General features: G+C 68.0%; 48 protein-coding genes and 4 tRNA genes (1 of these 52 running past the window's edge). 25 read left to right on the forward strand and 27 right to left on the reverse strand.

The window, feature by feature from the left end:
- Positions 1-361, forward strand: a 361-nt coding sequence (locus G554_RS0104675) for an integrase core domain-containing protein (protein WP_027587002.1), incomplete at its 5' end; no start/stop codon positions are given.
- Here the strand turns inward: G554_RS0104675 and G554_RS16950 are convergent.
- From G554_RS16950 to G554_RS0104695, 4 genes are all read right to left on the reverse strand, one after another.
- Positions 358-1,890: a GH25 family lysozyme gene (locus G554_RS16950; RefSeq protein ID WP_154654176.1), complete on the reverse strand. Its 1,533-nt coding sequence runs from the start codon at positions 1,888-1,890 to the stop codon at positions 358-360. The two genes, G554_RS0104675 and G554_RS16950, sit on opposite strands and share 4 nt — an antisense overlap.
- A gap of 117 nt (positions 1,891-2,007) precedes the next feature.
- Positions 2,008-2,940 (reverse strand): ChbG/HpnK family deacetylase, encoded by a 933-nt coding sequence (locus tag G554_RS0104685; protein ID WP_027587003.1) that lies wholly within the window; start codon positions 2,938-2,940, stop codon positions 2,008-2,010.
- Positions 2,941-3,039: 99 nt separating this feature from the next.
- On the reverse strand, positions 3,040-3,582 hold the full coding sequence (locus G554_RS14710; RefSeq protein ID WP_036924659.1) for a TetR/AcrR family transcriptional regulator: 543 nt from the start codon (positions 3,580-3,582) through the stop codon (positions 3,040-3,042).
- Positions 3,579-4,118, reverse strand: coding sequence for a sugar O-acetyltransferase (locus tag G554_RS0104695; protein WP_245569948.1), 540 nt, complete (start codon positions 4,116-4,118; stop codon positions 3,579-3,581). The genes G554_RS14710 and G554_RS0104695 overlap by 4 nt, the downstream gene beginning before the upstream one ends.
- A gap of 85 nt (positions 4,119-4,203) precedes the next feature.
- On the opposite strand from G554_RS0104695, the gene G554_RS0104700 reads away from it, so the two are divergent.
- Entirely contained in the window at positions 4,204-4,815 is a 612-nt protein-coding gene (locus G554_RS0104700; RefSeq protein WP_036924661.1) for a DUF1349 domain-containing protein, read from the forward strand.
- 23 nt (positions 4,816-4,838) lie between these two features.
- Here G554_RS0104700 and G554_RS0104705 read toward each other — a convergent pair whose 3' ends face one another.
- The gene (locus G554_RS0104705; RefSeq protein ID WP_027587006.1) at positions 4,839-5,714 is read right to left on the reverse strand and encodes a LysR family transcriptional regulator; all 876 of its coding nucleotides are present in this window, start codon (positions 5,712-5,714) and stop codon (positions 4,839-4,841) included.
- A gap of 215 nt (positions 5,715-5,929) precedes the next feature.
- Between G554_RS0104705 and G554_RS0104710 the strand changes: the two genes are divergently transcribed.
- The gene (locus tag G554_RS0104710) at positions 5,930-6,868 is read left to right on the forward strand and encodes an aldo/keto reductase (RefSeq protein WP_027587007.1); all 939 of its coding nucleotides are present in this window, start codon (positions 5,930-5,932) and stop codon (positions 6,866-6,868) included.
- 13 nt (positions 6,869-6,881) lie between these two features.
- Here the strand turns inward: G554_RS0104710 and G554_RS0104715 are convergent, their stop codons facing one another.
- The 4 genes from G554_RS0104715 to G554_RS0104730 form a co-directional block, all read right to left on the reverse strand.
- Complete coding sequence (locus G554_RS0104715; RefSeq protein WP_027587008.1) at positions 6,882-7,436, reverse strand: mycothiol transferase; 555 nt, start codon at positions 7,434-7,436, stop codon at positions 6,882-6,884.
- Positions 7,437-7,484: 48 nt separating this feature from the next.
- A complete protein-coding gene (locus tag G554_RS0104720) occupies positions 7,485-8,630 on the reverse strand; it encodes a GH32 C-terminal domain-containing protein (protein ID WP_027587009.1) in 1,146 nt (381 codons plus the stop codon).
- A 141-nt stretch (positions 8,631-8,771) separates the two neighbouring features.
- Positions 8,772-9,944, reverse strand: a complete 1,173-nt coding sequence (locus G554_RS14715) for a sensor histidine kinase (RefSeq protein WP_071162156.1) — start codon at positions 9,942-9,944, stop codon at positions 8,772-8,774.
- On the reverse strand, positions 9,941-10,648 hold the full coding sequence (locus tag G554_RS0104730; protein WP_027587010.1) for a response regulator transcription factor: 708 nt from the start codon (positions 10,646-10,648) through the stop codon (positions 9,941-9,943). Before G554_RS0104730 ends, G554_RS14715 begins: the two co-directional genes overlap by 4 nt.
- 379 nt (positions 10,649-11,027) lie before the next feature.
- On the opposite strand from G554_RS0104730, the gene G554_RS17560 reads away from it, so the two are divergent.
- From G554_RS17560 to G554_RS0104750, 3 genes are all read left to right on the forward strand, one after another.
- A complete protein-coding gene (locus tag G554_RS17560; protein WP_154654178.1) occupies positions 11,028-11,372 on the forward strand; it encodes a hypothetical protein in 345 nt (114 codons plus the stop codon).
- Positions 11,373-11,871: 499 nt separating this feature from the next.
- On the forward strand, positions 11,872-12,834 hold the full coding sequence (locus tag G554_RS0104745; protein ID WP_027587011.1) for a cytochrome c biogenesis CcdA family protein: 963 nt from the start codon (positions 11,872-11,874) through the stop codon (positions 12,832-12,834).
- Positions 12,806-13,465, forward strand: coding sequence for a peroxiredoxin family protein (locus G554_RS0104750; protein WP_084648318.1), 660 nt, complete (start codon positions 12,806-12,808; stop codon positions 13,463-13,465). Before G554_RS0104745 ends, G554_RS0104750 begins: the two co-directional genes overlap by 29 nt.
- A 9-nt stretch (positions 13,466-13,474) precedes the next feature.
- Here G554_RS0104750 and G554_RS14720 read toward each other — a convergent pair whose 3' ends face one another.
- Positions 13,475-16,039 (reverse strand): glycoside hydrolase family 65 protein, encoded by a 2,565-nt coding sequence (locus G554_RS14720; protein WP_071162157.1) that lies wholly within the window; start codon positions 16,037-16,039, stop codon positions 13,475-13,477.
- A gap of 127 nt (positions 16,040-16,166) precedes the next feature.
- On the opposite strand from G554_RS14720, the gene G554_RS0104760 reads away from it, so the two are divergent.
- Positions 16,167-17,150, forward strand: coding sequence for a calcium/sodium antiporter (locus G554_RS0104760; RefSeq protein WP_027587013.1), 984 nt, complete (start codon positions 16,167-16,169; stop codon positions 17,148-17,150).
- A gap of 87 nt (positions 17,151-17,237) precedes the next feature.
- Entirely contained in the window at positions 17,238-18,695 is a 1,458-nt protein-coding gene (locus G554_RS0104765) for a glutamate-cysteine ligase family protein (RefSeq protein ID WP_245569949.1), read from the forward strand.
- Here the strand turns inward: G554_RS0104765 and G554_RS0104770 are convergent.
- Positions 18,688-21,933, reverse strand: a complete 3,246-nt coding sequence (locus tag G554_RS0104770; RefSeq protein ID WP_027587015.1) for an alpha-mannosidase — start codon at positions 21,931-21,933, stop codon at positions 18,688-18,690. The genes G554_RS0104765 and G554_RS0104770 overlap by 8 nt on opposite strands.
- 143 nt (positions 21,934-22,076) lie before the next feature.
- A complete protein-coding gene (locus tag G554_RS0104775) occupies positions 22,077-23,390 on the reverse strand; it encodes a TIGR04053 family radical SAM/SPASM domain-containing protein (RefSeq protein WP_036924664.1) in 1,314 nt (437 codons plus the stop codon).
- Positions 23,391-23,799: 409 nt separating this feature from the next.
- On the opposite strand from G554_RS0104775, the gene G554_RS14725 reads away from it, so the two are divergent.
- The 3 genes from G554_RS14725 to G554_RS0104790 are packed head-to-tail and all read left to right on the forward strand — an operon-like array spanning position 23,800 to position 27,422.
- Positions 23,800-24,933, forward strand: coding sequence for a thiamine pyrophosphate-dependent enzyme (locus tag G554_RS14725; RefSeq protein WP_051232481.1), 1,134 nt, complete (start codon positions 23,800-23,802; stop codon positions 24,931-24,933).
- On the forward strand, positions 24,930-25,901 hold the full coding sequence (locus G554_RS0104785; protein ID WP_027587017.1) for an alpha-ketoacid dehydrogenase subunit beta: 972 nt from the start codon (positions 24,930-24,932) through the stop codon (positions 25,899-25,901). The genes G554_RS14725 and G554_RS0104785 overlap by 4 nt, the downstream gene beginning before the upstream one ends.
- Positions 25,902-25,925: 24 nt before the next feature.
- Positions 25,926-27,422 carry a dihydrolipoamide acetyltransferase family protein gene (locus G554_RS0104790; protein WP_027587018.1) on the forward strand — a complete coding sequence of 499 codons (1,497 nt, stop codon included), beginning with the start codon at positions 25,926-25,928 and terminating at the stop codon, positions 27,420-27,422.
- 77 nt (positions 27,423-27,499) lie between these two features.
- Here the strand turns inward: G554_RS0104790 and G554_RS16655 are convergent, their stop codons facing one another.
- The 3 genes from G554_RS16655 to G554_RS0104805 all read right to left on the reverse strand — a co-directional run bounded on the left by G554_RS16655 (position 27,500) and on the right by G554_RS0104805 (position 30,412).
- Entirely contained in the window at positions 27,500-28,417 is a 918-nt protein-coding gene (locus G554_RS16655) for a DUF4282 domain-containing protein (RefSeq protein WP_051232450.1), read from the reverse strand.
- Positions 28,418-28,462: 45 nt separating this feature from the next.
- Positions 28,463-29,620, reverse strand: coding sequence for an alanine racemase (gene alr / locus G554_RS0104800; protein ID WP_027587019.1), 1,158 nt, complete (start codon positions 29,618-29,620; stop codon positions 28,463-28,465).
- A 111-nt stretch (positions 29,621-29,731) separates the two neighbouring features.
- Positions 29,732-30,412 (reverse strand): EcsC family protein, encoded by a 681-nt coding sequence (locus G554_RS0104805; RefSeq protein WP_027587020.1) that lies wholly within the window; start codon positions 30,410-30,412, stop codon positions 29,732-29,734.
- Positions 30,413-30,575: 163 nt separating this feature from the next.
- Between G554_RS0104805 and aat the strand changes: the two genes are divergently transcribed.
- From aat to G554_RS0104840, 4 genes are all read left to right on the forward strand, one after another.
- Positions 30,576-31,364, forward strand: a complete 789-nt coding sequence (gene aat / locus G554_RS14735) for a leucyl/phenylalanyl-tRNA--protein transferase (protein ID WP_051232452.1) — start codon at positions 30,576-30,578, stop codon at positions 31,362-31,364.
- A gap of 838 nt (positions 31,365-32,202) precedes the next feature.
- Positions 32,203-33,156 (forward strand): prephenate dehydratase, encoded by a 954-nt coding sequence (gene pheA / locus G554_RS0104830; protein WP_027587021.1) that lies wholly within the window; start codon positions 32,203-32,205, stop codon positions 33,154-33,156.
- A gap of 103 nt (positions 33,157-33,259) precedes the next feature.
- A complete protein-coding gene (serS, locus tag G554_RS0104835) occupies positions 33,260-34,531 on the forward strand; it encodes a serine--tRNA ligase (protein ID WP_027587022.1) in 1,272 nt (423 codons plus the stop codon).
- Between the two features lie 34 nt (positions 34,532-34,565).
- A complete protein-coding gene (locus G554_RS0104840; RefSeq protein ID WP_027587023.1) occupies positions 34,566-35,903 on the forward strand; it encodes a DUF4921 family protein in 1,338 nt (445 codons plus the stop codon).
- Between the two features lie 435 nt (positions 35,904-36,338).
- Here the strand turns inward: G554_RS0104840 and G554_RS0104845 are convergent, their stop codons facing one another.
- The 5 genes from G554_RS0104845 to G554_RS0104865 form a co-directional block, all read right to left on the reverse strand.
- Positions 36,339-37,106 carry an HAD family hydrolase gene (locus G554_RS0104845; protein WP_027587024.1) on the reverse strand — a complete coding sequence of 256 codons (768 nt, stop codon included), beginning with the start codon at positions 37,104-37,106 and terminating at the stop codon, positions 36,339-36,341.
- A 273-nt stretch (positions 37,107-37,379) separates the two neighbouring features.
- Complete coding sequence (locus G554_RS14740) at positions 37,380-37,946, reverse strand: WhiB family transcriptional regulator (RefSeq protein ID WP_051232454.1); 567 nt, start codon at positions 37,944-37,946, stop codon at positions 37,380-37,382.
- A 329-nt stretch (positions 37,947-38,275) separates the two neighbouring features.
- Positions 38,276-39,694 (reverse strand): argininosuccinate synthase, encoded by a 1,419-nt coding sequence (gene argG / locus G554_RS0104855; RefSeq protein WP_027587025.1) that lies wholly within the window; start codon positions 39,692-39,694, stop codon positions 38,276-38,278.
- A 181-nt stretch (positions 39,695-39,875) separates the two neighbouring features.
- Complete coding sequence (locus tag G554_RS0104860; protein ID WP_027587026.1) at positions 39,876-40,382, reverse strand: hypothetical protein; 507 nt, start codon at positions 40,380-40,382, stop codon at positions 39,876-39,878.
- A gap of 60 nt (positions 40,383-40,442) precedes the next feature.
- Positions 40,443-40,525: transfer RNA gene (locus G554_RS0104865), tRNA-Ser, on the reverse strand.
- A 161-nt stretch (positions 40,526-40,686) separates the two neighbouring features.
- Here G554_RS0104865 and G554_RS0104870 point away from each other — a divergent pair.
- Both G554_RS0104870 and galK read left to right on the forward strand, forming a co-directional pair.
- Positions 40,687-41,688, forward strand: a complete 1,002-nt coding sequence (locus G554_RS0104870) for an NAD(P)H-quinone oxidoreductase (RefSeq protein ID WP_027587027.1) — start codon at positions 40,687-40,689, stop codon at positions 41,686-41,688.
- Positions 41,689-41,859: 171 nt separating this feature from the next.
- On the forward strand, positions 41,860-43,107 hold the full coding sequence (gene galK, locus G554_RS0104875) for a galactokinase (RefSeq protein ID WP_027587028.1): 1,248 nt from the start codon (positions 41,860-41,862) through the stop codon (positions 43,105-43,107).
- 9 nt (positions 43,108-43,116) lie between these two features.
- Here the strand turns inward: galK and G554_RS0104880 are convergent, their stop codons facing one another.
- Entirely contained in the window at positions 43,117-44,487 is a 1,371-nt protein-coding gene (locus G554_RS0104880; RefSeq protein WP_342663090.1) for an LCP family protein, read from the reverse strand.
- 728 nt (positions 44,488-45,215) lie between these two features.
- Between G554_RS0104880 and G554_RS0104885 the strand changes: the two genes are divergently transcribed.
- Positions 45,216-45,309, forward strand: a tRNA-Ser gene (locus G554_RS0104885).
- A gap of 117 nt (positions 45,310-45,426) precedes the next feature.
- Positions 45,427-45,502: transfer RNA gene (locus G554_RS0104890), tRNA-Arg, on the forward strand.
- A 156-nt stretch (positions 45,503-45,658) separates the two neighbouring features.
- On the opposite strand, the gene G554_RS0104895 is transcribed toward G554_RS0104890, so the two are convergent.
- Positions 45,659-46,024: a hypothetical protein gene (locus G554_RS0104895; protein WP_027587030.1), complete on the reverse strand. Its 366-nt coding sequence runs from the start codon at positions 46,022-46,024 to the stop codon at positions 45,659-45,661.
- 208 nt (positions 46,025-46,232) lie between these two features.
- On the opposite strand from G554_RS0104895, the gene G554_RS0104900 reads away from it, so the two are divergent.
- Complete coding sequence (locus G554_RS0104900) at positions 46,233-46,955, forward strand: glycerophosphodiester phosphodiesterase (RefSeq protein ID WP_027587031.1); 723 nt, start codon at positions 46,233-46,235, stop codon at positions 46,953-46,955.
- Between the two features lie 276 nt (positions 46,956-47,231).
- Here G554_RS0104900 and G554_RS0104905 read toward each other — a convergent pair whose 3' ends face one another.
- Positions 47,232-49,289 (reverse strand): S9 family peptidase, encoded by a 2,058-nt coding sequence (locus tag G554_RS0104905; RefSeq protein ID WP_161626463.1) that lies wholly within the window; start codon positions 49,287-49,289, stop codon positions 47,232-47,234.
- Between the two features lie 133 nt (positions 49,290-49,422).
- A complete protein-coding gene (locus G554_RS0104910) occupies positions 49,423-51,354 on the reverse strand; it encodes an alpha-amylase family glycosyl hydrolase (protein WP_027587033.1) in 1,932 nt (643 codons plus the stop codon).
- Positions 51,355-51,401: 47 nt separating this feature from the next.
- Here G554_RS0104910 and G554_RS0104915 point away from each other — a divergent pair, with 47 nt between their 5' ends.
- Complete coding sequence (locus G554_RS0104915) at positions 51,402-51,923, forward strand: YbaK/EbsC family protein (protein ID WP_036924709.1); 522 nt, start codon at positions 51,402-51,404, stop codon at positions 51,921-51,923.
- 110 nt (positions 51,924-52,033) lie between these two features.
- Here the strand turns inward: G554_RS0104915 and G554_RS0104920 are convergent, their stop codons facing one another.
- Together G554_RS0104920 and upp are read right to left on the reverse strand one after the other, a co-directional pair.
- Complete coding sequence (locus G554_RS0104920; RefSeq protein ID WP_051232456.1) at positions 52,034-52,927, reverse strand: HTD2 family dehydratase; 894 nt, start codon at positions 52,925-52,927, stop codon at positions 52,034-52,036.
- Positions 52,911-53,537, reverse strand: a complete 627-nt coding sequence (upp, locus tag G554_RS0104925; protein WP_027587036.1) for a uracil phosphoribosyltransferase — start codon at positions 53,535-53,537, stop codon at positions 52,911-52,913. The genes G554_RS0104920 and upp overlap by 17 nt, the downstream gene beginning before the upstream one ends.
- A gap of 287 nt (positions 53,538-53,824) precedes the next feature.
- On the opposite strand from upp, the gene G554_RS0104930 reads away from it, so the two are divergent.
- The 4 genes from G554_RS0104930 (at position 53,825) to G554_RS0104945 (ending at position 56,893) form a co-directional block, all read left to right on the forward strand.
- The gene (locus G554_RS0104930; protein ID WP_027587037.1) at positions 53,825-54,547 is read left to right on the forward strand and encodes a tRNA adenosine deaminase-associated protein; all 723 of its coding nucleotides are present in this window, start codon (positions 53,825-53,827) and stop codon (positions 54,545-54,547) included.
- A gap of 54 nt (positions 54,548-54,601) precedes the next feature.
- Positions 54,602-55,150: a nucleoside deaminase gene (locus G554_RS0104935; protein ID WP_071162158.1), complete on the forward strand. Its 549-nt coding sequence runs from the start codon at positions 54,602-54,604 to the stop codon at positions 55,148-55,150.
- A 246-nt stretch (positions 55,151-55,396) separates the two neighbouring features.
- Positions 55,397-56,692 carry a lipopolysaccharide biosynthesis protein gene (locus G554_RS14745; protein ID WP_051232485.1) on the forward strand — a complete coding sequence of 432 codons (1,296 nt, stop codon included), beginning with the start codon at positions 55,397-55,399 and terminating at the stop codon, positions 56,690-56,692.
- 113 nt (positions 56,693-56,805) lie between these two features.
- Positions 56,806-56,893 (forward strand) — tRNA-Ser (locus G554_RS0104945).
- Between the two features lie 145 nt (positions 56,894-57,038).
- Here the strand turns inward: G554_RS0104945 and G554_RS14750 are convergent.
- Positions 57,039-57,671, reverse strand: the end of a protein-coding gene (locus G554_RS14750) for a serine hydrolase domain-containing protein (protein ID WP_051232458.1). It continues 888 nt past the right edge of the window; only the last 633 of its 1,521 coding nucleotides appear in the window; the start codon falls outside the window, past its right edge; it ends in the stop codon at positions 57,039-57,041.

Consider the following 57,671-nt stretch of genomic DNA (forward strand, 5'->3'; position numbering starts at 1 on the left):
CGCAGCGGGGTTCTGGACCCGCGCGAACGCGTTCTTCACAGGCCTGGGCGTCACAGTCACCGCGGTGATGACCGACAACGGTTCCTGCTACCGGTCAGGCGCCTTCGCTGACGCGCTCGGCGACCATGTGAAGCACAAGTGGACCCGGCCATACCGGCCGCAGACCAACGGCAAGGTCGAGCGGTTCAACCGCACCCTCGCCGTCGAGTGGGCCTACGCGAAGCCCTACGCCAGCGAAGCCGAGCGCGCCGCAGCCTACGAGACCTGGCTCCATCACTACAATCACCACAGACCCCACACCGGGATCGGCGGCCAGACCCCCTCAGCCCGCGTTCACAACGTCACGGGGAAGTACATCTAGTGAGTGCGGATCTCGGTGACCTTGCCGTTCTGATACGCCAGGACGTAACCGTTGGAGAAGTTCTGGCGGGTCTGGCGGCCTTGGTGGTACTCGTTGCTCACCGGGCGCCCGTACCGGCTCTTCTCGGATCCACGTAAGGTCCACGTCTTGTAGATGGCCCCGCGGACCGGGAAGGTTTTGCCGTCGATTCCCCAGGTGATGGCGCCGGCCTCGAACCAGCTCATTCGGCGCACCCCGCCAGCTCGGCCGTTGACCTCATCGGATTTCGGCAGTCCCATCGCCGAGACCCCGCCGATCGACTGGAAGGTCGACCAGATGGCTCCCCGGATCAGGTAGGCATGGCCTCGCCCGGGGTTGTTGAGGATCCCGCCCTTCTGGAAGGTCACCCTCGAGTCGCCGTCGCTGGTGGCATAGCCCAACGAGCTGAGGGCGGTTGAGATGCCCAGTGACCGCCACTTGGTGGAGATCGCGCCGTGGAACTCGTGGGCTCCGGTGGCCCGGCTGTACGTGACGACGCCGTTGCGGAAGAACTGATAGGACCCGCCATCAGGAAGGTTGACCATCGGTGCCGTCGGGGCGCCCAGGAGGTTTCGTGCCACGGCGTACTTCGCCCCGATCGGGCCCGTCGTGGGATAGCCGGGAGCAGGGCTCGGTACGGACGCCAGTGCCGCCAGCTGTGTCGAGGAGCCGTTGAACTGGTTCTGATCGAACGGCGCGTCCGAGTACTGCCAGACGGTGTGGACCTGCCAGCCCATGGGCAGCGTCGAGGGCGCCGAGCGGTACGACGCGATCCACAGCAGATTCGTGGCCGCGAGGTTGGTTCCCACGCACATGTCCCACCAGCTCCGTGAGGTGTAGATGATCGGGTAGCGGCCCCATCGTGCGGCGTAGTAGCTGTCGAAGCTGGTGATCCAGGCGGTCATCTGGGACTGGCTCAGCCCGTAGCAGTCTCCGCCGCTGTACGGGTTGTACTCCAGGTCGAGAGCCCCAGGAAGGGTTCTCCCGTCGGCTGTCCAACCACCTCCGTTGTCGGAGAAGTACCTCGCCTGGTCGGCCCCCGAGGAGGAACTCGGAATGGCGAAGTGATACCTGCCGTGCAGCAGCCCGGTCTGAGAGGCGCCGGAGGCCTGGGTGGTGGACAGCGGATTGGTGTAGGTGTGGCCCTCGGTGGCCTTGACCCAGACGAAGCGGTAGCCAGCTGCCCAGCGGGAGGCCCAGTGGACGGTGCCGTCGTGGCTGCTGACGTCGAGCCCCGGGACTCCGGTGAGGGTGGTGACCGCAGTGCTGCTCCGCAGGCCCCGGACCGCAGCCGGCGCCTGCTCGTTGGCGCGGATCTGTGAGCCCATGGCGTGGTCGCCGGCGGTGCTCTGCGAGCTCTGGTCATCAGACGTGGTGGGGCTGGCAGTGCTGTCCGGGTCGGCGGTGCTCTGCGGGTTGGCAGGGCTGGTTAATGTAGAACTGCCGGTCGGCGTCGGACTGGGCGTCGTGGCCGGTGAGGCGAGGGCGACGGTCGGTGCGACCGTGGTCAACAGCGTGGCGGTGATGAGGGCCGTAAGAAGCGATGTGTGCCCATGTCTGCCAGTGCGCATGAATACCCTTCCGGGAGTGGGACGCGCTCATCCTATTGGGTGGCCTCCCGGGCCGGATCACCAGGTGGTGACCAGCCTGATCCGCTGCACGTCCAGGGCGTCGAGCCAGGCCGGGTCGCGCAGCAGCCGGGCCTCCCAGACCCGCTTGTCCCAGCCTCGGCCGAAGTGGCGCCTGGCCCAGGTGGACTCGGCTCCCGGGTGCAGGAAGATCTCGCTGGTTCCCTCGGGCAGGTGGGCCAGCAGCCACAGGTACTGGGCGCGCATCGCGGCGTAGTTGGGGATGAGGCCGCGCGGGAAGGGATTGGTGGTCGATTCCTCGGGCAGTGCCACTTCGGAGTGGTCGGCCAGTGCCACTGCTGCGGTGTGGCGGCGCCTCAACCACGGCGGCAGATAGGGCCCGGCCAGCAGCCGGGTGGAGCGGGGCAGCCGGAAGCCGAGCTGGTGATGCTGGCAGAAGTCGACGGCGACCTCCATCGGGCCCCGGTTGTCCGGTCGGCGGCCCGTCGCGGTCGACCGGGTCGCGGCAGACCTCGGGTCGCTCGGGAGTGGGGGAGCAGGTGGGGTGTGCAGCCCGTAGAGGGTGCCGCAGTGGGAGTCCAGCCTGATGGGGCGGAGGCCGAGCTCGACGGCTCGGTCGTACTGGGCCTGGAGTTCCTCGGCGATGATCCAGGGGTCGGCGCGCTTCTCGGCGAGGGCGGCGCTGACTGGAAGGATGCCATCTGGCTCTGCGAGTCGGCGTCCGGCCTCCGACAGCGGCTGCCAGCCGTCGCGGCCTCGTTCGGAGTTGGTGGCGAAGTGCAGGCTGACAGCGCATCTCCCCTGGTCGGCGAGCTGGGCCAGGGCGGCGGTGCGGGTGGGGGACAGGTCCGCGGCCAGTGCGAGCACCGTGGTCGAGGTCAGACATCCCTCGTCGATGAGTTCGAGCACCAGGTCGGCCGAGGCCGGGTCGTAGCCGAAGTCGTCGGCGTTGATCACCAGGCTGCGGTCCACGGCCCCATCGTGCCCCTCAGGTCAAGAGCGGCCGCGGCGACGGGTATCGCCAGTACCGCGCGCACTCGCTGACACCACTGATGGACAGGACAGACGAATTCACTTGTGATGCGGGTCCTGGATGATCCGTTGCAGACTGTGCACGACCTGCGACATCGACGGGTGGTTCGGGGCGAGCGCGCCGTGAAGAGTGAGGCCCTCGATGTAGGCGTCGACGTCACGGGCGAGGTCGGGCGGGAGATGGCGTTCGAGGGCGGTCCGGCTGCGCTGCATCCACTGTTCAGTGATGTCGCGGAACTCCGGGCGCCGGGCGGCGATCGTGTACAGCTCGTGGTTGAGGACCAGATCGCCGGCGTCGTCGCGGATGCCGCTCATGATGACGCCGGCGATCGCAGCGATCACCGAGTCCGTCCCCTCGGCCTCGGCGAGCGCGCTCTCCAGCGGCCCGCTCGCCCGCTCCGCGAACCGCTCGAACGCCTGATGGAGGAGGTCGTCCATGCCGGTGAAGTGGTAGGTCATCGACCCCAGGGGGACGCCGGCCTCCTCCGCGACCTTGCGGTGGGAGACGCCGGTGACGCCGTCGCGGGCGATCACGGCCAGGCATGCGTCGATGATGACGCTCTTGCGGTCTGCGTAAGTCATCGCGCTGGCACCTCCCGGATGACGCGTGCTGGATTGCCGACTGCGACGCAGTTCGGCGGAACATCGCGGGTGACGACCGCGCCGGCACCGATCACGGAGTTCTCTCCGATGCTGACCCCGGGGCAGACGATCACCCCGCCGCCCAGCCAGACGTTGTCGCCGATCATGATGGGGCGCGCGGCCTCCAGCTTCGCCCGCCGTGGCTCTGCCTCGACCGGATGGATCGGCGTGAGTAATTGCACGTTCGGGCCGATCTGACAGTCCGCACCGATCGTGGTCGTCGCGATGTCCAGCGCTGTCAGGTTGTAGTTGACGAAGGTGCGGTCGCCGATCACGATGTTCCTGCCGAGATCGACCTGAACGGGCGGACGCACCTCGACATCGGCACCCAGGCGCCCGAACAGCTCTGCCTGGAGCGGGCGGACATCCTCGCCGGCCAGGTCGGCCCGCTGGATGGCGCGCATGAGAGCGCGTGCTCTGGCCGCGATCGCCGAGATCTCCTCATCGCCCCAGACGTACCAGTCGCCGGCGCGCATCCGCTCCGCCTGGCTCCGGTCGTCATCGGCACCCTCACCCATCATCATGTGTACGATCGTACCAAAAAGTTGTACAGTCGTACGCATGACAGCGACTTCCCCATCTGACCGCCCCGTGCGGCACATTGACTGGTCCGAAGGTACCTGGACGAACCCGCCGGCCGACGTCCAGGTGTCCTCCGATGGCATCCTCCATGCGACAGCGGTGGAGGGCAGCGACGCCTGGCGGCACACCTCCTACGGCTTCGTGCACGACACGGAGCATGCGCTCGTCGCGCCCTTTGCACCCGGCTCCTCGATGGAGGTCGAGTTCGGCACCCCCTTCTCCCAGCAGTTCGACCAGGCCGGGATCTTCGTCCGTGCCTCCGACGAGCGCTGGGTGAAGGCAGGCATCGAGTTCGCCGATGGTGTCCCGCAGATCGGCGCCGTCGTCACCGACGGACGGTCCGACTGGTCGGCGACCCGCGCACCCGAGTGGATCGACACGCGAGCGGTGTTCCGGGTCAGTTGGGCCGACGATGCTCTGACGATTCGCGCACGCCGCACCGGGACCGACTGGCAGCTCGTCCGCGTGCTGCCCTTCGATGCGCAGGCCGGCGTGAGCGCGGGTCCATTCCTCTGCGCACCGACACGGTTCGGTCTCACGGTCCCCTTCCTCGACTGGCGTTCGGGTGAGCAGGACAGCTCGCTGCACTGACAGGCGGGCCGTCCTCACTCCTCTCAGCTGACGGTCTCGGGCAGCAGCCCGACCAGTTTCGACGCCGAGATCTCGGCATGCGTACCAGTGATCACCGAGACGATCCACGGTGGACAGTCGGGCGGCAGCGAGAGGCAGACAAGTCCGGCGGCCTGGGGTTTGTCGACCACGTGATGGGGGACCAGTGCGATGCCCAGTCCCCGGTGCACCAGATCGATGAGAGTGTGCACATCGTCCACGATGCACCCCATTCGCCGCCTGATCCCCTGCGCCCGGCAGGTGGCGTCGTTGAGGGATCGGATCCCCCACGACTCCCGGAAGTCGATGAACTCGAGATCTGTCAGCTCGTGCCACTGGGCATCGGTTCGCGAGGCCAGCCGATGGCCCGGCGGAACCATCGCGACGATGGGCTCGCGACCGATCTCGGCGCTGGTGACGGCGCCCAGATGCTCGGTCGTGGCGACGAAGGCGGCGTCCAGCAGACCGCTGTGGACCTGGTCGACGAGATCGTGGGATCCGGCCTGGGTGAACTGGATGTCGACCAGTGGGTATCGACGACGGAACCGTTCCAGCAGATCCGGCACGTCGACCAGTCCGAGGCACTGCTCGGCCCCGACCCGCAGCCGACCGGAGAGCGTCTGGGTCGCACCCACCGCGGCATCGCGAGCGGCCGCCGCCTGGGCGAGGGCTTGGCGGGCGAAGGGCAGGAAGGCGCGTCCCGCGTCGGTGAGTGAGACCTGCCTGGTGGTCCGCGCGAACAACTGCGAGGACAGCTCCTTCTCCAGGCTGCGGATGGCTGCCGACAGGCCTGACTGGGAGACCTGGCAGACGGCCGCCGCTCTGGTGAACTGTTGCTCGTCGGCCAGGGTGACGACGTACTCCAACTGACGCAATTCCATTCAGTGATCGCATCTCTCAATCGAATGGTTCCGAGGTGTTTTGCTTGCATGTGGCGGCTGCCTACTGTGATCCATGAGGACACCCCGCACCTGGAATGGTGACTCAGTGCCACGGCGCCGCACCGGCTCCCGTCGCGATGAGATCGGCCGGTCGTCTGTCACCGAATGACCGAACGTCCCACCCCCAGCACCACACCACGCAGAAAGGCATCGTCATGAAGACCTTCCCTCTCCCGGGAACGAGCATCCTCGCTCCGAATGTCGTCCTCGGACTCATGCGCATCGCCGACAAGTCCGATGAGGAGATCCGCGCCCTGGTTCACGAGGCGCGCGACGCCGGCATCGACTTCTTCGACCATGCCGATGTCTACGGAAACGAGCTGTACCAGTGTGAGCGCCGCTTCGCCGAGGCCATGCGGCTGACCCCCTCTGAGCGCGACGAGATCACGATCCAGACCAAGGCCGGGATCGTCAAGCAGGACGGGCCGTACTTCGATTTCTCCTACGACCACATCATCGAGTCGGTCGACGGCTCACTGAAGGCCCTCGGTACCGACCGCATCGACATCCTTCTGCTGCACCGCCCCGACGCACTCGTCGAGCCGGAGGAGGTCGCCCGCGTCTTCGACGATCTGGAGGCCGCCGGCAAGGTCCTTCACTTCGGCGTCTCCAACCACACGCCACGACAGATCGACCTGCTACGCAAGTTCGTGCGCCAGCCGATCGTCGCCAATCAGTTGCAGCTGTCCATCACCCATGAGCCGATCATCGCCCAGGGGCTGGCGGCGAACATGGTGGGAGAATCCCAGTCGGCGACCCTCGACGGTGGTGGAATCCTCGACTACTGCCGGGTCAACGACATCACCGTCCAGGCGTGGTCGCCCTTCCAGGCGGGGTTCTTCAACGGGGTGTTCCTCGGATCCCCCGAGTACCCGGAGCTCAACAAGGTCATCGACCGGTTGGCAGAGCTCCACGACGTGCCGCCGATGGCCATCGCCACGGCGTGGATCACGCGTCATCCCGCTCAGATGCAGGTGGTGCTCGGCACGACGAATCCCGACCGGGTGTCGGAGGCGGCCAGGGGATCCGATCTGGAGCTCACAAGGGCGGAGTGGTACGAAATGTTCCGCGCCTCCGGTCATCTCATCCCGTGATGACCGGAGTGCCTCAGCTGGGCTGCCAGCCCTCCGGTGGGTCCTCCCCGACCAGTCCGTCGATCGACTCGCGGATGAGGTCGGCGTGGCCGGTGTGTCGGCCGTACTCCTCGACCAGGTCGCAGACGAACCGGCGCAGGGTCGGCCGCTGGCCCTGCCAGGTGACCTCGGTGAGCTGGTCCAGGCCGCCGTCGTCGAGCAGTTCATCGAGGCGACGCCGTGACGCCGCCACGGTGGAGTCGTAGAGCGCGTAGAGCTCGGCGGGGGAGTCGTTGGCCGCGGAATGGAAGTCCCAGTCGGCGTCGGCCTCCCAGTCGACGGAGGTCCACGGCTCACCGGGGTCGAGTCGGTAGGTCTTCCAGGTGAACTGGGTGGCCTCCACGAAGGACAGGTGCTTGAGCAGGCCGCCGAGGGTGAGCTCGGAGGAGCTGATCCGGGCATTGAGCTGATCGGCGTTCAGTCCGCCGGCCTTCCACCTGAAGGTGGCGCGCAGTCGGTCGAGCATGCCGATCAGGTGCTCGCGTTCGGTGCCGGCCAGCGGCGGTTCGATGGGCCAGGTCTCGGTCATCCGGCCACGGTAGCGAGGGGTCGGGTCACAGCCATGGGCCGGATGGGCTCAGTGCAGGGCCATCGGATGGACGGTCGCGCGGACCAGCCGGGCAGGCCCGGCGGCGGTCAGTCGCATACCGGTGGCGCCCGGGCCGGGGCGGATGGCCGAGGTGATCGTGGTCAGACCGTCGGGGCTGAACACCTCGACGCGATCGGCGTCGGCGATGATCCGCAGCCACACCCGTCGCATCACGCCGAGGCTGGATGCCGGCCAGCGCACAGTGGTCGAGGCGCTGCTGGCGCGCAGCAGCTGTTCGGCGGGCACTCCCGGTCCGGGGTGCGGGGTGGTGAACCACTGGGTGAACTCGGTGGCCCCGCTCTGGCTGCGGTCCAGTGTCAGCGAGCCCTCGGCGGGGCGCCACACGATGTCGGTGTGGACTCTCGAGTCGCAGCGCACCTGGAGGATGACGGCGGCGCAGTGGTCGTAGGCCGAGGCCTCCAGTTCGACCTCCGCGTCGATCGACTGGCCCCCGAGGCCCGACAGCGGGTCGCAGCAGGCGGTGATGGGCTGGCCGGTGACGGTGCGGGTGGCGGCCAGCTGGCCGGTGACCTCGGTGAGCGGGTGGCAGCTCAGACGCGGGCCCGCCGGGGTGCGCACCAGGGCGAGTTCGCGGGTGGTGCAGGATGCCGGCATCCCGGGGACGGGCCCGCCGCAGGAGGTCGCGGTGAGGTGGGGGTAGTCCTCGTTGCCGAGGGTGGCGATCATGGTCCGGCGGCCGGTGGCCGCATCCAGATGGCTGACCGGGCGGTAGAGGTCGCGGCCGAGGTCGACGCGCAGCACCTGTTCGGGTCGGGTGTCCGGGGTGAAGCGGCGGCCGTCCCAGTTGCCGACGGCGTACCGGGTGGTTGAGCCGTTGGTCTGCGGGGCGGCGGTGGAGGTCCACCACAGGACCCACCTGGTGACGCCGTGCAGCGACAGCGGGAAGAGGTCGGGGTGGCTGAGGTTGCCGCCGTCATGCCATCGGGGGCCGCCGAAGCTGCCCGACGGCGTCCACGAGAGCTGGTCGGAGGAGATCTGGAACTGCAGACGATCGCCCAGCGGGGTGATCCTCACCCACTGGCGGTGGGCGTCGTCGCGGATGATCCGCGGATCGCCCGAGGCCGAGGCGACGGTGGGCTCGCCGGGTCGCGAACCCTCAACAGTCCCAAGCATGCTCTCCCATCCCTGCCATAGTTCCCTGTCCAAGACTTAAGCAGCCTAGACGACATTCCTGTGACCTCCTGCCGGGACAGTGGCTCGGCAGGATGCCTGTCCGGGCGTCGTCCATGAGGTGAGGAGGAGTCGTCCGACAGTTCATCGAGTGGAACCGTGGGTCCGGTGCGGGTGCCTTGTCCCGAGTGACTCAGAACCCCGAAGCGAGCTCGTCGTATGCGGGGAGGGCAAGGAGAGAGTGAAGGTGGCACCGCAGCCCCTTCCACCGCTTGTGGCCGTGAGAGTGCCGCCGTGGGCCTCGGCGAGCGCCCGGGAAATAGTGAGTCCGATACCGGATCCATTCTTGTCCTCGGCGCGGGCGGTGCTTCCCCGGTAGAATCGTTCGAAAGCCTGGCCGAGTTCTTCAGACGTCATACCTTCGCCGTTGTCTGAGACAGCGACGCTGATGTCGTCGGCGCTTCGGTCTGCTGTGATCGAGACGATCCCGCCCCGAGGCGTATGGCGGAGTGCATTGTTGAGCAGATTCGCCAGGATCTGCGCAAATCGTTGTGGGTCGACCCTGACGAGGCCAGCAGACACCTGAACCGACAGCTGCACGCTTTTCGATTCGAACTGTGGCCCGAACTGCGAGACCGACGACTCGATCAGCGTCTGCAGCGAGTGCACGCTGAGATCGAGGCTGACCCGGCCCTCCTCGGCCCGGGAGACGTCATCCAGGTCTCGTGCGAGTCGCGTGAGCCGCTCAGCCTGGCGCTCCAGAACGTGCCTCGTGTCGTCATCCCATGTGAGCACTCCGTCGCTGACTCCCTCCAGGTATGCATTGAGCGTGGCGACCGGAGTGCGCATCTCGTGCGCCAGGTTCGACAGCAGTCGGCGTCTGGTGGCTTCCGTGTTCTCGAGTCGCTCTGCCATGTCATTGAGTGACGTCGCCAGGAGGGCGAACTCCGGGACACCTCCAGCCGCTGTGGCCCGTGCGGAAAGGTCACCGCTACTCAGCCGAGTGGCAGTGTCGGTGAGATCGGTCAGCGGGGTGCTGAATCGGCGGGCGAGGTACCAGGTAATCATCAGTGCCGCTGCCAGGGCGATCACAAGTCCGATGCTCAGCGAGATGATGTTGGCGCTCTCGAACGCCGCCTCGATGTGGGAGAACTGCGGGGAGGTCTCCTTCTCGCCGGCCTCGATGAGGTGCTCATGAAACAGCCGGGGTCCGATCGCGCTGGCGACGAGTCCTGCACTGATACTGATCGCCAGCAGGACAATGACCTGGGCGACGAACAGTCGTGTTCCAATGCGCCATGACCCTCGCCTCGTCATCGCGACGCCATTCGGTATCCGACGCCGCGGACGGTCACGATGAACAGTGGCTCGTCAGAGTCATCTCCGAGCTTCTTGCGCAGGTTGGCGACGTGAACATCGACCACATGGTCGTCGCCGACCCATGAGGCGTCCCAGACCGCATCGACGATCTGGCGTCGACTGACAACCATCTGAGGACGGGAGGTCAGTGCGTCCAGGATGTCGAACTCGGTGCGGGTGAGATGCACCTCGTGGCCCGCGACCCAGACTCGTCTGCCGTCGCTGTCCACGCGCAGATCCCCGAACACTCGGATGTCGGCGGGGACAGCCTTCCTCGATGCCCGGGGGCGGCGCAGTACCGTCTGGACCCGGGCCACCAGCTCACGGTTGCTGAACGGCTTGACCAGATAGTCGTCGGCTCCCACGGTCAGACCCACGATGCGGTCGACCTCGTCGCCGCGTGCGGTGAGCATCAGGATGTAGCAGTCCGAGAAGGTCCGCATCCTGCGGCAGACCTCGATCCCGTCCATACCTGGCAGCCCGAGATCCAGGATGACGACATCGGGATCCTCGGCCCTCGCGAGTGTCAGGGCCTCCGGGCCGGTGTGGGCCTTGATGCTGCGGTGACCGGCCTTCGTCAGATATGACGCCACCACAGCCGCGAGTGCTTTCTCGTCGTCAACGACCAGGACCGTCGACTGGGCCGCGGTGCTGCTGCTCATGGGGGCCAGTGTATGAGGCGAACCATCCCTGACCGACCCTGATCTGGATGGGGGGCGGCATCTTGACCCAACCTGAACACATCCCAGACCAGGCGTTGACGAGGGGGAGCCAGAGTCGCTTCTGGGTTCCGAGACGAAGGGGCGAAGATGCTGGTGCTCGTGGTGGTGGCGCTCTTGACCACCTTCTGGTGCCTCGTTCTTCTCACGGTCTGCGTGCTGTTCTCAGACGAGTGAGTTGTACGAGATTCAGACGTGGAAGCGCAGGGGCCTCGGCGTCCGCGAAGAGACCTTGACCGCATCTTGACAGAACACGTACCGAATTCTGACGTCGCTGACGAACAATCATATCGAAACCATCCATCGTATGGAGGAGAATCCCGTGGACGCCAGCCATACCCATGAAGCTGCAGAACCGACGCCGAGCAGCACGGAAGATTTTGACTTTCTTGCGGAGGGGGAATATTCAACCTTGCGCGCACCCGATGTATCGACCGAATCCATCTCTCAACCGATGGAGCGATCCGAACGTGGTGAGCGGAAATGGTGGATGCATCTACTGATGTGTGCGCCGATGTTTGCTGCGGTCGGCTATCTCATTCTCAGAGGGACATTCTCAGTAACGGCTTTGGCATATCCCATCCTGTGCATGGTCATGATGAGCGCGATGATGGCCCTCATGGGCCATGGGTCTCATCACGACGCCGGATCCGGGCGGCATCATTGACCCCACCCGGAAGCGATTCTGGACCGGGAGCTGCTGCGAACATCGCTCTGCTCGTGCGTTCGGGACGCGGCACCGCCTCCCGTGAGGGGATGCATGGGTCTCCAGCGAGCGGCCTGGCCGCCGGCCGCTCGCATCTTGAGAGAACCTTGATGCCTTCTTGATGGCGTGCCGACGACCCGTTGCTTGACTGGCAGACATGTGCCCGAGACGAACGAACCCAGCTCTGCGTGCCGACGGGCGACCTCCTCTCGTCACCCTGGTTCGAACTGAGGCCTGTCATTTCTGCAATGACGCGCACGCCGAACTTCGCAGACTGGCCGACGATGGGTTGATCGTCCTCGAGGAACATGACGCGGAGTCGCCGACGGGAAAGGAACTGATCAGTCTGCACCGCCCGGCGATGTTCCCGCTGGTGCTCATCGACGGATCGTTCTTCAGCTCAGGGCGGCTTCCAGGAAGAAAACTTGCACACACACTGACGTCACGAAAGTGAGCGCTGATGGGATCAGAGTCACTCGCCACCGGAAGTATTCTGGCAGCATTCTTTGCCGGGATGGTTGCGCTGTTCGCGCCTTGCTGCATCGTATTTCTGGCGCCCTCCTACCTGGCAGCGGCGATCAAGAACAACCGCTGGCGACTGCTACCGCTCACTTTCGTGTTCGCAGCAGGGCTTGCTCTCGTCCTGGTACCGATCACTCTGGGCGTCAGTCTCATCGCGGGTGCTATCGCCCGATATCACGAAGTCCTCTACTGGGCCGGTGGACTGCTGATGATCGGTCTCGGGATACTTGCGCTGAGCGGACGGATGTGGTCGATGCCATCGACGCTCCGGGCTCCCGCCGCTGACCGCGGCGACTCCGCAACGTTCTTCAGTCTCGGCGTCTTCTCAGGAATCGCCTCAAGTTGCTGCGCCCCGGTTCTCGTGGGTGTGATGACCCTTTCGGCGTTGTCGGGGAACCCAGGCGGAGGCCTCCTTCTCGGCCTTGCATTTGTCTTTGGAATGGTGATCCCACTGTTCGTCATGGCGCTGCTCTGGGATGCAGTGGGCTTGAGCAGACATCGCTGGGGCCAGGCCCGACCGTTGAGAATCAGCCTGCCAGGAGGGGTCCTGCGCACCAATACGATCAACCTGTTGGTTGCAGCGGGCTTCACGGTGATGGGCGTCTGGATCATCACGCTGGCCAGTTCCGAAACCATGACCGGACCGGGCAACGATTTTCAGCGGACGGCGGGCGCATCGGTGACCCGGGCCGCCCACTCCATCCTCACCTGGCTTCAGCCAGTTCCCGAACCGATCCTCGGCATCGGCCTGCTCGGCGTGGCGCTCTCATTCGTATGGTTCACCTTACGTGACCGGAGGCGCGATTCTGCTCGGATCAGTCCTCAGATTCATCAATCCGAACACGGTGAATCTGAGCCCTGCCAAAGCTGCCATGAAACCCACACCCCTTCAACTCGATGAGGTCATCGTCGTGAATACCTTGGATGTCCATAAGAAGTCAAGACGCGAAGCCCTGCGTGCTCAGCGAGAACGGGAGGACAGGACAGAGATCGTCAGAAAAAGGGTTCGTCTGGCGACGACAGTAATGGCGTGTGTCCTTGTGACGGCTCTTGTCGCGTTCGGACTGTGGAACGCGCGGCCTGAATCGCGGGCCACCTCCGAGGCGGCACCCGACTTCACACTGCAGACCACTGCGGGCAGCACGGTCTCCCTGTCTGATTACCGGGGTCGTCCGGTCCTGCTGTACTTCAACGAGGGCGCTGGATGCGGCGCATGTACCGAGCAGATGGCCGCCATCGAGAAAGACCCTGGGTTCACCAGGGCGGGCATCGCAGTCCTTCCAATTGTCATGAACACGGCCGCTCAGATTGAGCCCGATCTCAAGCAATACGGCGTCACCACCCCGTACCTCCTCGACGACGGCACGGTCTCAAAAGAATACGATGCCCTGGGAAAAGGAATGCACGAGAACTTGCCTGGTCACGGGTTCGTCCTCATCAACGCGAAGGGTGACCAGGTCTGGCAAGGGAACTATCCTTCGATGTGGATTGCGCCGACGGACCTCCTCAAGAAGGTGAATGCAGAGATCTGACCCAGGCCGTCAGGTGTCTGGCGAATGGCGTATCGGTGACTGGCTCGCGGAATGCTCCCGGGCCTCGGAACTCGGCTCCGGGTCATTGCGATGCGCGGAGTGGCTGGGCAGCGTCGGCTCGATCACCGTGCCGTCGGAACGCAGCCGGCCAGCGATGTCGCTCATGGTGGGGGGCTCCGTGAGTCTCGAGTGGAGCTCCAGAGGAACGGTGGTGGGTCCTTCCGGCCTCACCGCCACCTCCTGTCCGCGCACCCTCAGGGTGGTGGCAGGGCCGTCCTCCAGAGTCAGTTCGACCTCCCCGGGGCGCAGCTCCACCCGCACCCGTGATCCTGCCAGGGTGATCCGGAACCGCAGGCCCTGCCAGCTGTCAGGCAACCGCGGGTCCAACTGTGGCACGCCGGTGTCGTCCCGCATCCCGCCGAAGCCGTACACCAGTGCACTCCAGACGCCGCCTGCCGAGGCGATGTGGATGCCGTCGTCGGCGTTGTGATGCAGATCGGCCAGATCGATGTACACCAGGTTCGTGAAGTGGTGCACCGCTCGGGCGACATGCCCGATGTCAGCGGCCATGATCGCCTGGGCCACCGCCGACAGACTCGAGTCGCCGGTGGTGAGCGGCTCGTAGTAGTTGAAGTCGCGCAGCTTGTCCTCGCTCGAGAACTGGTCGGAGTGGAGGAACTCCGCCAGCACCACATCGGCCTGCTTGAGGACCTGGTAGCGATAGATCACCAGTGGGTGGAAGTGGAGCAGCAGAGGCCGGTCGGCGTCCGGGGTGTGCGGCAGGTCCCACACCTCCTTGAAGAGGAACTGGTCGTCCTGAGGGTGGACCTGCAGTTCCTCGTCGTAAGCGATGAACATCCGTTCCGCGGCGTCCTGCCAGTCGTTCACCTCGTCGGGGCGCAGACCGACCCGCTCGACCATCCGGGTGTAGGCGTCCGGACGGTTCTGCTCGAGGGCTCGGACGGTGCGGACCGCATCCCACAGGTTCCCCCGCGCCATGATGTTCGTGTAGAGGTTGTCGTCGACCACCGTGGTGTACTCGTCGGGGCCGGTCACCCCGTCGATGTGGAACCACCGATCACCGTCCTGACGGAAGAAGCCGAGGTCGAACCACATCCTGGCGGTCTCCACCAGCAGGTCGACACCGGTGCAGGTCAGGAAGTCCCAGTCCCCCGAGGCGCGGGCGTAGAGCATCAGCGCGTAGGCGATGTCAGCGTCGATATGGAACTGCGCGGTGCCCTGAGCGTAGTTCGCCGAGGCCTCCAGCCCGTTGATGGTGCGCCAGGGGAAGAGTGCCCCCTCCATGTTGATCTCCCGGGCCCGACGCCGGGCCGCCGGAAGCATGGTCCAACGGAACCGCAGCGCCGATCTGGAGATCTCCGGCGTCGTGTAGGAGAGGAACGGCAGGACGTAGATCTCGCCGTCCCAGAAGTAGTGCCCGGAGTACCCGGTCCCCGTGAGCCCTTTCGCCGGGATCCCGTGTCCTTCCGAGCAGGCAGCGGCCTGGGCGACGTGGAAGATGTTGAACCGGATCGCCTGCTGCAGGTCCGGCCGGCCAAGGACCTCCACATCACTGCGCTGCCAGAAGCCGTTCATCCACTCCCGTTGCTCGCCGTACAAGCGGTCCGCTCCGATGGCCACGGCGTCGTCGAGGCTGCGACGGCAACGCTGGATGAGCTCGCCGGGCTGTGAGGACCGCGAGGTGTGGTACGCGACGTACTTGACGAGCCGCACAGTGTGACCGCGACGAGCATGAACCCGGAACTCGTGAGAGACCGCATCGGCATGGTGCTCCTCGTGCTCGAGGATCTCCTCCGGGCTGGAGCACCGGTGGTCGACCCCGATTCCCAGCGTCATCCCCGAGGCAGCGGTGTGGTATCCCAGGTAGCTGCGCGGGCCATCGCACCACAGGTCGGTGGACTGCAGGACGTGGGCCTCCATCCCGCCGGCCTTGCGGGGATCGGGGACCACCGCCCGGTCCCACTCCGCGGTCGGTGACGGCGGCGCGGCGGTGTGCGAGGCCGGATCGGCGTCCAGCCGGTTGACCACCGAGCTGACCACGGTGAGCGGGAGATCGCCATCCAACGGGGTGACCTCCAGCTCCATCACCGCCAGGTGCCGGTGAGTGAACGAGACGATTCGCCGGGAGACGACGTGGAGCCGGACACCGACCGGGGTACGCCAGATGAGGTCTCGCTCGAGCAGACCGCGACGCAGGTCGAGGGTTCGCTCGTAGCGCTCCAGATCGGCCACCGGAAGGTGCAGTGGCTCATCGGCGGCGTGGATCCGCATCACGGTCGGGTCGGGGACCGGCAGCATGGTCTGCCCCGCCCGTGCGTAGCCGTAGGCCTCCTCTGCGTGATGGATCGGGAAGCTCTCGTGAAATCCGTTGATGAACGTGCCCGGGCAGACGGCGTCATGCCCCTCCTCGGAGGAGCCGCGGATACCGAGGTATCCGTTCCCCACCGCGAAGAGGGTCTCGGCGGTCTCCGGTTGCAGCGGCAGCGCTGTCTCGCGAAGAGCCCAGGGATCCACCGGATAACGGTTCCGGTCCATCGGGTCGCCGCTCGTCATGATCGGGGCGCTGACTGCCCGGTCGCCTCCAGGCTGTGACCTCCGGAGTCGATCCCGCCATTGCAGGCCTGAGTGATGTCCATGTCCACCCCTTCGTGCGCCACCAGACATCTGGATAAGATCCACTATGACATCACTGGTGCAGTTGCTGATCGGTCTGCTGGCCCTGATCTGCGGCGCGGAGCTGGTCGTGCGCAATGGTTCGGCGATGGCGCTGAGGATGGGCGTCCCGCCGATGATCATCGGCCTGACGATCATCTCGATCGGCACCAGCACCCCGGAGCTGGCGGTCGGCGTCGACGCCATGAGAGCCAACGCCGGGTCCCTGGCGATCGGCAACATCGCCGGAACCAATGTCGTCAACCTGCTGCTCATCCTGGGCCTGTGCGCCCTGCTCAAACCTGTCCACTTCGACCGACGGACCCTGCTGCTGGACCTTCCCGGCGTCGTGCTGGTGGCTGTCCTGGGGATGGCCTTCGCCTGGGACGGGCAACTGCAGACCTGGGAGGGTATCCCGCTCACCCTGCTGGCGATCGTCTACACCGTGCTGCTCGGCTGGTGGTCCCGCCGCGACAAGACGGCATCCGGAACCGCCGCCCTGGACCCCGACGAGCTCATCGAGGACGCCGGGGGCGACGCCGGGCGCCGGCATGGCACCTGGTGGTACCTGATGCTGCTGGTGGTGGGGATCGCGGTGATCGTCGTCGGCGCCGACTGGTTGGTCGGCGGGGCGGAGTCGCTGGCCCGCTCGATGGGGGTCTCCGACGCCTTCATCGGGCTGACGGTGGTGGCGATCGGCACCTCGGCGCCGGAGCTGTTCACCGCGATCATCGCCAGCTTCCGCGGCGAGCGGGATCTGGCGATCGGCAACCTCATCGGTTCCAGCATCTACAACCTCACCCTGATCCTCGGCGTCCCGGTGCTGGTGGCCGGTGGATCGGGGCCGATCGACACCAGCCTGCTGAGGGTGGATCTGCCCATCATGGTCGGGGTCTGCTTCGCCTGCATCCCGCTGTTCTGGACCGGACGGCGTCTCTCCCGTGTCGAGGGCGGCCTGATGGTGGCCGGATACATCGCCTACTTCACCAGCCTGATCCTGATGCTGGACTGATCCCGACCCTCGACGGACTTGGCCGAACCGTTGGTGCACGGCCCGGCGTCGTGCCACTGTTGAGCAATGGGCAGAGACACCAGCTCCGTGAGGTACACCCGAGCCGAGCGCACCCAGTACCGGATCACGATGCGCGAGAACCTGGAGACCTTCGCGCGCTACCTCCCCAAGGCCAATTTCGCCCCCGCCGGGTCGATCGGCATGGAGATGGAGATGAACCTCATCGACCGCAACGGTCGCCCGGTACGCCGCGCGACCGAGACCCTCTCGGCGATCGACTCCAAGGACTTCACCACCGAACTCGGCGCCCACAATGTCGAGCTCAACCTGCCGGCCTTCCCGGTCGACGGGGAGAACCTGGACCGCGTCGAGCAGGCGCTGCGCGCCCGCCTCAAGACGGCCCAGGAGAGGGCCGGGGAGATCGGCATCCGGCTGCTGCCGATCGGCATCCTGCCGACCCTGACCGCCGAGGACCTGCGCCACCCGCACTGGCGCAACCCGGAGAACCGCTACCAGGCCCTCGACAACGCCATCCTCGAGGCCCGCGGCGAGGACATCACGATCCGTATCCAGGCCGACGAGGAGACCGACGTCGTCTTCACCTCGATCGCCCCCGAATCGGCCTGCACCTCGGTCCAACTGCATCTCCAGGTGACCCCCTCCGGCTTCGCCCCGACCTGGAACGCCGCTCAGGCGATCGCCGGGCCGCAGGTGGCGCTGTCGGCCAACTCGCCCTTCTTCCTGGGCCATGCCGGCTGGGCGGAGTCGCGGATCCCGGTGTTCACCCAGGCCGCTGACACCCGGCCCCCGGAGTTCATCAGCCAGGGGGTGCGGCCCAGGGTCTGGTTCGGGGAGCGCTGGATCAACAACGTCTTCGACCTGTGGGAGGAGAACGTCCGCTACTTCCCGGCCATCCTGCCCGAGTCCAGGCAGGCCGCCGGGGCCTCCCTGCTCGCCGAGGGCGGCGCTCCCAGGCTGCACGAGTTGGTGCTCCACAACGGCACGGTATGGCGCTGGAACCGGCCGATCTACGACCCCGGCAGGGGCGGCCGGCCCAACCTGAGGGTGGAGAACCGGGTGCTGGCCGCCGGTCCGACGATCGCCGACCAGATCGCCGATGCCGCCTTCTTCTACGGCCTGGTGACCCGGCTGGCCCGGCAGGTCCGGCCGATCTGGTCGCAGATGCCGTTCGCCGACGCCGAGGCGAACTTCACCGCCTGCTCCCACCACGGGTTGGACGCCGAGGTGAGCTGGCCCGGGGTCGGCCGGGTGGCGGTCTCCGAGCTGTTGGCCGAGGTGCTCATCCCGCTGGCCGCCAAGGGGCTGGACATGCTGGACGTCGATGGTGATCTCATCGAGAGGTACATGTCGGTGGTCACCGAGCGGGCGGTCTCCGGACGCAACGGGGCGGCCTGGCAGCGCCACGTCGTCTCCCAGCTGGAGAGCCAGGGACTGTCGCGCGAGGAGGCGCTGGCGCAGATGACCCGGCTGTACCGGGACCACCAGGACGTCGGCAACCCGGTGCACACCTGGTCGGTCAGCTGAGACCGGGCTGTCTGGCGAACCTGAGGGTGGCCACCTGGAAGGGCCGCAGGGTGACGCCGACCGCCTGGCCGGCCGAGGCCTCACGCAGCGACATGGTGATCGCGGTGGGCGCCACGAGGGCCTCCGGGGTGTCTGCCAGCGGCTCCTCCAGCAGATCGGTCTCCAGGGCGTCGGTGGCCATGAACCCGAGCAGCAGGCTGGCGGTGGCCCGCCGTCCGTAGGGTTCGCGGATCCTCACCACGACGTCTCCCGAGCCGTCCTCGGCCAGTTTGACCGCCTCCACCGCGACCCCGCCGGTGGCGCGGACCAGGGGTTCGACGGGGTGGCCGTGGCTGTGGTGCACCGGCAGGTTGAGGGCATAGCCGTCGGCCACCGCCTCGGGGATCGCGGCCCCGGGATGGATCGTGAAGGTGAAGTCGTGGGCGCCCTCGTCGGTGCGCGGATCCGGGTAGCGGGAGCCCTTGAGCAGGGAGGCGCGCACGGTGGAGTAGGTGCCCCCGGCGGGCTTGGCGTGCCGGTCCACGCTCCACCCGTAGGTCTGGGCATTGGCGATCGCCACCCCGAAGCCGGGCTCGCCGAGCTGGACCCATCGATGGGCGTGTACCTCGAACCGGTAGGCCTCCCATGAGGTGTTGGTGTGGGTGGGCCGCGTGATGTGACCCATCTCGATCTCGTAGTTGGCCTGGTCGGTGTGGACGTCGATCGGCCAGGCGAGCTTCAGCAGGGCGTCGCGCTCGTGCCAGTCGACGTGAACCCGGCTGTGCAGACGCGGGTCGCCGGGGTGGACGGTCAGCGTCTGGATCGCCGAGGAGTGCCCGAAGGTCCGCGACACAGTGACCGTGACCGATCCGTCGGCGGCCGCCGTGTCGCCCGGGTGACCGAGGACCTCGGCCTCTCCCTCATCGATGTCCGTCACCCGGTCGGCGTAGAAGATGTCGATGTCCCAGCCGTCCCACTTGTTGGGGAAGTCGGGGTGGATCTGCAGCAGGTTCCCGCGCTCGCCGGCTGGAATGACGTCGCGGTGACTGGACAGATCGATCAGATGGCGGATCAGGCCGCATCGGTCGATCTCCAGACGGATCAGGCCGTTGTCGACGACGATCCACTCGGCATCCTCTCTGACCTTCACCGGGTCCGGTGCCGTGGGCTCGGGGGAGACCACATCTGCTCCCATCGCCACCGTCATCTGCCCCGGCCGGGCCAGCGGGGAGGCATCGAAGACGATCTCACCGGCCCGGCTGCTGTGCTCGCCGGATTGACCGCCGATCCTGCTGGCGGCCTTGTCACGATCATGATCAGCGGCTGTGGTGGAGGTGGCCAGCAGGGTCTGGGCGGCGTCGATCAGATCGTTCAACTCCGCACTGATCGCCGCATGCCCGGCGATCACCTCCCGGTAGACCCAGGAGATCGCGGTGCCCGGCAGGATGTCGTGGAACTGGTAGAGGCAGACGGTTCGCCAGATCTCGGCCAGGCGCTCACCGGGGTAGTCCATCAGGCCGCGCACCGCGGCGGTGGCGCACCACAGCTCCGCCTCACGGAGCAGGCTCTCGTTGCGCCGGTTGCCGGCCTTGACCCGGGCCTGGTTGGTGAAGGTGCCCCGGTGCAGCTCCAGGTAGAGCTCGCCGACCCACACCGAGGGATCCTCGTGCTCGGCCTCGGCGTGGCCGAAGAAGGCCTGCGGGGTCTCGATCCGAACCCTGGGCGAGCCGTCCAGATCGGCGACCCGGGCCGCCTGGGCCAGCATCTCGCGGGTCGGACCGCCGCCTCCGTCGCCATAGCCGAACAGCAGCAGAGACCGTCGTGAACGGCCCTTGTCGGCGAAGTTGGAGCGGGCATGCTCAAGATCGTGGGCCGACAGATCCGAGCCGTAGGTGTCGGCCGGTGGGAAGTGGGTGAAGATCCGGGTGCCGTCGATCCCCTCCCACCAGAAGGAGTGATGGGGGAACCTGTCGACCTGGTTCCAGGAGATCTTCTGTGTGAGGAACCACCTCGCCCCGGCCAGCTTGGCCAGCTGCGGCAGTGCTCCGGAGTAGCCGAAGGAGTCGGGCAGCCAGACCTCCTGGCAGGCCTTCCCGAAGTTCTCGATGAAGTACCGCTGGCCGTAGAGCAGCTGCCGGCACATCGCCTCGCCGCTGGGCAGATTGGCATCCGACTCGACCCACATCCCGCCGACCGGGACGATCCTGCCGGCCTTGACGGCGCTCTGGAGTCGGGCGAACAGGTCGGGATGATCGGCCTGCAGCCAGGCGGAGTGCTGGGCGGCCGGAAAGGCGAAGATGTGCTCGGGATGGTCGGCGATCAGGTTGAGCTGGTTGGCGATGGTGCGGGCCACCTTGCGGCGGGTCTCGCGCAGCGGCCACAGCCAGGCCGAGTCGATGTGGGCATGGCCGGTGGCGCTCATCAGCTGGGCCGCCGACGACGCCGGGCGGGCCAGCGCGGGGGCCAGTTGCGAGCGGGCGGCAGGAGCGGTGGCGGGGATGTCCCACAGGTCCAGGCGGTCCATCGCCCGGTCCAGGGCCCGGCGGATCTCCCAGCGCCGCTCGGAGTCCTCGGGGAGCTCGGCGGCCAGCCCCGAGAGGGTGACGACGTCGGCGATCAGCTCGCGGACCTCGTCATGGACCACCACCAGGTCGGCTCGTCGCAGTGTGTAGTAGGGCTCGGTGGAGGCTGTCAGCTTGTCGCCGTCCTCGGTGGGCTGGAAGGGCGGGGAGGCCAGCAGGATCGGGTTGGAGGCCGCCTCCAGATAGATCTCGATGCGCCCCTGGTCGTCGGCCTCGACCGGCAGCCAGGTGTTGCGCGGGTTCAGGGCCTTGGTCACCGTGCCGTCGGGGCGGAGGGCCAGCCCCTCGGACTGGAAGCCGGGAGATTCCCACCTGCCGCCCAGATCGACGACCAGCTCCAGGTGGGGAGCGGGGAAGTGCTGCCCTCGCGCCCCCTGGCTGCGAAGCCCCTCGGGCACCGTCGCCCGTAGCCGGAACCAGGTGGTGCCCCAGGGCGGGCCCCACGGATCGCCGACCTGGAAGGGCTGGTAGTCCAGTGCCAGACCCTCCGCGCAGCTGATCGGCTCACCCTGGCCGACCACGCCGGGGCGGGCCGAGTCATCAGGAGAGCCTGCCGGATCACTGACCGGTGCCCACGCCACCTCCAGCTGGCACACCGTGGCCAGCTCGGCGGGACGGATCTTCTCGGCCAGGTGACGCCGGACCCTGGCGTCGAGGATGTCGCCGTTGTCATGCATGGTTCCAGCCTGTCACGAGGACGGCGACTGCGCAGATCACTCCGCAGACGGGGCCTCGTGCACGCACAGCTGCACAGACCCCCGTCTGCGGAGTGATCTGCGCACCCGATCCGCGAAAAAGGGGTGATGAGACCTCCGGCAGCTCAGGCGAAGTGCGCTGCGCCCTCCCGGCGGACCCCCTCCGGCAGCGGGCCCCGGTAGCCGGCCGGGATGTGGGCGCAGCTGGGGTCGGAGGCCAGGTAGTCCCCGGTCATCGCATAGGCGGTGGATCGCGAACCGCCGCAGAAGTGGTTGAACTCGCAGACCCCGCACTTCCCGTGGAAGCCCGAGGGATCGCGCAGTGCCCTCATCACCGCCGAGTCCCGGTAGATCTCGGCGAACGGGCGTTCCTTCACCGACCCGCAGTGGATCGGGAGGAACCCCGAGGGGTAGACGTCGCCGACGTGATCGATGAAGACGAACCCTGATCCCGAGTTGATCGCCAGCGGGGTGCGCGGCGGCCGGGGCTTGTCGATGTGCTCGCCGAGCAGGGCGGTGGTCTCGCGGGTCAGCCACTGATAGAGCTGGCCGTGACGCACCGGCTCGGCCTCGCCTCTCTCCACCGCGGCGCGCTGGAAGGCGATCCGGCGGTACTGCGGGGCCTCGGTGGTCTTGATCGCGATCCGCGTCGAGTTGTCGTGCAGCCAGTAGAGAACGTCCTCGCGCTCGTAGGGCGAGAGCATGTCCAGGTGGGCGCCGCGACCGGTGGGCACCAGCATGAATGTGTAGAACATGAAGGCGCCCAGATCGATGGCGTTCTTCATCATCTGTGGGCCGTCGTGGATGTTCTTGGCGGTGAACACGGTGTTGAGCTGGAACCTCATGCCCAGTTCGTTGAGCATCTGGCAGGCCTCGACGGTCCGGTCGAAGGTGCCGGGGATGCCGCGGAAGGCGTCATGGCTGGCCGCCGTCCCGCCGTCCAGGGACATCGACAGCATCGAGACCCCGGCGTCCTGGAGACCCTTGACGCGGTCGCGGGTGAACAGCGGGGTCACCGAGGGGGAGACCGAGACGTGCAGTCCCTGGGAGACGCCGTAGGCCGCCAGCTCGTTGAGGTCCTTGCGCTCGAAGCAGTCCCCACCGGAGAGCACCAGCATCGGGTAGGGCCGGTCGTAGCTGGCCAGCTGGTCCATCAGGTGCTTGCCCTGGGCGGTGGTGAGCTCGCCGGGGGCGGCCTCGTGCTGGGCGTCGGCCCGGCAGTGCTTGCACACCAGGGCGCAGGCCCGGGTCACCTCCCAGATGACGATGAAGGGCTTCTGGGACAGGTCGTGCTTGATCTCGCGGACCAGCGGGTGGCCTCCGGGGTGGCCGGGATGACCCCCGGGATGGCCGGGGTGACCGCCGGGATGGCCGGGCTGGGCCGTACCGGGGATCGCCGCGGGGTGGGACGCCGAGGCTGGCTGAGTGGTACTGGACACGGGAACTCCTACTCCGAGGGATTCGACGTCAGGTTCGACGATCAACTCCTCAAGCAATCACTCAACGGTACGTAATGGCTCCGGTGCTCTGGTCGGCGGGGTCCCTCGTGGGCTTCCCACGGGTGGGAGGGGGCCCGCTTGTGGAGTTCTTACCGAACCGTAGGTTCGGCTTGTGGGGTGGTCTCGCCACCCCCCAGAATGAGGATTCCACGCACCATCTCCATCTGGAGGTCTCATGACCGAGACTCAGCTCGTCGCAGGATCGCGCTCTCAGCCCGGGCCCGGCCGGCCCTCCCGACTCTCTGCCGGGACGCCGGGTCAGGCGACCGGGGAGACCCCGACGGGCGAGTCCGAGGCGACCGCGACCAGCCCCTCCGGCCGCCTCGCCCAGCTGGGCCCCGACCCCTCGATGGTCCAGATCCTCACCCCCCAGGGCCTCTGGCACGACCACCCCGACTACCCCATCGAGCTGTCGCCCGATCAGCTGCGTGACGCTCTGGAGAAGATGGTGATGGCACGGCGTCTCGACCTCGAGGGGACCAACCTCCAACGTCACGGGGAGCTGGCCCTGTGGCCCCCGCTGCGGGGCCAGGAGGCCACCCAGGCCGGCGCCTATCTTGCGGTCGGCCACCTCGACCAGATCTTCCCGACCTACCGGGAGCAGGGTCTGGTGCACTGGATGGGAGTCAGCCTGCCCGAGATCCTGGCCACCTGGCGGGCCTCGGCGATCTGCCCCTGGGACACCGTGGCGACCCGCTGCTCGGCCTATCCGGTGATGATCGGCTCCAGCGCCCTGCACGGCGTCGGCTATGCGATGGGGATTCAACGTGACGGGATGACCGGCCACGTCGAGACCAGCGGTGACCTCGACACCAGCCAGGACGCCGCCGTGATGCTCTTCCACGGGGACGGTTCGATGAGCCAAGGAGACGTCAACGAGGCCTACGTTTTCGCCGCCGCCAACAACGCCCCGATCGTGTTCTGCTGCATCAACAACCAGTACGCCATCTCCGAGCCGACCAGCCTGATCGCCCGCGCCCCGCTGTTCTCCCGGGCGGCCGGGTTCGGTATCCGCTCGGTCCAGGTCGACGGCAATGACATCGTCGCGATGGCCGCGGTGATGCGCGAGGCGATGCGTCGGGCCCGGGCCGGTGAGGGGCCCACCTTCGTCGAGGCCTTCACCTACCGGATGGGGGCCCACACCACCACCGACGACCCCACCCGCTACCGCACCAGGGCCGAGGAGGAGCACTGGGCGGCCCTCGATCCGATCTCGAGGTTGCAGAGCTACCTGTTGGACGCCGGTGAGATCGACCGGGGCTGGCTGGCCGCCCTGGATCAGCGGGCCGAGGCTTTCGGGGCCGAGGTGCGGGCCGCCATCGGCCAGATTCCCGAGCCCGATCTGGTCGCCGAACTGGGCAATGTCTACGTCGACCCGACCCCGGAGATCCTGGCCCAGCAGCAGGAGCTGACCGAGTGGCTGGCCGCCGACTCCGACCTTCCCGAGGCCTCTGCCAGCACCGATGGAGAGACCCGCCGATGAGCATCCTCACCCTCGCCAAGGCCCTCAACTCGGGGCTCCACGACTCCCTGGCCGACGATCCCAAGGTCGTCCTGATGGGGGAGGACATCGGCACCCTGGGCGGTGTCTTCCGGATCACCGACGGGCTGAAGTCCGAGTTCGGCGCTGACCGGGTGGTCGACACCCCGCTGGCCGAGTCCGGCATCGTGGGGACCGCGATCGGGCTGGCGATGCGCGGCTACCGGCCGTGCGTGGAGATCCAGTTCGACGGATTCCACGCCCCGGCCTTCGACCAGATCGTCTCCCAGCTGGCCCGCTACCGCTCCCGGGTCGGTGGCGCCTGGTCGCTGCCGGTGACGGTGCGGATCCCCTTCGGCGGAGGGATCGGTTCCCCCGAGCACCACTCGGAGTCCCCGGAGGCGTTCTACACCGGCGTCCCCGGCCTCAAGGTGGTGGCCTGCGCCAGCCCCGATGACGCCTACTGGATGCTGCGACAGGCGATCGCCTCCCCCGATCCGGTGATCTTCTTCGAGCCCAAGCGTCGCTACTACGCCCGCGGCCCGGTCTCCGAGGTGGCCAGCCTGGAGATGGGCCGGGCCAAGGTGATCCGGCCCGGTTCCGATGCGACGGTGCTGGCCTACGGCCCGATGGTCCAGACCTGCGTGGAGGCCGCCGATGCCGCGGCCGAGGAGGGCACCAGCCTGGAGGTCATCGACCTGCGCTCGCTGGCCCCCCTCGACATGGCCACCATCGAGGCCTCGGTGCGCCGCACCACCCGCTGTGTCGTGGTGCACGAGGCCCCCAAGTCTGGTGCACTGGGTGCCGAGATCGCCGCCCGGCTCGCAGAGGACCTCTACTACGTGATGGAGGCCCCGGTGCTGCGGGTCGCCGGGTGGGACATCCCCTACCCGCCGAGCCGCGCCGAGGCGAACCATCTTCCCGACGTCGACCGGGTGCTGGACGCCGTCGACCGCTCGTTGGCTTTCTGAGGAGAAGACGTGAAGAACTACCGGATGCCCGACCCGGGCGAGGGGCTCACCGAGGCCGAGGTCGTCTCCTGGCGGGTCGCGGCCGGGGACACCGTGGCCATCAATGACGTGCTGCTGGAGGTCGAGACCGCCAAGTCGATCGTCGAGCTGCCCAGCCCGTTCGCCGGGGTGGTCGAGAAGCTGGTCGCCGCGGAGGGGGAGATGGTGCCGGTCGGTGGCACCCTGGTGCTCATCGACGAGGGCGGAGACGACGACGGCGAGCCCGAGCTGCTGGTCGGCCACATCCCCGGCGCGGACTCGGGACGCCGACGTCGTCGCCGCGGTGGCGCTGCGGCGGCCCAGGATGGCGGCCCGGCGGCCCCGGCCGATCCGCCCGCTGCCTCCCAGGCTCCGGCCACCGAGGCCGTGGCCCCTGCCCCAGAGCCGCCAGCAGCACACGAGCCGCCAGCAGCACACGAGCCGCCAGCAGTTGCGGAGCCCGTGGCAGAGGTTCCGACCCCGCCGCGGGCCGACCGCAGCGAGGGCCCCGGCCACGTGCTGGCCAAGCCGCCGGCCCGGCGACTGGCCAAGGATCTCGACATCGATCTGACCCGGGTGACCGGCTCCGGACCGGATGGCGTCATCACCCGTACCGATGTCAAGGCCGCTGCCGGGCACCGCGATGTCGCCACACCGTCGACTGCAGCTCCGGCTGCACACTCGGCTGCACCGGCGGCCGTGCCGGCCGGTGAGCAGCCACCGGCCCCTGAGGGCCTCTCCCTGTCACCGGCCCAGCGTCGACTGCTGGACGGCGACCCCACCAACGCCGAGGGCTCCGAGCACCGGGTGCGCATCCAGGGTGTCCGCAAGGTCACCGCGATCGCGATGAAGGACTCCATCGACACCAAGGCGCTGGTCACCAGCTTCATCACCGCCGACGTCTCGGCGACGATGGACCTTGTCGAGAAGCTGCGCAATGACCGCAAGTTCAAGGGTCTTCGCGTCTCCCCGTTGACGGTGTGGTGCAAGGCCGCCTGCCTGGCGATGACCCGCACCCCGGTCATCAACGCCCGCTGGGACGACGAGTCCGGGGAGATCGTCTACAACCGCGACATCAACCTGGGCATCGCCGCGGCCACCCCGCGCGGCCTGATGGTTCCGGTGCTGCGCGGCGCCCAGGACATGAACCTTTACGAGATCGCCTCGGAGCTGACCCGGATCGTCGCGGTCGCCAAGCAGGACCGGTTGCAGCCCTCCGACTACTCCGGGGGGACCTTCTCGATCTCCAATGTCGGGGTCTTCGGGTTGGACGCCGGCACCCCGGTGGTCAACCGGACCGAGTCGGCGCTGCTGGTGCTCGGTGCGATCAGTCGGCGGCCCTGGGTGGTCGGCAGCGGGGACCAGGAGAAGATCGTGCCCCGCTGGGTGACGACCATGAGCCTGGGCTTCGACCACCGGCTGGTCGATGGCGAGCAGGGTTCGATCTTCCTGCACGACGTCGCCGAGATCCTCTCGGATCCCGCCACCGCCCTGATGTACTGACGCCGATCAGCCCGAGATGGCTGCAGCCCCGCCTCTGTGGAGGCGGGGCTGCAGCCATCTCGGGAAGGATCCCTCGATCAGCTCTGGAGACTGGGATCGGATGCGCCCGGTTCCGGCCTGCCGGCCCCGTCACCGTCGATGAAGTGATTGCGCAGGTCCCTGGAGTACTCGCTGGTGCGGATCAGCGCCACGATGTACTCCAGCTGGAGGCGGGAGACCGCGATCGCCAGCAAGGCTGGAATCCAGCCGAGCAGCAGGGCGAGCAGTCCGAGGATCGGGGTCCAGGAGGAGAACCCTGCGATGATCGCGCCGAGGTACCACAGGGCCACCACGACGATCACCAGGATGTAGACCACCTTGACGATGATCGGGGTGACGAACTTGGTGAAGGTGAGGTCGAAGAGGTTCGACAGGAAGCTCGGGGCCTTCGGCGAGGCAGGCCGGGAAGCAGCCTGTGATGCCGGCGGATAGCCGCCTGGCGGAGCTCCGAAGCCACCCTGTTGGGGATACTGCCCCGGGGCGGACGGGCCCTGGTCGTTCGGGCCCGGGTTGTAGGAGGCCGACCCGTAGCTCCCGGCCCCGTACTGACCGGCCTCGTACTGGCCCGCTGAGGGCTGACCGGGGCCGGCGGGGTACCCCGGTTGCTGACCGGAGGGCGACCACTGCCCCGGCTGGCTCTGCTGGCCCGGCTGTCCGGGTTGGCCGAGGCCGCCCGGCTGGGACCCGCTCAGATCAGAGGTCGGTTCTGACTGCCAGGCCGGCGGCTGGCCCGCCGAGGACTGGGGCGCCGGTCCGGTGCCTGACTGCGGTGACGTCGTGCTCGACGGGGATGATCCGGGAATGGGCCCCCAGTCCCCGGAGGAGCGAATGGCGGTCTGATCCAGATCCTCCTGGTCCCCTCGCTGGGGATCCTGCTGATTCTGGGCATCGCCGGACTGCGGGGAGCTCGGCTGGTCGTTCCAGGAGCTCGGCTTCCACTGGTTGTCATCAGTCATGGCCACATTGTGCCGGGGCCCGTGCCAGCTGTTCAGTGGTTCACCTCACAGCGAGGAGCCCGCCCACCGCCGGTCGACCCGCTTGGAGATGTCGCAGGTGATCTCGTAGCTGATCGTCCCGGTGCTCTCGGCGAGGTCATCGGCGGTGATGGTCTGGTCGCCCTGGGAGCCGATCAGGACCACCTCATCATCCACTGAGAACTCGCAGGCACCGTCGTCAGGGGCGGGCCCCAGATCCACCATGATCTGATCCATGCACACCCGCCCGGCCACCGGATGCCGATGGCCTCTGATGAGCACCTGCCCACGATTGGACAGCAGCCGCGGATAGCCGTCGGCATAGCCCACCGGAACGGTGGCGATGAGGCTGCGCCGCGATGCGGTCCAGGTGCGCCCGTAGCCGATCGTGGTGCCGGCCTCGACGGTCTTGAGGAAGGAGATGTGGCTCGTCCAGCTCAGGGCCGGCCGCAGATCGAGCTGCTGGGAGTTCGGGCCAGCAGGATCGGGGTCGTAGCCGTAACCGACGATCCCAGCCCGCACCATCGTCGTGCCACTCAGCTCATGGCCGAGAATCGCTCCGGAGTTGGCCATGTGCACCTGGGGGATCGGCCCTCGATCGGCCTGCACGTCGGCGACGGCACCGAGGAACCGGTCGATCTGGGCGATGGTGAACTCGCGGCCGGCCGGCACGTCGCTGATCGGCAGGTGGGTGAAGACCCCCTCCAGCTCCAGATGGGCGCTGCGGTCCACCGCCGCGACCACCTCGCCGAGCTGTTCCGGCGGCAGCCCGATCCGGCCCATCCCGGAGTCCACCCCGATGTGCACCCGGGCATGTCCGCCGCAGCGGGCGGCGGCATCCTCGGCCTGGTCGACGGTCGGACCGTCCAGCACGGTGAGGCGCAGCCCGGCCGTCACTGCGGCGTCCAGATCCCACGGGTCGGCCGGCGACAGCTTGAGGATGGGCAGCGTCACCCCCGCCTCGACCAGTTCCTGGCCCTCGGCGACAGTGGCGACCGCCAGCCAGTCGGCCGCCCCGGTGGCCTGGACCTCGCGGGCCACCGCGACCGCCCCGTGACCATAGGCGTCGGCCTTGACGGCGAACAGCACATCGCGGTGCCCGGCGCGCTCGCGCACCAGCCCCAGGTTGTGGACGATGGCAGACAGGTCAACGGTGGCGTGGGAGGGCGATGGGCAACGCGACATGGCGGCAATTCTCCCACCGGGGGCGCATCATGGGGGCCGTCTCACCGGCGAGGCGGCGCCCCGCTCGCCCTGGCGCCGAGGCGAACCGGACCAGGGGTCCAGGTCGGCCTGCTACCTCGGACGACGGCTGGGGAACTGGGTCTTGGCGTAGCGGGCGACATTCCAGGTGGTGACGCCGTCGGCGGTGGCCGCGATCCCACCGCCGATCACCGGGATGCGTCGCCCGATGAACTGGGGGACCTGCTTGCCGGCGGCCTGACCGATGAGCACCTGGAGGATCCGGGTCGCGACCGTCTTCTCGAGGTCGGGGTCGGAGACCGGGGCGGTGGCGATGCCCATCGGGGAGCTGGGCAGGTCGCCCTTGCTCACCAGTTGATCCACCTCGCTCCTGGCCAGCAGGCAGGTCATCACGGCGCTGCGGACCCGCTGATCATCGAGGTCGTAACCCCGCAGATGAGCGATACTGGCCACCATCCGGGCCTGCACGATCGCCACCCCGGAGATATTGGCTGGAATGCCCACCACCGCCGTCATCAGGCCGCCGACATTGGAGACGAAACCCTGGGCGCCGGCCAGCGCGACATGCTCGCCGACCAGGTAGGTGATGGAGGAGTCGACGTCGCCGCCCTTGCGGTTGAGGGTCTTGGAGGCCGCGTGACGGGCGCCGGGGAGGTTGGGGGCGCCGTCGATGGCGAAGCTGAGCACCGAGCGCAGCAGGGAGACCGCCACTAATGGCGCCATGCTGGGAACCTGGGTCATCAAGGCCTTACCGATATCGCTGCCGAACCCCATTGAACTTCCTCCTCGCGCAGACCATCCGATCCGCGGTTCAAGGTCATATTGAGTCAAGGTTAAGGGGTCGGCTCAACTCGCGGTCCCCGGTGCACGGATGGCGCCGCATCGATCAGACCGTCGCGATCTCCTGGCTGGGATGCCGGGGTGACACACTGGCCCGGTGACCACACCTGAGCTGTTCGGCGACCCGGACCAGTGGCCCGAGCAGGACCTGGTGGCGATCTCCGGGGCCTTCGGCCCGCACCTGGTGCTGGCCGCCCTGCGCGAAGGAGTCTTCCCGATGCCGGTGGACGGCCCGGAGGTGCCCGCCGAGCTGAGGGACGGGATGGGCTGGTGGTCACCGCTGAAGAGGGCGAATCTGCCCCTGGACCGGATCCGGGTGAGCTCCAGCCTGCGCAAGTCCGCCAGGCGCTACAGCACCACCGTCGACCGGGACTTCGAGGCGGTTCTGGAGGGCTGTGCCGACCCGCATCGTCCGCTCGGCTGGATCGATGACCGGATCCGGCAGGCCTATCTGTTCCTGCATGAGCGGGGACACGTCCACTCGGTGGAGACCTGGGACCGTCAGGGACGCCTGGTCGGCGGGCTCTACGGCGTCTCGGTCGGGGGGCTGTTCTCGGGGGAGTCCATGTTCCACGACCCCGAGCACGGCACGGACGCCTCCAAGACCGCCCTGATCCGGCTCGCGGTGGAACTGGCCGCCACCGAACCGCGGCTCCTCGACGTCCAGTGGCTCACCGACCATCTGGCGAGTCTGGGGGCTGTCGAACAGCCACGGGAGAGCTATCTGGAGGACCTCGACGGGGTGCTCGGAGCCGGACCGGTGCGATGGACCCCGCCCACTGCGGAGGCCTGGTCAGGAACCCGGCTGCTGGCCTCCTTCGACTCCCGTCCCGGTATCCGAGCGGCCGGGCCCGGACCTTCTGGACCCGGCCTCGACAGCTCCTGATCGCGAGTGCACCGGTTCATCGTCTCGACGCCGCGCAGCATCTCGGCCATCGCTGCGGTCCACAGGTCCGCGGCTGCTGTCAGCGTCCGCCTGAAGTGACTGGTCGTGGCCTGATCGGGCCCCGCCTCGTCGTGCTCGGGGAATCGGATGGCCGACAGCTGTTGCCAGATTGCGGTGAGCTCGACCGAGATGTCCTGCCGTGCTGCGGCCATCGCGTCGATCCCGCCGACCAGCGCGGTGAACTCGGTCTCCACGGTGTGAGGGTCGTGGGCCCGACGCCGGCGGTCCGGCCGCGGCGTCGGTGGCCGGCCAGCGCAAGGCGAGCTGATGGTTGCACCGGCGGTCGAGCGGGCCCGGCTCACCAGCGCCGAGTGGATCTCCTCCAGGCTCTGCCCGATGGTGTCGATCTGGCAGTCGAAGACCGGGTAGACGCGGCAGAAGGCCACCAGATCAGGCTCCGACCAGGCGGGCCGTAGACCACTGAGGATCTGACCCAGGCCCAGCTGGATGTCAGCGATCCGGGAGTGTGCGGCGTCCACCAGCTCGACCCCGGCCAGCAGATCCGAGGCCAGCAGATCCCGGGCCGGCTGATCCGGGGCTGGTTGATCGGGGGACCGCCCTGATCGCCCGTCCGGCATCGCGGTACTGCTGGAAGTCATGGCAGCTCCTCCCGTCGAAGGCCCCACCGGTTCTCGGACTGTCCAGGTGGGCGGTGGCGATGCCGGTACGCCGGCTCCACCACCGGGCCACCGGTGGGCACGACGATAGGCACCGGCGGGGTCAGGGGGACCAGCGGGGTCGACGACGCGGACGGGGCGATTCCGCATAGGCTTGCCGGGTGCTCGGATATTTCGGTCCCGCCGGGACATTCACCCATCAGGCTCTGAAGACCCTCGGCAAGCTCGATGCCCGGCCGTTCAGCTCGGTGACCACCGCGATGGCGGCCGCCAAGGCCGGTGAGGTGGAGGCCTCCCTGGTGCCGATCGAGAACTCGGTGGAGGGCGGCGTCTCGGCCACCCTCGACACGCTGGCCTCGATGGGCGGCCTGCAGATCCTGCGCGAGGTCGTCATCCCGGTCCAGTTCGGCCTCTACGTGCGCCCGGGAACGACTCTGGAGGGCGTCCGCCAGGTGTTGACCCACTCCCATGCCGCCGCGCAGTGCCGCGGCTGGCTGGCCGACCACCTGCCCAAGGACGCCGACATCACCGAGAGCGGATCGACCGCAGGGGCCGCCAAGGAGGTCTCCCAGCCGTTCTCCCGCTATGACGCCGCGATCTGCGCGCCGATCGCCGCCGAGATGTACCACCTGGTGGCGGCCGCCGAGAACATCGCCGACAATGCCGATGCGCACACCCGCTTCGTGCTGGTCGGCCCGCGCGGCACGCTGCCCCCGCGCACCGGGGACGACCGCACCACGGTGGTCGCCTACATGCGCGAGGACCATTCCGGGGCGCTGCTGGACATCCTCCACCAGTTCGCCTTCCGCGGGATCAACCTGTCGCGCATCGAGTCGCGCCCCACCAAGGACCAGCTGGGCTCCTACTCCTTCTCCATCGACGCCGTCGGCCATGTCGACGACGAGCGGATGGCAGCCGCTCTCAAAGGCCTGCACCGGGTGTGCCGACAGGTGGTCTTCCTCGGTTCCTATCCGCACGCGGTGATCGACGGAGAGCCGGTGGTCGCCCAGGTGCCGACTCCCGACAGTTCCACCGACCTGGCCTATCGCCAGGCGGAGACCTGGTTCGCCGAGGTGACGGGGCGTCGGGCCCCGGATCGGATCAGGGTCGACTGACCGGGGGCAGTGGCCCGGCCCTGGCGCGACCGGGAGTGGCCGGCGCCGCGTGATCCCTGTCCGGCCCGACGCACGAGGGCGTCACCTCGGTAGGATCAGGGCCATGATTGATCCGAAACTCCTGCGCACAGATCCGGACCGTGTCCGTCGCTCCCAGGTCGCTCGTGGCGACGACCCCTCGGTCGTCGACGAGCTGGTCGCCGCCGACGAGTCCCGGCGTCACGCGATCGCTGCGCACGAGTCCCTGCGCGCCGAGCAGAAGGGTCTCGGCAAGCAGATCGCCCGGGCCTCCGGTGAGGAGAAGGCCGCACTGCTGGCCCGCACCAAGGAGATCGCAGGCCAGGTCGCCGACCTCAAGAAGGAGGCCGAGACGGCCGAGCAGAGGTTCATCGAGCTCGACAAGACCCTGGGCAATATCGTCATCGACGGCGTCCCTGCCGGTGGTGAGGACGAGGGCGAGGTGGTCGAGACCATCGGCACCCCGCGCGACTTCGCCGCCGAGGGATTCGAGCCGAAGGATCACCTGGAGATCGGCGAGGCGCTCGGGGCGATCGACATGGAGCGGGGCACCAAGATCTCCGGATCGCGGTTCTACGTGCTCACCGGGATCGGTGCCCAGCTGGAGATCGCGCTGCTCAATCTGGCGATGACCAAGGCCGCCGGCTGGGGATTCACCCCGATGATCCCGCCGGCCCTGGTCAAGCCCTCGGCGATGGAGGGGACCGGATTCCTCGGCCAGGCCGCCGACGACGTCTACTACCTGCCCAAGGACGATCAGTACCTGGTCGGTACCTCCGAGGTGGCGCTGGCGGCCTTCCACTCCGATGAGATCCTGGACGACGCCGAGCTGCCCCGGCGCTACGTGGCGTTCTCGCCGTGCTTCCGCCGCGAGGCCGGGTCCTACGGCAAGGACACCCGGGGGATCTTCCGGGTGCACTGGTTCGACAAGGTCGAGATGTTCGTCTACTGCCTTCCGGAGCAGGCCGAGGCCTGGCATGCCAAGTTGCTCGGCTTCGAGAAGGAGTTCATCGAGGCCCTGGAGATCCCCTTCGAGGTGCTGGACGTCGCCTCCGGGGATCTCGGCCTGTCGGCTGCCCGCAAGTACGACTGCTACGGCTGGCTGCCCACCCAGAACCGCTACCGGGAGATCACCTCGACCTCCAACTGCACCACCTTCCAGGCCCGCCGACTGTCCATCCGGCACCGCGGGCCCGATGGCGTCGAGCCGCTGGCCACCCTCAACGGGACGCTGTGCGCGATGACCCGGATCATCATCATGATCCTGGAGAACCACCAGAACGCCGACGGCTCGGTGACCATTCCGGCGGCGCTGCGGCCCTACCTGGGTGGCAAGGAGCGGTTCGAGACCGCCTGAGGCCGATCCTCGGGGGTCGTGACATTCTTGGCTCGTGACGGCATCAGTCGACGACAACCCCTTTTACCGCGAACTACCAGACGGCACCATCAAACAGACCAACCCCTTCTCGGGTGTTCAGGTGTGGACGGTGCCCGGGCGCGGCGCCCGGCCGCTGAGCCGGCCGATCGTCGGTCCACGGCCGCTGGCCAATGCCGACCGGGTCTCGGCCTGCGCCTTCTGCGCCGACCGGGTCCTGGAGACCCCGCCCGAGAAGTGCCGTCTGGTGCCCGACCCGTTCGGCGATGTCCGCGGCAGCTTCCGGACGCTGCGCCATCTCCCGGCGTCCGAGCTGTCGGCCAGCACCGCGGAGTTCCGCCGGGTGCCGAACCTCTTCGAGATCCTCACCTGGCAGTACTGGCATGACAACCATGGCGTCGACCTGTCCGCCGAGGCGCGTGACTGGCAGGAGTCCTATCTGGCCGATCAGGCCGGTCTGAGCCATGTGCAGCGGGTGCTGGACGCCAAGTTCTCCGCCCAGGGGCTGTCCCTGCGGGCCGCCGCGCTCAACCCCGCCGAACTGCGTCGGGAGTCCGCCCCCTTCTTCGGCGGCGGTCACGACGTCATCATCGCCCGGAGGCACTACACCGATGACGCCGCCACCACCGCCGGACTGGCAGGTTCTGGTCAGCTGAGCGTGGCCGAGCACCGGGCCTTCATCGCCCTGACGGTCTCCTCGACCGCCGACCTCTACGCCGCCAACCCGGAGGCCCGGTACGTGGCCGTCTTCCAGAACTGGCTGGAGCCCGCCGGGGCCTCCTTCGACCACCTCCACAAGCAGCTGGTGGCCATCGACGAGATCGGCGCCAGCAATGAGGCGGCCCTGGAGAAGGTGAACGGTGATCCCTACCTGTTCAACCGCTGGGGGCCCGATTTCGCCATCGACCACCATCTGATGCTGGCCGCCAATGATCATGCGGTGGCCTTCGTGGCCTTCGGACACCGGTACCCATCGGTGGCGATCTGGTCGACCGGCCGGATCGACCAGCCCTGGGAGATGGCCGACGAGGAGGTCGACGGCCTGGCCGACCTGCTGCACGCCATCCATGTCGCGCTGGGGTCCGATGTGGCCTGCAACGAGGAGTGGCACCATCGCCCGATCGGCGTCGGCACCGCGATGCCCTGGCACGTGGTGCTCAAGCTGCGGGTCTCGAACCCGGCCGGCTTCGAGGGCGGCACGAAGATCTACGTCAACACGATCTCCCCGGCGTCGCTGTGCGCCCGGCTGCTGCCCAGGCTCATGGAGGCCCGCAACGCCGGGAGGATCGCCGAGGGGATTCGGCTCGGTGTGGAGTGCGAGGTCGGTCGGGGAGTCATCGCCGCGGCCCGGTGAGGAGTGGGCGGTCGGACTGTGAGTCAATGCCGCGGCCCGGTGAGGCCGGCCGGCACGGTCGTGACATGCCGTGCGCCGTGCACACACAGCACCCACTGCTGGCCTGCGACCCGGGGTCGGTGCTCGGCATCTGTCCCTGGGCACGGTGCTCGGCATCTGTCCTCGGCGCCGATGGCCAGCCTCTGCTACCGGTAGGGCGCAGTCTACGTTCGTCCTCAGATCCGACGTTCGTCCTGGAATTCCAGGACGAACGCCGGATCTGAGGACGAACGTGGTTGACCGATACTGATCCGGTCGTCACGCTGTCGCGGTCAGCTCTCGGGCCACCGGAACCAGCGGACCACCTGTCGGAACCGGCAGTCGCGCCGCCGTAGCCGTCTCCCGGGCCACCGGAGCCAGCGGGCCACCTGTCGGAACCGGCAGTTGGGCTGTGGGCTACCGGAACCAGCGGTCCAGCTCGGCTGCCGTGCCACCCTCCTCGAAGGTGCCGGTGACTCCGTTGGCGATCTGCTGGACCTGTTCCGGGGCATCACCCATCGCCACCCCACGGCCGGCCCAGGCGAGCATCTCGATGTCGTTGCGCCCGTCACCGATGGCCAGCACCTGGGAGGGATCGATCTGGCGCACCTGGCACAGTGCCTGCAGGGCCGAAGCCTTGTTGACCCCTCGCGGGGTGATGTCCAGCCAGGCCGACCAGCCGATCACATAGGAGACGCCGTGCAGTCCCAGATGACGGGCCATCTCGACAAAGTCGGAGGCGGGCGCGTCGGGGTCGCGGATGATGACACGGGCGGCGGGCCGGGAGGTCAGTTCCTCGACGGACTCGAGGATGAACCGTCCCTGCAGTTCTCCGTCAGGGAACAGCCGGTTGAGCCGGTATCCGACCCCGATCTCCTCGACGGCGATGATCGCCGAGGGGTGGATCTCCAGCACCTTGCGGATGACCGGGCCGGGATCGAAGCGCACCTCCTCGAGGATCTGCAGGGGTGAGGTCCACAGCGTGGCCGCGCCATTGGAGACCACCAGGTCTCCGGCCGGCAGGTGGAGAGCGTCATGGACAGGCAGGGCTCCGAAGAGTCCACGGCCAGTGGCCAGCACGACCGGGACGCCGGCGTCGACGACTCTGCGGATCGAGTATTCGACAGGGGAAGGAAGTAGCCCTTGACGGTCGACGAGGGTTCCGTCGATGTCGAGGGCTACCAGTTGTGGGGTGAAACTCATGCCTCCACCCTGCCATCGCAGCGTGAACTGCCGGTGACAGGCTGGGCCGGGCAGCTCGTGTCCCGTGCTGATCCAGTTACTCCTCGTGCCTCATGTCTCGTGTCTCGCGTTGATCCAGTTACTCCTCGTTGATCCTCATGCAACGGGATCAACGAGGAGTAACTGGATCAACGCGGTGGTGGGGGCGGCCAGGGTGTGGTCAGCGGTGGCGAGGGTTGGCCAGGGCAGCGGGAGTCGGAACGATCGGGGCCGCACTCAGGCAGCCTCGACCTCCTCGGCGGTGCGCCGTATCCCGGTCACCGACACGAAGGCGGCGATGATCTCGGCCCGGCCGGGCCGGGAAGGAGCCAGCGTGGTCGGCTCGGCCGCCTCGGCGCGGGCCCTGCGCAGGTGCCGCTTGACCGTCGACAGCGAGCACCCCAGGCTCTGGGCGATGAAGTCCAGCGGCTCGTCGGGATGGGCACGGCGCAACCGCACGACGTCATGGGTGGCGATCTGGCGACCCGAGGACAGAATGCCGATCATGGCGTCCATGTCGTCGGGCGACACCCGGACGCCGAGCAGGTTGCGGATCCGGGTGCGCTGGCGGGTCGTGGTGGCAGCGGCGAAACCGGCCACGTCATGCCCGCTGACCGCGACCTCCAGGCAGTCGCCGAAGAACGGGCAGCTCGCGCAGACCTCGGTCGCCCGGGCCGTCAGGGAGACATGCAGGCGGCGCTGCTCTGCATTACCGGGGCTGGCGTCCTCCTCCAGGTAAGGATGCTGGAACAGCTCTGTCAGCAAGGCGCAGGCGGGAACTCGGTTGGCAGTCGTGATGGTCACGGGAGATCCTTTCTCCTGAGAGCGGTACGGCAACGGATCGGTGCGGAGAGAACCCTTGTTGTGAGATTCGTCACGTGCTGCTACTCAGCCTGCCATGAACTCCAAATCCCCTATAGACCAGACTGTAGGGACCGCTACCCGACTTGCCTGAGTAGTAGACGAAAGGCCACTGAGTACGAATACTCAGTGGCCTTTCGATGTGATTGGTCCGACAATTGTCCGTCGAATGGTGCGACCGATTCCTCCGGTTATCGAGGAGGGAGGCCATTTCCGGCTACCTCGGGCCCACCGGGCCGGGGCGACCAGCTGGCCACCGATAACTCAGCCGATCAGTCGACCCCGAACTCCATCGCCGCACGGTCCAAGGACTTCTGGGCGTCGTCGTGATCCTTGCCGGTGTTCGAGGAGATCGCCTTGGCCCCGCCGGTCTCCAGCTTGCCGACCAGATCGGCGTGCGTGGAGAGCTGGCCCTGCTTGGAGTACAGCTCGAGCTTCTCGCGGGTGTCGGCGATGTCGAGGTTGCGCATGGTGAGCTGGCCGATCCGGTCGACCGGCCCGAAGGCGGCCCCCTCGACCTTCTCCATCGACAGCTTCTCGGCGTGGTAGGAGAAGTTCGGCCCGGAGGTGTTCATGATCGTGTAGTCCCAGCCGCGGCGCAGCTTGAGGGTGACGGTGCCGGTGACCGCCGAGGCCACCCAGTGGGTCAGCGACTCGCGGATCATCAACGACTGGGGGTCCAGCCAACGGCCCTCGTAGAGCAGCCGCCCCAGCCGGCGTCCCTCATTGTGGTAGGTCGCCAGGGTGTCCTCATTGTGGATCGCGTTGACCAACCGCTCGTAGGCGATGAACAGCAGAGCCATCCCGGGGGCCTCGTAGATGCCGCGTGACTTGGCCTCGATGATTCGGTTCTCGACCTGATCGCTCATTCCCAGGCCGTGGCGTCCACCGATCGCATTGGCCTCCATCACCAGGGCGACGTTGTCGTGGAACTCGGTGCCGTTGATGGCCACCGGCAGACCCTGCTCGAAGGTGATCGAGACCTCCTCGGTCTCAACGGCGACGTCGGGATCCCAGAACTTGACTCCCATGATCGGCTCGACGCTCTCCATCGAGACGCTGAGATCCTCCAGGGTCTTGGCCTCGTGAGTGGCGCCCCAGATGTTGGCGTCGGTGGAGTAGGCCTTCTCCTTGGAATCGCGGTAGGGAAGGTTGCGGGCGGTGAGCCACTGGCTCATCTCGTCGCGTCCGCCGAGCTCGGAGACGAAGTCCTCGTCGAGCCAGGGCTTGTAGATCCGTAGCTGCGGATTGGCCAGCAGGCCGTAGCGGTAGAACCGCTCGATGTCATTGCCCTTGTAGGTCGACCCGTCGCCCCAGATGGAGACGTCGTCGTCGGCCATCGCGCGCACCAGCAGGGTGCCGGTGACGGCGCGGCCGATCGGAGTGGTGTTGAAGTAGGGACGCCCGGCGGACCGCACATTGAAGGCTCCGCACGAGATGGCCGACAGGCCCTCCTCGACCAAGGAGGCCTTGCAGTCGACCAGCCGCGAGATCTCGGCGCCGTAGGCGTGCGCGCGGCCGGGGACCGAGTCGACGTCGGGCTCGTCGTACTGGCCGATATCGGCGGTGTAGGTGCAGGGGATGGCGCCCTTGGATCGCATCCAGGCGACCGCCACGGAGGTGTCGAGACCTCCTGAGAAGGCGATGCCGATGCGTTCACCGACGGGCAGATGCGTGAGAACCTTGGACACGCCCTGAAGTGTAGAGCATAGATATGCAGAGGTACAAATTAATATTAGGGACGCCGTGAGGGGGAGACGCCGCTCCGCCCGCGGGTGCTGGGGGTCCGTCCCGGTGTGGAATCCGGCCTGTCACGGCGTCCCGGGCCCACCAGCACGGCGTCTCGGCCCCACCAGCACGGTCCCGGCGCTGTCAGCGCGGAGACTGCGAGTAGCCGCGATCGGCGTCCAGGCGGTGGGCGATGTCGGCGGCCATCCTGTCCATCTCCGCGGGATCGCCGACCCCGGGCCGGACGATATGAGTGCGTCGCACCTGGCCGTGGTAGAGGGTCAGCCGTGACCGGGACTCGGTGAGAGCCGCCCGGGTGACGTCGGCCCATGTGCCCGAACGATCCTGGCCGGCGCCATGGATGTGGTAGCCCTTGGCGTCCAGATCGACATACAGGCGCATCCGGAACATCGACCAGGTCGCGGTCAGAGCCAGCGCGATACCCAGCGCCAGCACCACCGCGAAGAGCGCGATCCAGCCATTGGACCAGTCTCGGGCGGCGTCCACCACGATGAGCACCGCACCGGCGATCGACATCACCGCCGCCACCGCGTATCCGGTGAACGGGGGCCGCGGTTTGAGGACATGCCTGGTCGTTCCGGCAGGAAGACCCTGTGGGGTGGTCGCTGGCGTCGCCGCCGCATCTGGCATGACCGGCCTCCTGATCTGCGACTCGACAGGTCGTGAGTGACCGGAATGGTCCGGTCCACGCGGCGAGAGTGGGATTCGAACCCACGGAGGTTTCCCTCGGCCGCTTTCAAGGCGGCTGCACTCGTCCACTATGCGATCTCGCCAACCCGGTCGCCCGGGGTGCGACCTCATCCTAGCCATTCTCCCGGGATATCCGGCCCGTTGCCGCTCGGTCGAGGCGCCCTGCTGTGATGTGTGCCGAGGGGCCGCCGGTCATCCCACCAACCTCTCCCCGGCAGCTCCACCGCCATGGCAGGGTGGAGACATGCATGCGATCACAGTCCGTCCCACCGACCAGGCCGATGCGAAGGGACGCCACCGTCCCGGACCCGAGAAGCTGGAATGGTCCGAGGTCCCGACGCCGGCACCGGGCTCCGGGGAGGTCCTGGTCAAGGTGTCGGCCTGCGGGATGAACCGGGCCGATCTGCTGCAGCGCCAGGGGCTCTACCCGCCGCCTCCGGGGGTCTCCCAGATCATGGGCTTCGAGGTGGTCGGCACGATCGCGGAACTGGGCGACGACGTCTCCGGCTGGAAGGTGGGTGACCAGGTCGTCGGGCTGTTGGCCGGCGGAGGCTATGCCGAGTACGCCGTGGTGCCGGCCGGCCAGCTGCTCCACATGCCGGACGGCGTCGGCCCGGTGGTCGCTGCCACCCTGGTCGAGGTGGCCGCCACCGTGATCTCGAATATGGATCATGTCGGGCTGAAGGCCGGCGAGACCTTCCTGGTGCACGGCGGGGCCGGCGGCGTCGGCCAGTTCGCGATCCAGTACGCCAAGGCGCTGGGTTGCACCGTCCTCACCACCTGTGGGACGCCGCAGAAGCAGGAGTTCTGCCGCCGACTGGGCGCCGACGTCGCGCTGGACTACCACCAGGACTGGGTCGCGGGGGTCAAGGGCGCCACTGGAGGACACGGCGCCGACGTCATCCTTGACGTGATGGGGGCCAAGTATCTCGGCCTCAACGTCGATGCGCTGGCCACCGGCGGACGGCTGGTCATCATCGGGATGCAGGGAGGCACCAAGGGGGAGCTCAACATCGGAAAGCTGCTCTCCAAGAGGGCTCTGGTGACTGCCACCAGCCTGCGGTTCCGGCCGCTGGCCGAGAAGGCGCAGATCTGTCGGCGGGTCGAGGAGCTGGCCTGGCCGATGTATGCCGATGGTCGGATCTCCCCGGCGCCGGTGGAGATCTTCCCGATCACCGAGGCGGCTGCCGCGCACACCCGACTGGAGTCCGGGGAGGTGCTGGGCAAGATCGCGCTGACGCTGTGACCCGATCGCGCTGAGGCCGCGACCCGATCGCGCTGAGGCCGCGACCCGATCGCGTGGGGCACCGACTGCGAACCGGGTGGGCTGCGTCATCTGGGTGACTCGGCGGCGGGACGGAACTGTTAGCGTTGAGCCGGGGCTGATCGTGGCCCCGACGTCGACACAGGAGTCAGCGTGACATCCGCAAGCTCAGCCCGCAGTACAGGTGAGGCAGCCGGCCCGGCCGGCCCCCGGGTCGTTGCGGCCTGGAACCCTCAGCAGGGCTCCGACAGGGCCCGCCGGCTGTTCGCCGGGCGATTCGACAGCACGCCGGACGGCGTCTGGGCCGCCCCCGGACGGGTCAACATCATCGGTGAGCACACCGACTACAACGGCGGGCTGTGCCTGCCGATCGCCATCCCGCACCGGACCTACGTCGCGCTGCGGGCCCGCCAGGACGACCAGATCCGATTGGTCTCGGCCTTCGGCGGGGAGGTCCTCGACTGGTCGGGCAGCGTTTCCGGCCTGCAACCGGGCCAGACGCCCACCTGGGTCGGCTATGTCGCCGGGGTGGCCTGGGCGCTGGCACGGCAAGGTCTGCCGGTCGACGGATTCAACGCCGCCCTGGTCTCCTGCGTCCCGACCGCAGCCGGGCTGTCCTCCTCGGCGGCCGTGGAGTGCGCCGTCGGGCTGGCCCTCGACGAGGTCAACGGGCTGGGAATGGGGGACTCCGACGCCGGCCGTCACCATCTGGTGAAGATCGCGGTGAGCACCGAGAACGACTTCGTGGGGGCCCGTACCGGGGATCTGGACCAGTCCGCCTCGCTGCGCACCCAGCGCGGTCACGCCCTGCTGCTGGACTGCCTGGACGGCTCGACCCGACAGGTGCCCTTCGATCTGGCGGCCGAGGACCTCGAGCTGCTGGTCATCGACACCCGCGCCACGCACAGCCACGCCACCGGCGGATACGGCCAGCGGCGGGCAACCTGCGAGGCGGCGGCGGTGATGCTGGGAGTCGACACGTTGCGCGAGGTCGACGACCTGGACGAGGCGCTGGACCGACTGGCCAACGACGAGATGAGACGCCGGGTGCGCCACGTCGTCACCGAGATCGCCCGGGTCGAGGGGTTCGTCGCCCTGGTGGAGGCCGGTCGGCTGCGCGAGGTCGGCCCGACGATGAACGCCTCCCACGACTCACTGCGCGACGACTACGAGGTGAGCTGCCCGGAGTTGGACGTCGCGGTGGACGCCGCCCGTCGGGCCGGGGCGATCGGTGCCCGGATGACCGGTGGCGGCTTCGGTGGGTGCGCCATCGCACTGGTGGACGCCAGCAGGCGCCAGGAGGTTGCCGAGGCGGTCGTCGAGGCCTTCTCCCGGCACGGTTTCGGGGCTCCGCAGCTGTACGTCGTCACTCCATCGGATCCTGCCGGACGGGTGGACTGAGGGCCCCTGCTACTTCTGAATGGGGTTGTAGGCGCAGACGTCGGTCACCGATTGGCTCACCGCGGTGGCAGAGGCAGTCGGGGTGCTCGAGCCCGAGTTGCTGGGGGTGGGCGTCGGTGTCGGCGTCGCCGAGGGAGTCGGGCGGGGGGACGACGACGTCACCGGCTTGTTCCTGTTCTTGGAACTGGAGGCGTCGGCGATCGCCTCCTTCACCTGCGTGCGCATCAGGTTGTAGTTGGGGTCGTAGGCCACGAAACCGTTCTTGCCCTGGACGAAGAGCAGCCGGTTGACATTGGCGTCGCGCATCCGCATCACCAGCTCGACGAAGGCCGGCAGCATTCCCTGGGGGATGTCGGAGACCACCATGTCCCCGGAGGCCGCCGCGATCGACTCGAAACGGGTGAGCACCGTCTGGGGACTCACCTGGTCCAAGACCGCCTTCATGAGGCAGGACTGGCGTCCCATCCGGTCGTAGTCGGTGGACGCCGACCGGCTGCGCGCGTACCACATCGCCCGGTAGCCGTTGAGGTGCTGGTCGGGGCCGATCTCGATGTACCCGGTGGGGACCTTGCCCTCGGTGTTGCCGGCAATCGGCAGCCGTTCGTTGACATTGACGGTGACCCCGCCGACGGCGTCCACCAACTTCTGCAGGCCGTCGATGTCGAGCATCACGAAGTAGTCGATGGACAGTCCCAGGGCCTGGCCGATGCCCAGCTTGAGGGCGTCGGCGCCGGGGTAGTCGGTGTCGCCCATGGCCGCCTTGTGGTCGTTCTCGACCGTGGACCAGACCGCATTGGCGAAGAAGTCCGAGTCGTCGCCGTGGCCGTTGGAGAAGCCGTTGGGGTAGATCTTGTGGAGCTCGGAGTTGGCGGGGAAGGGCAGATTGGCGAGGTTGCGGGGCACCTGGATGATCGTGGTGTTGCCGGTCTGGGTGTCGATCGAGGCGACCATCATGGTGTCGGTGTTCATCTCGCCGTGTTGGCGGTACTGGCGGGTCGAGGAGTCGTCCCCGCCGACCAGCAGGACGTTGACCCGCGGCTTCTGCCGCCAGATGTCGGCGACGCTCTGGTTGTAGTCGATGGAGGGGCGGGTGCCTGACTTCGACTCGGCGAAGATCTTGCTGAGTGCCGCCGACTCGTCACGGGCATAGCGTGCCGAGATCGCCATCGGAGCGGCGATCGCCAGGGACAGGGTGCCGACTAGGACTGCGGAGATCCACCGCTGCGGGTGGGTGATCCGGGCGGGCCGGATGTCGAGGTGGGTGAAGACCAGCAGGGCCACCAGGAGTACGGCCACTACCGGAAGGGCGATGGCGATGACGTTGAGGAGTCTGGGTCGTACTGCCACCGAGGCCAGCGCAGCAGGGCTGGTGACGGCCATGATGATGAGCACGGTGAGGGCGGCCAGGGCTAGACCGGTGACGGCCAGCCCGAACCGCCGGTGGCTGTCGCGGCGGCTCTCCATCAGGCCCAGGCCGGGCACCGCCGCGCCGAGCACCGTCCAGATCGCCGAGCGGCGGAAGGCCCTGCCGTCATGGCTGTCGTGCTGCGCGGCCGCCGCGGGCGCGCGGACGCCGGAGACTGAACGAGCGCTGACGCCGGCGTCGGCGGAGTAGTCCTCCGTCATCGCATAGCGGCCCTGACGGGGGAAGCCCGCGGTGCTGCCGCCGACGTCTGCGAACGGGTCGTCGGCGTCGGCGTCGACGGTGAGAGCGTGGGTCGGCGCGTAGTAGGGCTCATCGTCGTAGCCACCGTGCCGGGGATGGTCCTCGGTCGACGGGTGCTTCTCGGCGCTCATCTGCTCGTCCCTCAGCGCCTGCTCCAGGGAGCGGCGGCCGAGGATGTGGGTGTCCTCCATGGACTCGGGGTCGTCGAGCCACCACGGATCTGCGTGTCGAGGGGCGTGCGAATCTCCACCGGAGTGGGAGTCGGCCATGCTCGTCCTCTCGACGAAGGAAGTAGGCGGTTGCGCCGGTTGCGGACGGGCCCATGCGTCATGTTCGCAGGTTGGCTGCGCAGCAGCCGGCTGGGTCGAGCGCCGAGCCCATGGTAACCACCATCGCCGAATTGCTGAGGTGCGGACTTGCCGATAGGGTGGACCGGCATCCTGGAGGTGTCGCCTAGTCTGGTCTATGGCGCCCGCCTGCTAAGCGGGTTTGGGACTTAACTCCCATCGCGGGTTCAAATCCCGCCACCTCCGCCACCACCTCATGGGCGTGGTTCCTGTGATCACCGGATGCATCGGCCGGGCCCTGCAGGGCCCGGCCGATTTGGTGCCGGGCACCAGTCGTTGTAAAGTCTTCTAACGCGCAAGGTTCAAGCGCCCGTGGCTTAACGGATAGAGCATCTGACTACGGATCAGAAGGTTGGGGGTTCGAATCCCTCCGGGCGCGCCAGCATCTCAGGCCCCGAGTCCTCAGGACTCGGGGCCTGAACTGTGCCTCAGCCCCCGGGAACGGCACCGGCCGGCGACCGTCGGCAACGCCATCGTCCAAGGTGGCCTGGTCACGCGTGGTGATCTGGTGGGCTCAGACGAGCCGGACGGCGTCGTCTCACAGCTTCATCCGGTGTTCGGCAGGTGCCGGGGACTCCACCGCCTCCGGGGTCCAGTCGGCCGGCAGTCCGGCGACCTTCAACGCCTGGTCGAAGGCCTCGCAGGCCCCGCCATACCGTTGCGCGCGGTGCTGGGCCGTGGTGGCCAGGATAGTCGCACGCTGGGCCTGATCCTCGATCTGGCTGATCTGGCCGTTGTCCTTGATGAGGCGATCCAGTTCCCCGGCAGCAGTCTCGGCGGCCGCAACGGCGGCTCGCATCGCTGCCTCGGCCTCCAGCATCCTGGCGTAGGCGGTCACGACGTCTGTGGGCTGGCCGGCTTCCCGGTCACGCCTGCGCTTCCTCCACCACGACAAGAGTGCCATCCGTCTCCCCTTGGTCCGACCATCCAGGATGATCCTAAGGGCTCTCAGGGAACCGCCCGCAGGTGATTGACGAAAACGGTCGATGCCGCACTTCTACCACGGTCCTGGCAATTCCACCGGTGTCGTGGAGAGGCTTTCGCCGCCGGTGACTGTGCGATGCTGGGCTCACGTTCGACCATGCGGATCGACCCGTTCGAAAGGACCTGCCATGCCAGCCCTCTTCGCCCACCGCGGGGCCCACAGGAATCTGCCTGAGAACACCATGGTGGCCTTTCAGGAAGCCATTGCAGAAGACGCCGACGGGATCGAACTGGACGTCCAGATGACCGCCGACGGTCAGCTGGTGGTCTGCCACGACGAGAAGGTCGACCGGACCAGCGACGGGACCGGCCTCATCGGCGAGCACAGCCTGGCCGACCTGCAGGGGCTCAACTTCGCTGCCGGCAACCCGCAATGGGCTCGGGCGCAGATCCCGCTGCTCGACGAGGTGCTGGAGCTGCTGGCCCCCACCGAGTTGAGCCTGAACATTGAGCTGAAGAACAGCGTGATCCGCTATCCCCGGCTCGAGGAGGAGGTCGTCGAGGCGGTTCGGGTCCACAGGATGTCCGATCAGGTCGTGCTCTCCAGCTTCAACCACCGCAGCCTGGTCAAGCTGGCCGAGGCGGCACCGACCATCCGGCGTGGCGTGCTCTATGCCGACGACCTCGCCGACCCGTGGGACTACGCAGCGCGGATCGGTGTGCAGGCCGTCCACCCGGGCGGTTGGCTGTTGCGTGGTCGCGACGAGGTGCCGAGGTTCCACGCCGCCGGGCTGGCGGTACGGGTCTGGACCCTCGACGACCTGGACCAGATCCGTGAGGCGGCCGCGCTGGGGGTGGACGCCATCATCACCAACGACCCGGCGGGTGCGCGGGCGGCGCTAGCCTCCTGATTCGTGTGACCTCCGGCCTGGTTCGGGTCCGGCCGGCTGTGGACTGCTGGTCCCTGGTGTCCGGGTGTTGCGGGGCTGCTGGTCCCTGGCGGCCAGGGCCACGTTCGTCCTCAAATCCGACGTTCGTCCTGGAATTCCAGGACGAACGCCAGATTTGAGGACGAACGTCGTTGAGGGGGTGGTGGACGTCCCGGATCTGTGAAGCCGGAAAGGGGGACGTGCGGAGCTGGGAAGAGCGCAGGAGCCGGTCGGGGAGCTGGTCCCACAGCTCCGGGCTCAGCTCAGATGCCGGTCCCAGAAGTCCAGGATCGCCTCCATCCGCTGACGCCGGTGCCACGGCGTCCCGGATCTGGACAGCTCGTGGTTCTCGCCGGGGAAGACCAGCAGCTCGGCGTCGAGACCGGCGCGCACCAGCCGCGCGTGGTACTCCAACCCCTGGGAGATCGGGCAGCGCAGATCCTGTTCGGAGTGGATCACCAAGGTCGGCGTGGTGACCTGCTCGGCCCACGCCATCGCCGACTGGGCCGCCAGCTGCCGGGGATCGGTGCCGTTGTAGACGTCGGGGAAGTACCAGCCGATGTCGGAGGCGCCGACGAAGGACCTCGGGTCCAGGTATCCCCGTTCCACGATCGCGCCGCGCCAGCGGTGATCGTGGCCGATGATCCAGGCGGTGAGATAGCCGCCGTAGGACCCTCCCATGATCCCGAGCCGATCGCCATCCAGGTCAGGATGGGTGGCCAGGGCCGCCTCCAGGAAGCCGAGCACATCGGCGGCGTCCACGTCGCCGAAGTGACCGATCACGGCGCGGGCATGCTCGCGGCCGTAGCCGGCCGAACCGCGCGGATTGCAGGCCACCACGGCGTACCCGGCGGCCACCAGGGTCTGGAACTCGTCGAAGAAACTGCCGGTGTACTGGGAGTGCGGGCCGCCGTGAATCACCAGGAGGACCGGATGGTGGCTGGCCGGATCGGTCCGCGGCCCGGTCGGGGTGAGGATCCAGCCGTGCACCGGGTTGCCGTCGCGGCCCTCGGCGGTGAACTCCTCGGGCTGGACCGGCGGTGCCGCCTCGCGCAGATCCCGGCCGAAGTCGGTCAACTGGGTGACGCCGCGCGGGCCGATCAGCACCAGCTCGCCGGGGGACCTCGGCGTCGTCACGGCGGCGAGGAAGAAGTTCTGGGTGCCCGGGATCGCGGTGGCAGAGGTGGCGACCATCTCGGCGTCCAGGACCACCCGGTCCTGACCGGCCCGCTCGCAGCCCGCCCGGGGCCCAGTGACCAGGTGGACCCTGCCGCGGCCCTGGAAGGAGTCCGTGACAAGCACCCCGGGGCCCGCCGCGCTCAGCACATGGTCCAGCGAGATGTCGGGATCGGTGAGCGGGAGGAGACCATCTGCGCTGATCACCCCCACCTGGTTGTTGGCGGCCACCGGGTCATCCCCCTCGGCGCCGAGATCGGTGAAGGAGACGAGGACCGCCGGCCCCGCCCCCGTTGCCACCGAGTGGATGGCGACCTGGTGGGTCTGCCCATCGACGTTGATCTCACCGGTCCCAGGCACCGGGGTCGCCGGGAGCCCCTGGTCCGGGTCGATGCACATCAGAGTGCTGATCATGCCCGACTCCGGCGTCTCGCAGCAGGCCAGGATCCTGCCGTCGGGCAGGATCACCGCACTGGTCCAGTCGGCCCCGTCGCTGGTGATCCGGCGCACCTCGGCCAGACCCGGGATGGTCTCCTCGGTGCTGGAGTCCCCGGCCCCGCGAGACTCGCCGCCGGCCGATCCGGCCGATCCGGCCGCTCGTCCGACCGGCCGCACGGCCGGTTCGGCCTGCGGGTCGGGAACCTCGATGAGGAAGAGCTGGAGCGGCCGGTCGGCGTACCAGCCGGCCCCCATCCCGTTGTGGCGCAGCTTCACACCGGTGAGGTGACGCGGATCCTCGTGGTCGGCGTCGATCCCCTGGACGCTGCCGTATCGGCCCGCGTCGGGAACTCGCGCCGAGACCACGACGCGACGGCTGTCGGGAGCCCAGCTGAACTCGGCCACCCCCTGGGTGAAGGAGGTGATGATCCACGGCTCCCCGCCGCCCGATTCGACCAGGGCGAGCTGGGCGCGGTGGCCCGGGCGTCGTCTCAGGAAGGCGATCAGGCGGCCGTCGGGGGAGACCTTCGGGCAGGTGTCGGCGAAGCCGCGAGTGATCCGCGTGGCGCCCGGCAGCCCTGACCCCTCGCCGTCCAGCGCTCCCGATGATTCCGCGGGCTGTTCGCCGGGAGCCGGGGCGCCCAGCGGAACCCGCCACAACTGACCGATGTGGTCGTCGGCCTCGAAGCTGGCATGAGTCACCGAGACCACCGCCCAGGCCCGCCCCGGATGAACCGACGGGGCGCCCACATGAGGAAGGAGGGGAATCTGCTCTGGCCGCATGGCCCCGACCCTAGTGTCAGTGCCGGTGCACGTCAGAGTGCCGGGGAGTTCCTCAGTCCCGCGACAGGATGATCACCGAGTAGGGAGGCAGCACCAAGGTCGCGCTGGCCGGCTGGCCGTCGTAAGGCTGCTCCACCGCGTCGACCCGGACCGGGACCTCGGCCCCCACGAAGTCGGCGGAGTAGAGGGTGGCATCGGAGTCCAGCCGGGTGGTCCATGAACCGGCGTACGGCATACCGATGGTGTACTCCCCCCACACCGTGTTGCACAGGTTGACTGCCACCACGACGTCGTCACCCGGGCCGCCGTCGTACCAGCGGTGGAAGGCGTAGACGTTGTGCTCGTCGTTGAGGTGCAGGGTGGCGACATGCTGGCCCGTCAGCCCCTTGGAGTACCCCTCGGTGTTGAGACGCAGGCTGATCAGGTCGGCGTAGAGCCGCACGATGCCGCGGTACTGAGTGCTGCGGTGCCAGTCCAGCGGAACGGTGTCTCGGAACCAGCCGTCGGTGAGGAACTCCTGCCCCTGGAAGATCATCGGGATCCCCGGGGCGGTGAAGACCAGCGCCGCTCCCAGCGTCGATCGTTTCTGGGCGAAGTAGCCGTCGGGGTCCTCCGGGTCGATCTCCTCGGGAACCCGGGCCGAGCCGTTGGCGACCTCGTCATGGGACTCGGTGTAGATCACCCTGGAGAAGGCATCGCCGTAGCTGAACTCGACGGCCTCTCGCACCGAGTCCATGTCGCGGGCCTGGTCGTCGGCGGCGATCACCGCGGCGCGCACCGGGTGCACGAAGTGGTTGTCCCACTGGGCGTGGAAGGCCGCACCGCCGTCGTCGGCGGAGACCACCGGGGCGTAGCCGTGCAGATCCTCGGCGATGAGGTAGCGGCTGGGCTCCTTGGCCCGGATGTCGGAGTTGATCCAACGCGACAGGGTCCAGCCGTCGGGAATGTTGGTCTCCCCGGCGTCGACGCTGCGCATGTAGGGGGTCATGTCGTATCGCAACCCATCGGCGTGGTACTCGTCGAGCCACATCATGGCGTTGTCGTGGATGAACTGGCGCACCTCTCCGCGGCCGTAGTCGGGCCGGGTGTCGCCCCACGGCGTCGAGGAGCGCCAGTCGTTGTAGAAGTAGATGCCACCCTTGCCGTTCTCGCTCCAGCCGTCGAACTGCCACAGGTCCAGGTCGGAGGGGCCGAAATGGTTGTAGACCACGTCGATGATGACAGCGATGCCGTGGGAATGGGCGATCCGGACCAGGTCGCGCAGCTTCTCCGGGCCCCCGTAGGCGCTCTCGACGGCGAAGATATTGGCCGGGTTGTAGCCCCAGGAGTAGTCCCCGGCGAACTCGGCCAGCGGCATCAGCTCGATGGCGTTGATGCCCAGGTGCACCAGGTGCCCCATCTTGTCCTCGACGTTGTCGAGGGTGCCGGGATGGTCGGAGTCGGGATCGGCGTCGAAGAAGGTGCCGACATGCATCTCGTAGATGACCAGGTTGTTGAGGGTCGGGGCGACGAAACGGTCCCCCCGCCAGTCGTAGGCATCCGGATCGGTGATGATGCTGTTGCCGACCGAGCTGGTGACATGGCGGGCATAGGGGTCGATCCTCGGGATGAGGCGGCCGTCCTCGGCATGGATGACGAAGCGGTACTGCTGGCCGGCCCGGGCTCCGGGGACCTCGCCGTACCAGTAGTCGTTGCCCTCGCTGAGCAGGGTGTGGGCCGGGGTGGGCAGTTGCGGCTTGGTCTCGGCCCTCCCCTGCGGCTGGGAGGGGCCGTGCCCGTCGGCTCCGGTCCGGTCGGCCTGGCCTCCCGCGCTCTTCGGGTCGGGCAGTGCCGACCAGTCGTCGAACTCACCGGTGACGTCGATCGCGGTGGCGTGCGGGGCCCAGACCCGGAAGGCGACGCCGCCGTCGACGATGATCGAGCCCATTCCTTCTGCGCGAGGGGGCTTCCCGGCCTGGGAGTTCTTGCTGGCAACTGCGCTCATCCGTGCTCCTGCTGGTCGATGTCAGATTGGAGTCTAGGCTCGACGTCATGTTCGACTCAGCTGTTCACCTGCCTGCGATCGATCACCCGGAGCTGCTGGGGGAGCCAGTGCGCCGACTCATCGGGTTGTTGCCACAGGCCGAGGTCTTCGCCATCGACCCAGCGCTGTCGGACACCGAGGCGCTGTGTCGTGCCTTCGGGGAGCCGGAGTCGACCTGCGGCAACTGCGTCATCGTGCGCGGGCACCGCAGCCAGATCACCCGCACCGTGGCCTGCCTGGCGCTGGCCACCACCAGGGTCGACGTCAACAAGCTGGTCCGGAAGAGACTGGACGTTCGCAAGGCCTCTTTCGCGCCGATGGACGAGGCCACCCGCGAGTCGGGGATGGAGTACGGCGCCATCACCCCGGTGGGGTTGCCCGCTGACTGGCCGATCTGGATCGACCCCGCAGTCGCCCGGGCCCCGATGGTGTGCATCGGGGCGGGCACCCGGGCCTCCAAGTTGGTGCTGCCGGGCAGCGCCCTGCTGGCGTTGCCCCATGCCGAGGTGGTGGAGGGGTTGGCCCACTGACGGCTACCGCGCTCTGCGGCGCGGTCCTCGCCGGCGTCGGCAGGGTGGGTCCCCGGGCTGGAACCGGGGTCGCCCCGGGCCGCGGTGATCGGACCCGGTGAGGTGCGCGATCAGCTCAGCGAGGCGGTGGCCGTGATGGTGCCGTCCGGCCGACGAACCGCCAGCTCTCCGTCCGGACCCTCGCCGACCGACATCACCGCGGGTGCGGTCGCGGAGGCGGTGAGCCGGTAGCAGAAGGTGCGGCCTGCGGCATCCACCCCGCGGCGGGTGAACTCCTCGGCCAGCCACAGCGCCTGGAGGGGGCCGTGGATCACCAGCCCGGGATGGCCTGCTCGAGCGCAGAAGGCGCGGTCCCAGTGGATCCGGTAGGGGTTGGCGGTGAGGGCCGAGAAGGTGACCAGCATCGGTTCGGTGACGGCGATCCGGCCCGGTCCCAGGTCTGCGAGGTCGCCGGTGAGGGGCTGGACCGGGGCACCAGCGTGGGAAGGGCCGGATGTATCGGCCGGGGAGGAGACGGCGGCCGAGCTGGAGGCGCCGGGGTCCGATGGCGCGCCCTCGGGAGTGCGGACCGGTCGGGTGGCGGTGAAGACATAGTCCTGCTCATCGGTCAGCAGGGTGTGTCCGGCCTGACTCCAGGTCGACTCGAGGGTCACGAAGGTGAGTTTGCCGTGTCGCCCGTTCTTGACGGTGCGGCGGGCCACCCGCGTGCTGCGGCTGGTCGGCACCCCGAGCCTCAAGGGCTCCTTCATGCGCACCCGACCGCCGGCAAACATCCTTGTCATTCCCGCTTGCGGGGTGATGACGCCGCCGATCAGGTAGCCGTCCTCGTCCAGTTGCCGTGGGTCGACCGGGTCCAGCAAATGGCACCACTGCCAGCAGGCAGGCAGGACATCGCCGCTCGGGGCGCGACCCAGGAACACCGCCAGCGGCTCCAGATCCGACCGGTCGATGACTCCCTGCCTGATCTGCTGGCCAGCAGCCTGCGGTTTACTCGGCCAGACCATAGAGGCGGTCGCCAGCGTCCCCCAGGCCCGGAACGATGAAGCCGTGCTCGTTGAGGTGATCGTCGACAGCGGCGACCACCAGATTGCACGGCACACCGAGCTCGCGGACCAGGTCGCCGAAGTGCTCGATGCCCTCGGGAGCGGCGAGGATGCACAGGCAGGTGATGTGGGTGGCACCGCGCTTGACCAGGAACTTCACCGCACCGCTGAGCGATCCGCCGGTGGCCAGCATCGGGTCGAGGACGAAGCACTGGCGCCCGGTGAGGTCGTGCGGCAGGCGCTCGGCGTAGGTGACCGGGATCAGCGTCTCCTCGTCGCGGGTCATCCCGACGAAGCCGACCTCGGCGCTGGGGATCAGGCGCATCATGCCCTCGAGCATGCCGAGCCCGGCGCGCAGGATCGGCACCACCAGGGGCTTGGGATCAGACAGCGCGACCCCCTCGGTCTCGGCGATCGGGGTCTGGACGGTCCGGGGTTCCACGCGCACGTTGCGGGTGGCCTCGTAGGCCAGCAGGGTGACGAGTTCGTCGACCAGACGACGGAACTTGGGGCTAGGGGTCTCGACCGATCGCAACAAGGTGATCTTGTGAGAGACGAGCGGATGGTCCATGACGTGCAGTTCCACGGACTCCACTTTCGCACACCTCCGGGTGGTCCGCCGCCTCCGGGTGCGCGAAGTACTCCCCACACCGGGGTTCGTGCACAGATACGCGCAGATACCCCGGTCTGGGGAGTACTTTGCGCACTTCGGGACTCCTTCCGGGGTGCCATTCCTGTCATCGGGGGATGCCATGAACCTCGCGAGGGCGGATTTCTCCGGCTTTTCACCCAGTCGGGGTGTGAACCGGGCGGGTTCTCTGACACGATGGGTGCGCCGGTCGGCTTAAGGAGGACGCTGTGTGCCCGTTCAATGACAAGGATGTGGACCCGTTCGACGAGGATCCCGTCGGGGAATCGGCAGACTCCGACGATGATGCGGCGGCCGAGAGCCTTCCCGATGAGGACTACGACGACCTCGATGATGACACCGACGACTACGACGATGACGAGGACGACGACACCGAGGACGACGAGGACGACGACACCGAGGACGACGAGGACGCGGACGACGAGGACGACTATGACGATCTCGATGACCTCGAGGATGCCCTCGAGGACGAGATCGACCTGGTGGTGGCCCTCTACGACGACGACGGAGAGCGGATTGCCGTCAGCCTCGACAAGCAGCTGGCCAACGATCTGGACGAGTTGATCACACAGCTTCGTAGGCTGCCCGGGGACGCCGGAGCAGTCGGGATGGTCTCCATCGATCATCAGTTCTTCGTCATCGTGCGGGTCAGGGGACGTCATGTCGGGGTCTTCCTGTCCGATGCCGTGGAGGGCAATGACTGGCCGATCGCCCGCGATGTCGCCGACTACCTGGGCGACGACATCCCCGACCCCGACGATGACCCCGAGCCGATGGGCGACTACTCGCTGCTGTCGGACGCCGGGATCAGCGAGTTCGACCTGGAGGCCTTCGCCGACCTCGACGAGGACTCCGACGAGGTGCTCGCACAGATCGCCAAGCGGATCAACTACGGCCGGCAGTTCAGTCACGCGTCTCCCTCGATCCGCTGAGCCCCGCTGGTGACCTCTGAACCGGCTGGGCCGATGAGCTCCTGGCGGTCGGCGATGGAGCTGGCTTTGGTCTGGGCAGCTCGGGCCCCCGGCTGGGGAGATGTGCCGATCGGCGCGGTGCTGCTGGGCCCCGATGGCTCGGTGCTCTCCCAGGCCGCCAACGAACGGGAACTCACCGGGGATCCGACCGCCCATGCCGAGATCCTGGCGATCCGACGCGGTGCCGAGAAGCTGAGAGAAGGCCACCGAGGTGCCGCATGGCATGGGGGCGGACTCTCTTGCGGGGCCCTGGTCGGCGACGCGGGCCGGGAGGGTCAGGCCGGCCCGCAGGCCCCCGACACACCGGCGGCCGGCAACTGGCGGCTGGCGGACTGCACCCTGGTCGTCACGCTGGAACCCTGTACGATGTGCGCCGGAGCCATCGTGGCCGCTCGCATCCGGCGTCTGGTGTTCGGAGCCTTCGATCCCAAGGCCGGAGCGGTGGCCTCGTTGTGGGATGTGGTTCGCGACCCGCGACTCAACCACCGCCTCGAGGTGGTCCCGGGAGTTCTCGCCGAGGAGTCGAGCCGACAGCTCAGAGCTTTCTTCGACGATCTGCGCTGAATCATTCCTGCGGCCCCTGACCAGGCGATGGCGATGCCTCGAGCCGGTCCTCCCCAGCCGTCCTATACGGTGGGGCGGGTGAGCAGACTGGAGGACCGGAGCACCACCGAGTCCGGCGAAAGCCGAGACGAGGACAGTGGTGAGGCTCCCGACTCGGCAATTGACACCGCCCGAGAGGCGGAGCAGGAGACCGCCGAGGAGTCCGAGACAGCTGCCGGCCCGAAGCACTTCGCCCGGATCCACGGGATGCTGGCCCGCCACGAGTTCCTCACCTCGGTGATGAAGGTGATGAGCGGTACCGGCATCGCCCAGCTCATCGCGATGGTGGCCACGCTCTACGTCACCCACCGCGTCCCGCCGGCCGAGTGGGGTACCTACGCGGCGATCATGGCGGTGGCCCAGTTCGTGGTCCCGGTGGCGGCGTTGCGCTACGACATGGCCATCGTGCTGCCCCGTGATGACGGCGAGGCCAAGCGCATCTTCCGGCTGGCGACCCTCATCAACGCGACCGTGTCGGTAGTCGCGATGATCGTGATGGTCCCGGTTGGCGGGATGCTGGCCGATGCCCTGGGTGCGCCGCAGGCCCGCTGGTGGATGCTGGCCGTCGGCCCGATCATCTTCACCTTCGCCGAGCTGGCAGTCGTCAACTACTGGGCCAACCGCCGCAAGCGGTTCGGGGTGATCGGTACCAACGCGGTCTGGAACCAGTCGGTGACCGCCGGCGGCCGGATCGTGGCGGCTTTCGCCGGGTTGGGCGGGTTCGGTCAGCTGGCGGCCACCCTGTTCGGGGAGATCGCCGCCCTCGGCAACTTCTGGAAGAGGCTCGGCCAGGACCTGCGCTCGATCCCGGAGTCCGACACCCCGCTGCGGCTGTTGCTGCGCAAGTACATCAAGATGCCATTGCTGACTGCCCCGAATGCCATCGTCGACTCACTGCGTCTGCAGGGCATCAACCTGTCGATCGGGTTGTACTTCTCCAGAGCCACCCTGGGTACCTTCAACATGGCCTGGGCGCTGATGCAGGTGCCTGCCTCGGTGATCAACACGGCGTTGTCCCAGGTGTTCTTCCAGCGGCTGTCGGTCACCGACGCCGGTCGGATGTACAAGAGCGTGAAGTCCTCGGTGTTCCGTTCCGCGCTGCTGGGGGTCATTCCCTTCGCCGCTCTCTACTTCCTCATCCCGCCGGTCCTGCCGCGGTTGATGGGCTCGCAGTATGCGATCTCGGCGCAGATCGCGGTGGCACTGGTGCCCTGGCTGTACTTCAACTTCATCACCTCGCCGATCTCGATGATGTTCATCGTGACCCGCAACAACGGCGTCGCGCTGGCTTTCGCGATCGTCTACGCGGCGGTGCCGCTGGGCTATCTGGCACTCTTCCACCACGAGATCGTCCAGACCATCTACGTGATGTCGATCGTGATGGCCGGACTCCTGGCCATCTACATCGTGCTGGCTCTGATCGTCGCCAAGCGGTTCGACGCCAGGTACCAGAGGGGAGACGCGGTTCCTGCCGGGTCGGCCGTCGAGGCCCCGCGGGACTGACGCCACCAGGTGCCGGATGGTGTGCGCCGACCGCTCCGGGAGGCCGTCTGGCGGGCCGTCGTGGCCGCCGAGAGATTTTGCCCGAGCTCCGGCGGTCAGCTATGTTGTCTGACGGTGACGTGTCTGAGCGGCCGAAAGTGCTCGCCTCGAAAGCGAGTGTAGCGAGAGCTACCGAGGGTTCAAATCCCTCCGTCACCGCCATCTGACAGCAGCCCCTGACTAGGTCAAATACCTAGTCAGGGGCTGTTCTCCGGACAGCTGCCGGGCTCTTGGGGATGACCCGGCAGGTGCCGATCACCAGTCCATCCGGCCAGTCCTGCGCCACCCTTCTGGGGGCCGGTTCAGCTCAGCTCGGCAGGGGAAGGTGGTGGCGCACCACCAGGTCGGCGCCGTCGGGCAGCCCGTCGAGCTCGGCGTCGAGCGGTTCGACGGCAATGCGCTGAACCGGCTGTCGGTCGACGTCGGACAGCTCGATGCGGACCTGGAGGTCCCGGTCCCGGCAGGGCAGCCGCCACACCAGCTGTGAGGCCGAGGTGCACCACAGCAGCCGGGAGGCCAGTGGCGGGACCTCCTCGACCAGGCCTCCGGCCCCCGCCACGGCGTCTCGGAACTGGGACCGCCGGATGTCGGCGGGGATGTCGTAGAAGACATTGGCGCTCAGCATGTCGGCGATCTTGAGGTGATTGCCGCCGGTCAGCAGCATGGCGTCGATCCGGCGGGCCGCCTGATAGGTCGCCGGCCACATCCGGATGCGGCGGGCCGGAACATCCAGACGCCGCAGCACGGCGTCCAGCAGATCGGCGGCCCGGCTGGCGACCGGCTGGCCGTCGGCGGTGGCGTAGGCGACCACTCCGATTCCCGAATCGAGGTGCCAGCGCATGTTGGCGGCATACCCGGGCAGCCCCCCGGAGTGCTGGGCGATCGGCCCGAAGCGTGAGTCGTGCTCGATCACCAGGCCCAGGCCGTAGCCGACGGCGTC

It is taken from the genome of Acidipropionibacterium thoenii DSM 20276, from assembly GCF_000423445.1.
In the GTDB taxonomy this organism is placed as follows: Bacteria; Actinomycetota; Actinomycetes; order Propionibacteriales; family Propionibacteriaceae; genus Acidipropionibacterium; species Acidipropionibacterium thoenii.

Excerpts from the sequence above, each read along its gene's own strand:
- G554_RS0104750 (WP_084648318.1), top strand. The coding sequence starts at position 12,806 with ATGAAACCCACACCCCTTCAACTCGATGAGGTCATCGTCGTGAATACC.
- G554_RS0104710 (WP_027587007.1), top strand. The coding sequence starts at position 5,930 with ATGAAGACCTTCCCTCTCCCGGGAACGAGCATCCTCGCTCCGAATGTC.
- G554_RS0104705 (WP_027587006.1), bottom strand. The coding sequence starts at position 5,714 with ATGGAATTGCGTCAGTTGGAGTACGTCGTCACCCTGGCCGACGAGCAA.
- G554_RS0104730 (WP_027587010.1), bottom strand. The coding sequence starts at position 10,648 with ATGAGCAGCAGCACCGCGGCCCAGTCGACGGTCCTGGTCGTTGACGAC.
- G554_RS0104880 (WP_342663090.1), bottom strand. The coding sequence starts at position 44,487 with ATGGCCGTCACCAGCCCTGCTGCGCTGGCCTCGGTGGCAGTACGACCC.
- G554_RS0104860 (WP_027587026.1), bottom strand. The coding sequence starts at position 40,382 with ATGCCAGATGCGGCGGCGACGCCAGCGACCACCCCACAGGGTCTTCCT.
- alr (WP_027587019.1), bottom strand. The coding sequence starts at position 29,620 with ATGTCGCGTTGCCCATCGCCCTCCCACGCCACCGTTGACCTGTCTGCC.
- G554_RS14715 (WP_071162156.1), bottom strand. The coding sequence starts at position 9,944 with ATGACGAGGCGAGGGTCATGGCGCATTGGAACACGACTGTTCGTCGCC.
- G554_RS14745 (WP_051232485.1), top strand. The coding sequence starts at position 55,397 with ATGCTGGCCCGCCACGAGTTCCTCACCTCGGTGATGAAGGTGATGAGC.
- G554_RS0104720 (WP_027587009.1), bottom strand. The coding sequence starts at position 8,630 with ATGCTTGGGACTGTTGAGGGTTCGCGACCCGGCGAGCCCACCGTCGCC.
- G554_RS0104745 (WP_027587011.1), top strand. The coding sequence starts at position 11,872 with ATGGGATCAGAGTCACTCGCCACCGGAAGTATTCTGGCAGCATTCTTT.
- G554_RS0104760 (WP_027587013.1), top strand. The coding sequence starts at position 16,167 with ATGACATCACTGGTGCAGTTGCTGATCGGTCTGCTGGCCCTGATCTGC.
- serS (WP_027587022.1), top strand. The coding sequence starts at position 33,260 with ATGATTGATCCGAAACTCCTGCGCACAGATCCGGACCGTGTCCGTCGC.
- G554_RS0104785 (WP_027587017.1), top strand. The coding sequence starts at position 24,930 with ATGAGCATCCTCACCCTCGCCAAGGCCCTCAACTCGGGGCTCCACGAC.
- G554_RS16655 (WP_051232450.1), bottom strand. The coding sequence starts at position 28,417 with ATGACTGATGACAACCAGTGGAAGCCGAGCTCCTGGAACGACCAGCCG.
- G554_RS0104790 (WP_027587018.1), top strand. The coding sequence starts at position 25,926 with ATGCCCGACCCGGGCGAGGGGCTCACCGAGGCCGAGGTCGTCTCCTGG.
- G554_RS0104895 (WP_027587030.1), bottom strand. The coding sequence starts at position 46,024 with ATGGCACTCTTGTCGTGGTGGAGGAAGCGCAGGCGTGACCGGGAAGCC.
- G554_RS0104695 (WP_245569948.1), bottom strand. The coding sequence starts at position 4,118 with ATGCGCGCCGGCGACTGGTACGTCTGGGGCGATGAGGAGATCTCGGCG.
- G554_RS0104805 (WP_027587020.1), bottom strand. The coding sequence starts at position 30,412 with ATGGGGTTCGGCAGCGATATCGGTAAGGCCTTGATGACCCAGGTTCCC.
- G554_RS0104700 (WP_036924661.1), top strand. The coding sequence starts at position 4,204 with ATGACAGCGACTTCCCCATCTGACCGCCCCGTGCGGCACATTGACTGG.
- G554_RS14720 (WP_071162157.1), bottom strand. The coding sequence starts at position 16,039 with ATGACGAGCGGCGACCCGATGGACCGGAACCGTTATCCGGTGGATCCC.
- G554_RS0104715 (WP_027587008.1), bottom strand. The coding sequence starts at position 7,436 with ATGACCGAGACCTGGCCCATCGAACCGCCGCTGGCCGGCACCGAACGC.
- G554_RS0104920 (WP_051232456.1), bottom strand. The coding sequence starts at position 52,927 with ATGGTCTGGCCGAGTAAACCGCAGGCTGCTGGCCAGCAGATCAGGCAG.
- upp (WP_027587036.1), bottom strand. The coding sequence starts at position 53,537 with ATGGACCATCCGCTCGTCTCTCACAAGATCACCTTGTTGCGATCGGTC.
- G554_RS0104900 (WP_027587031.1), top strand. The coding sequence starts at position 46,233 with ATGCCAGCCCTCTTCGCCCACCGCGGGGCCCACAGGAATCTGCCTGAG.
- G554_RS0104870 (WP_027587027.1), top strand. The coding sequence starts at position 40,687 with ATGCATGCGATCACAGTCCGTCCCACCGACCAGGCCGATGCGAAGGGA.
- G554_RS0104915 (WP_036924709.1), top strand. The coding sequence starts at position 51,402 with ATGTTCGACTCAGCTGTTCACCTGCCTGCGATCGATCACCCGGAGCTG.
- G554_RS0104770 (WP_027587015.1), bottom strand. The coding sequence starts at position 21,933 with ATGCATGACAACGGCGACATCCTCGACGCCAGGGTCCGGCGTCACCTG.
- G554_RS0104935 (WP_071162158.1), top strand. The coding sequence starts at position 54,602 with ATGGAGCTGGCTTTGGTCTGGGCAGCTCGGGCCCCCGGCTGGGGAGAT.
- G554_RS0104910 (WP_027587033.1), bottom strand. The coding sequence starts at position 51,354 with ATGAGCGCAGTTGCCAGCAAGAACTCCCAGGCCGGGAAGCCCCCTCGC.
- G554_RS14710 (WP_036924659.1), bottom strand. The coding sequence starts at position 3,582 with ATGACTTACGCAGACCGCAAGAGCGTCATCATCGACGCATGCCTGGCC.
- G554_RS14725 (WP_051232481.1), top strand. The coding sequence starts at position 23,800 with ATGGTCCAGATCCTCACCCCCCAGGGCCTCTGGCACGACCACCCCGAC.